This window comes from Escherichia sp. WS1265 (assembly GCF_046487585.1).
Classification (GTDB): Bacteria; Pseudomonadota; Gammaproteobacteria; order Enterobacterales; family Enterobacteriaceae; genus Escherichia; species Escherichia coli.
Map to the genome: position 1 here is coordinate 115,343 of NZ_JBJQJE010000012.1, position 50,642 is coordinate 165,984.

The following is a 50,642-nucleotide window of genomic DNA, read 5'->3' on the forward strand; positions in this document are numbered from 1 at the left end:
ATGACATACACATAAGAGTCGCCAAACTGCGAGAAACCGCGCACAGTCTTCGCGCCAGGCACCGACAACATGGTGGTGGTTAGCGGATAAGTCACCTGATTTTCAACGATTTGCGGTGCCTGACCGGGATAGCTGGTTTTAATAATCACCTGCACATCGGAGAGATCCGGCAGCGCATCCACTGGCGTGTTAATGATGGTCCAGGTGCCCCAGATACTCAGAAACAACGCGCCCATCAGCACCAGAAAACGGTTCGCCACCGAGCGACGAATAATCCATTCAATCATTGGTTATTCCCTCAATGCGCATGGGTAGCACTTTCAGAGCGCATCCGCTCCAGTGCGCCAGAAATATTGGCTTCGGAATCAATCAGGAACAGGCCGCTGGAAACCACCTTTTCACCTTCCGCCAGACCAGAGCGTAATGCGGTGACACCTTGCGATGCCTGGAAAACGGCAACGCGTTTCGGTACAAAGCGCCCGTCGGCATCAACGGTAATCACCCGCTGTTCGCTGCCGGTATCAATCAGCGCCTGTGACGGAATGAGCAGCATCGGTTCGCTGGTGGTATTGAGTTGCAACCAGGCGTTCATGCCCGGTTTTAGCGCCTCGTCGGCGTTGTCGACTTCCAGACGCAGCTGCAGCGTGCGGGTCGCGGCATCCACGCCGGGTAGCAGCGTCCATTTGCGGATGGTGAGTGTTTTATCCGGTCGTGCCGGAACGGTGAGCGTAAACTGCGAGGCATCTTTCACCAGCCAGGCGATAGACTCCGGGATCGCAGCAGTGACCCACACCGGGTCCATACCCTGAATTTTCGCGACCACGTTATCTTTGGCGATATTCATACCCACGCGCAGATCAAACGCGGTGATCACGCCATCAATGGGCGCTTTGAGCGTAAAACGCGTCTGGATTTTTTGCGTGGCGATCAGTCGGCGAATATCCGCCTCCGGCATTCCCGCCAGTCGCAGCCGCTCAAGAATGCCTTCAGTCTGGGTCGCCGTACCGCCGGTTTCGCGCAGCAGTAAATACTCACTCTGCGCTTCCACCCAGTCGGGAATGGTCAGGTCGAGAAGCGGTGTGCCCTTTTGCACTTTATCGCCCACGGTAAGCGGATACACCTTGTCGATAAACCCGGCAGCGCGAGCCTGCACAATGGCATACTGATACTCGTTGTAACTGACATTCGCCGGGAAACTCTGGGCAAAAGTCAGCGGCCCGCGCGTGACGGTAGCCGTTTTCACCCCCAGATTCTGCGTCTGAGTCGGGTCAATGCGCACACCAGACGCAGAACTCTCTTCATCGGCATATTTCGGCACCAGATCCATATCCATAAACGGCGATTTACCTGGTTTATCGAACCGCGTATTGGGATACATCGGGTCGTACCAGAATAAAATTTTACGTTCTGCGGTCGACGTTTTTTCTGCGGGCGGTTCAGCCCGGTCAAACCAGGTAAAACCTGCCGCAGAAATAATACCGCCCGCGATCATGCTGCCGATAATAAGCGCGATTTTTTTCATCTCATTAAACCTGGGTTACTGGCTGACTTTAATATCTTGTAATAAAGAAAGGCTGCCCTGCTGGACAAAATTAAACGCTACTTTGTCGCCGGTTTTAATTTCGCTCATTTTCGTCTGCGGGGTGATGGTAAAGCGCATGGTCATCTCCGGCCAGTTCACGGCAGCAATCGGATCGTGATGGATGGTGATTTTTTTGCTTTCCAGATCAACACCTTTTACCACGCCAGTGGCGCTAATAACCTGTGGTTGTGCTTCGCTCATGGTTTCATGATGATGTTCGTTAGCCTGGGCATTAAAGCCAATAACGGTAAACAGACTGAACATCGCGACTTGCAGTGCTTTTTTCATTTATTCTCTCCTGGAGTTAAAAATTATTGCTGCCAACCGCCGCCTAAGGCGGTATATAAAGAAATTTCGTTCACCTGACGGGCATAATTCAGGTCAAGTAAAGTTTGTCGGGTTGCAAATAAAGAACGCTCAGCATCCAGCACTTCCAGATAACTTACTGCGCCGTGCTGATATAATGCCCGCGCCCGTTGCAAAGTAATTTGCAGCGATGCCAGATAACGCTGCTGGGCGCTAATTTGATCGTTCAGGCTTTGACGTAATGCCAGCGCATCTGCCACTTCTTTAAAGGCGTTCTGGATTTTCTGTTCATAATTCACCACCGACTGCTGCTGGCGAATTTCGGCGATATCCAGATTGGCCTGGTTGCGTCCGGCATTAAAAATGGGGATCTCAATTTTGGGTATAAAATTCCACATCCCGCTGCTGGCGTTAAATAATGACGACAGATCGCTGCTGGCGGTTGATATTCCGCTGGTCAGGCTGATAGACGGGAAAAATGCCGCGCGTGCGGCCCCAATATTGGCATTAGCCGCCATTAACGCATGTTCAGCTTCCATAATATCCGGGCGCTGCAATAAGATTTTCGACGACAAGCCCACCGGTAATTTAACGCTTTGCAGGCTGTCGCTGTTTACTGTCTGCGCTTGCGGCAGCTTGCCGTAGTTTCCCAATAACAGTTGCAATGCATTATTCGCCTGCGCCAGTTCCCCCTGACGTTTAGCGATGTCGCTGCGGGTACTTTCAATCACCCCGCGAGCCTGTTCCAGCGCCAGAACATTGCTGCTACCGGTCAACAGTTGTTTTTCGACAAACGCATATGACTGCTGATAATTACGCAGCGTTTCTTCGGCTATTTGCAATTGCGCATACGCCAGTTGCTGATTGAAATAGCTTTGCGCGACATTAGAAACCAGCAGAATATGCACCGCGCGCTGGGCTTCCTCAGTGGCTAAATAATTTTGTCGCTCGGCTTCGCTCATGTTCTTTAAGCGACCGAAAAAATCGAGATCAAAGCTGGCGTTAAGGCCAGTCGAGAACTCCCGCGTCGTGGCTGAATCGCCTTTAAGATTGCCGCTCCAGCTGCCGCTGCCCTCGCCATTGAGCTGTGGGTAGCGGTCGGCATCGGTCAGACGATATTGCGCCCGCGCTTCCTGCACTTTCAGCGTCGCCATGCGCAAATCCCGGTTATTCACCAGCGCCTCGCTAATCAGCGTCTTCACCTGATTATCAACAAAAAAGGTGCGCCAGCCCGCGTTCTGGTAGTTATCTGCTGCGTTAACCAGGCCGTTCTGGTTGAGTGAGAACTGCTGCGGCACGGGCATTGCCGGGCGCTGATAATCCGGTGCCAGTGAACAACCGGTTAGCGCAAGGGCCACACAAAATGGCAGAAGTTTACAAGGAGACATAGGCTCATAATTTCTGGTGATTTTATGCCGCCAACTTTACTCGCCAGGCTCTGATTTTCCGGTGACAGGAAAATGACAAAATTGTCATTTTGCCAATAAGCGATTGCCATCTGATCCCGCTACTCTAGAATTGCCCGGGCAACATGCGGAGGAAATATGAAACTGTTGATTGTCGAAGATGAAAAGAAAACCGGAGAATACTTGACCAAAGGGTTAACCGAAGCCGGTTTTGTGGTCGATTTGGCCGACAACGGGCTGAATGGCTACCATCTGGCGATGACCGGTGATTATGATCTGATAATCCTCGATATTATGCTGCCGGACGTGAACGGCTGGGATATCGTGCGTATGTTACGCTCCGCCAATAAAGGGATGCCGATTCTGTTGCTTACCGCGCTTGGCACCATTGAGCATCGCGTCAAGGGGCTGGAGTTGGGGGCCGATGACTATCTGGTGAAGCCGTTCGCTTTTGCTGAACTGCTGGCGCGGGTGCGCACTCTCCTGCGGCGCGGGGCGGCGGTGATTATCGAAAGTCAGTTTCAGGTTGCCGATCTGATGGTCGATCTCGTCAGCCGCAAAGTCACCCGCAGCGGCACGCGCATCACTCTGACCAGTAAAGAATTTACTCTGCTGGAGTTTTTCCTCCGCCATCAAGGCGAAGTGCTGCCCCGCTCGCTTATCGCCTCGCAGGTGTGGGACATGAATTTCGACAGCGATACCAACGCCATTGATGTGGCAGTGAAGCGGCTGCGCGGCAAAATCGACAACGACTTTGAGCCGAAGCTGATTCAAACCGTGCGCGGCGTGGGTTACATGCTTGAGGTGCCGGATGGTCAGTAAGCCATTTCAGCGCCCGTTTTCGCTGGCAACCCGCCTGACCTTTTTTATCAGCCTGGCCACCATCGCGGCGTTTTTCGCCTTTGCCTGGATCATGATTCACTCGGTAAAAGTGCATTTTGCTGAGCAGGATATTAATGATTTAAAAGAGATTAGCGCCACACTCAAGCGCGTTCTTAATCATCCCGAAGAGACACAAGCCCGACGCTTAATGACGCTGGAAGATATCGTCAGTGGTTATTCCAATGTGTTGATTTCCCTGGCAGATAGCCAGGGTAAAACGGTGTATCACTCCCCCGGTGCGCCCGATATCCGCGAGTTTACGCGTGACGCCATACCCGATAAAGACACGCGGGGCGGCGAGGTGTATCTCCTTTCCGGCCCGACGATTATGATGCCGGGCCACGGTCACGGGCATATGGAACACAGCAACTGGCGGATGATTAACTTGCCGGTTGGCCCGTTGGTGGACGGCAAACCGATTTATACGCTCTACATCGCGCTTTCGATCGATTTTCATCTTCATTACATAAATGATTTGATGAATAAACTTATTATGACCGCATCGATCATCAGCATCCTGATCGTCTTTATCGTGCTGTTGGCGGTACATAAAGGTCACGCACCAATCCGCAGCGTCAGCCGTCAAATCCAGAACATTACCTCGAAAGATCTCGACGTTCGCCTTGACCCGCAGACCGTGCCGATTGAGCTGGAACAGCTGGTACTGTCGTTCAACCATATGATCGAGCGTATTGAGGATGTCTTTACTCGCCAGTCCAATTTCTCAGCGGATATCGCTCACGAAATTCGTACACCAATTACGAATCTCATAACGCAAACCGAAATCGCCCTCAGCCAGTCACGCAGCCAGAAGGAGCTGGAAGATGTGCTCTACTCTAATCTCGAAGAGCTGACGCGAATGGCGAAAATGGTCAGCGATATGCTGTTTCTCGCCCAGGCCGATAACAACCAGCTAATCCCCGAAAAGAAAATGCTCAACCTGGCGGATGAAATCGGCAAAGTGTTCGATTTTTTCGAGGCGCTAGCGGAAGATCGCGGCGTGGAACTGCGGTTTGTTGGTGACGAGTGTCAGGTTGCGGGCGATCCGCTGATGCTGCGTCGGGCGTTAAGCAACCTGCTTTCGAACGCCCTGCGTTATACGCCGCCCGGAGAGGCGATTGTAGTGCGCTGCCAGACGGTCGATCACCAGGTGCAAGTTTCCGTCGAAAACCCCGGTACGCCCATTGCGCCCGAGCACTTACCGCGATTGTTTGACCGTTTCTACCGCGTTGACCCCTCCCGCCAGCGAAAAGGCGAAGGTAGCGGCATTGGTCTGGCGATAGTGAAATCGATTGTTGTCGCGCATAAAGGCACGGTTGCAGTAACGTCAGATGCTCGGGGGACAAGGTTTGTTATCACATTACCCGCTTAATTATTCAGCAAACGGCAACTTTTATAACCAGTGTAAAAATAACGTGCCGCAATAGTCATACCTATTAATGGTAAAAAGCTGTCACAAGTCATAAAAAACCTTAATATACGCCACCCTAAACATAACCAGCGTTAATGTAAGGTTTTTGTGTGGACTGGCTTCTTGATGTTTTTGCTACCTGGCTCTACGGCTTAAAAGTAATCGCGATAACGTTAGCGGTCATCATGTTCATCAGCGGGCTGGACGATTTTTTTATTGATGTCGTCTACTGGGTACGCCGCATTAAACGCAAGTTGAGTGTTTATCGCCGCTACCCGCGAATGAGTTACCGCGAACTGTATAAACCAGATGAAAAACCGTTAGCGATTATGGTTCCGGCGTGGAATGAAACGGGCGTCATCGGCAATATGGCCGAGCTGGCGGCGACCACGCTCGACTATGAAAACTATCATATCTTTGTTGGCACCTACCCCAACGACCCCGATACTCAGCGTGATGTTGACGAAGTGTGCGCTCGCTTCCCGAATGTGCATAAGGTAGTCTGCGCGCGTCCTGGCCTCACCAGCAAAGCCGACTGCCTGAACAACGTGCTGGACGCCATCACCCAGTTTGAGCGTAGCGCCAATTTCGCTTTTGCTGGTTTTATTCTGCATGACGCCGAAGATGTGATTTCACCGATGGAATTGCGTCTGTTCAACTATCTGGTCGAGCGTAAAGATCTGATTCAGATCCCGGTGTACCCATTCGAACGCGAATGGACGCACTTCACCAGCATGACTTACATTGATGAGTTTTCAGAACTGCATGGCAAAGATGTTCCGGTGCGTGAAGCCCTCGCCGGACAGGTGCCCAGCGCAGGCGTCGGCACCTGTTTCAGCCGCCGCGCCGTGACCGCACTGTTAGCTGACGGTGACGGTATTGCTTTCGACGTGCAGAGTCTTACTGAAGATTACGACATTGGTTTCCGCCTGAAAGAAAAAGGTATGACGGAAATTTTTGTCCGTTTTCCGGTGGTGGACGAAGCCAAAGAACGCGAGCAGCGTAAATTTTTACAGCACGCGCGGACGTCAAACATGATCTGCGTGCGCGAATATTTCCCCGATACCTTTTCGACTGCGGTTCGACAAAAATCTCGCTGGATCATCGGCATTGTTTTCCAGGGCTTTAAAACCCATAAATGGACCTCCAGCCTGACGCTGAATTACTTTCTCTGGCGCGACCGCAAAGGGGCAATCAGTAACTTTGTCAGCTTCCTCGCGATGCTGGTGATGATCCAGCTTTTGCTGTTACTGGCGTATGAAAGTTTGTGGCCCGATGCCTGGCATTTCCTTTCTATTTTCAGCGGCAGCGCATGGTTAATGACCCTGCTGTGGCTAAACTTTGGTTTGATGGTTAACCGCATCGTGCAGCGGGTGATTTTTGTCACTGGCTACTACGGTCTGACGCAGGGGCTGCTATCTGTCCTGCGTCTTTTCTGGGGCAACCTGATTAACTTCATGGCCAACTGGCGCGCGTTAAAACAGGTACTTCAACACGGCGATCCACGTCGCGTCGCGTGGGATAAAACAACGCATGACTTCCCCAGCGTGACTGGCGATACCCGCTCGTTGCGCCCGTTAGGCCAAATTCTGCTGGAAAATCAGGTCATCACTGAAGAACAACTCGATACAGCACTGCGTAATCGCGTCGAAGGTCTACGCCTGGGCGGTTCAATGCTGATGCAGGGGCTGATTAGCGCCGAACAGCTGGCACAGGCGCTGGCAGAGCAAAACGGCGTGGCGTGGGAATCCATCGACGCCTGGCAGATCCCTTCATCACTGATTGCCGAAATGCCGGCTTCCGTGGCGCTGCATTATGCAGTACTGCCGCTGCGTCTGGAAAATGATGAGTTAATTGTCGGCAGTGAAGATGGTATTGACCCGGTTTCGCTGGCAGCCCTGACGCGTAAAGTCGGACGCAAAGTGCGTTACGTCATTGTTCTGCGCGGACAAATTGTCACGGGGTTACGTCACTGGTATGCACGCCGACGCGGTCACGATCCGCGGGCAATGTTGTACAATGCGGTTCAGCATCAGTGGCTCACGGAACAGCAGGCCGGTGAAATCTGGCGGCAATATGTGCCGCATCAGTTCCTGTTCGCCGAAATACTGACCACGCTCGGTCATATTAATCGTTCAGCAATTAACGTGTTGTTATTGCGCCATGAACGCAGTTCTCTGCCGCTCGGCAAGTTTTTGGTCACCGAAGGCGTTATCAGCCAGGAAACGTTGGATCGCGTCCTGACAATTCAACGCGAATTACAAGTTTCGATGCAATCACTATTACTCAAAGCAGGTTTAAACACAGAACAGGTTGCGCAACTGGAGTCCGAAAATGAAGGAGAATAACCTTAATCGCGTCATCGGATGGTCTGGTTTACTGCTGACGTCTTTATTGAGTACCAGCGCACTCGCAGACAATATCGGCACCAGCGCAGAAGAGCTGGGGCTGAGCGATTATCGCCATTTTGTTATTTATCCCCGTCTCGATAAGGCGCTGAAGGCACAGAAAAATAACGACGAAGCAACCGCCATCCGCGAATTTGAATATATACACCAGCAGGTGCCGGATAATATTCCGCTGACTTTATACCTTGCGGAAGCCTATCGCCATTTTGGTCATGATGCCCGGGCGCGGCTGTTGCTTGAGGATCAACTGAAACGTCACCCAGGAGATGCCCGACTTGAGCGCAGTCTGGCGGCTATTCCAGTTGAAGTGAAAAGCGTTACGACTGTTGAAGAACTGCTTGCCCAGCAAAAAGCGTGCGACGCTGCGCCGCCCCTGCGTTGTCGCAGTGAAGTCGGGCAGAATGCCCTGCGGCTGGCACAATTACCTGTCGCCAGAGCGCAACTGAACGATGCGACGTTTGCTGCATCGCCGGAAGGAAAAACGCTGCGAACCGATCTGCTGCAACGGGCAATCTACCTGAAACAATGGTCCCAGGCAGATACGCTATACAATGAAGCACGCCAGCAGAACACATTAAGCGCGGCAGAACGCCGTCAGTGGTTTGACGTGCTTCTTGCCGGGCAGCTGGATGATCGGATCCTGGCGCTGCAATCACAGGGGCTCTTCACCGATCCTCAGTCATATATTACTTACGCGACCGCGCTGGCTTATCGTGGCGAAAAAGCACGCCTCCAGCGTTATCTCATTGAAAATACGCCGCTGTTTACCACGGACGCACAAGAGAAAAGTTGGCTCTATCTGTTATCTAAATACAGCGTCAACCCCGTTCAGGCGTTGGCGAATTATACGGTACAGTTTGCCGATAACCGCCAGTATGTTGTTGGCGCGACGCTACCGGTGCTGTTAAAAGAAGGTCAGTACGACGCAGCGCAAAAACTGCTCGCCACCCTCCCCGCCAATGAAATGCTTGAGGAGCGTTATACCGTTAGCGTAGCGACCCATAACAAGGCTGAAGCTCTGCGTCTGGCACGATTGCTGTATCAGCAAGAACCGGCAAATCTTACCCGCCTGGATCAACTGACCTGGCAACTGATGCAGAACGAGCAGTCACGCGAAGCTGCCGATTTATTGCTGCAACGCTATCCTTTCCAGGGCGATGCGCGTGTCAGCCAGACTTTAATGGCGCGACTGGCGTCTCTGCTGGAAAGTCATCCTTACCTGGCAACTCCGGCGAAGGTGGCGATTTTATCGAAACCCTTACCGCTGGCGGAGCAACGTCAGTGGCAAAGTCAGTTGCCGGGTATTGCAGATAATTGCCCGGCAATAGTTCGCTTGCTGGGCGATATGTCGCCTTCCTACGATGCCGCCGCCTGGAACCGTCTGGCAAAGTGTTATCGGGACACGCTACCCGGTGTGGCGTTGTATGCATGGCTTCAGGCCGAACAACGACAACCGAACGCCTGGCAACATCGTGCGGTAGCCTATCAGGCGTATCAGGTTGAGGACTACGCCACCGCACTGGCGGCCTGGCAGAAAATCAGTCTTCACGACATGAGCAATGAGGATCTGCTTGCTGCTGCCAATACCGCCCAGGCGGCAGGAAATGGTGCGGCTCGCGATCGCTGGCTTCAGCAGGCAGAACAACGTGGGCTGGGAAACAATGCCCTCTACTGGTGGCTGCATGCGCAACGTTACATTCCTGGTCAACCGGAACTCGCACTGAACGATCTCACGCGCTCAATCAATATTGCGCCTTCTGCCAACGCTTACGTTGCGCGGGCGACAATTTATCGCCAACGTCATAATGTCCCGGCGGCGGTGAGTGATTTGCGCGCCGCTCTGGAACTGGAACCGAATAATAGCAACACCCAGGCAGCGCTCGGTTACGCCTTGTGGGATAGCGGTGATATCGCACAGTCGCGGGAAATGCTCGAACAGGCGCATAAAGGGCTACCGGACGATCCGGCACTTATCCGACAACTGGCCTACGTGAACCAGCGTCTGGATGACATGCCTGCGACGCAGCACTACGCCCGGCTGGTGATTGATGACATTGATAATCAGGCGCTGATAACCCCACTGACCCCAGAGCAAAATCAGCAACGCTTCAATTTCCGCCGTCTGCATGAGGAGGTCGGTCGCCGCTGGACGTTCAGTTTCGATTCTTCTATCGGCTTGCGTTCCGGCGCAATGAGTACCGCTAACAATAATGTCGGCGGCGCAGCGCCAGGGAAAAGCTATCGTAGCTATGGGCAACTGGAAGCCGAGTACCGCATCGGACGCAATATGCTGCTGGAAGGCGACCTGCTCTCAGTTTATAGCCGCGTCTTTGCCGATACCGGAGAAAACGGGGTGATGATGCCGGTGAAAAATCCGATGTCCGGCACCGGTCTGCGCTGGAAGCCGCTGCGCGATCAGATCTTTTTCCTCGCCGTCGAACAGCAGTTGCCGCTGAACGGGCAAAATGGCGCATCCGATACCATGCTGCGCGCCAGCGCCTCATTCTTTAATGGCGGCAAATACAGCGACGAATGGCACCCGAACGGTTCAGGCTGGTTTGCCCAAAACCTGTACCTCGATGCGGCGCAATATGTCCGCCAGGATATTCAGGCGTGGACGGCAGATTATCGCGTAAGCTGGCATCAGAAGGTGGCGAACGGACAGACTATTGAGCCTTACGCTCACGTTCAGGACAACGGTTATCGTGATAAAGGCACTCAGGGCGCGCAGCTTGGCGGTGTCGGGGTCCGCTGGAATATCTGGACCGGCGAGACGCACTACGACGCCTGGCCGCACAAAGTCAGTCTCGGCGTCGAATATCAACATACCTTTAAGGCGATTAATCAACGTAACGGAGAGCGCAACAACGCGTTTCTCACCATTGGAGTGCACTGGTAAATGCGTAAGTTCATTTTCGTATTGCTGACACTGCTTTTGGTCAGCCCTTTTTCCTTTGCGATGAAAGGTATTATCTGGCAACCACAAAACCGTGATAGTCAGGTTACCGATACCCAGTGGCAGGGGCTGATGAGTCAGTTACGTTTGCAAGGCTTCGATACCCTGGTTTTGCAATGGACCCGTTACGGCGATGCATTCACCCAGCCAGAACAGCGCGCGTTATTGTTTAAGCGTGCAGCAGCTGCGCAACAGACTGGCCTGAAGCTGATTGTCGGGCTGAATGCCGATCCGGAATTTTTTATGCACCAGAAACAGTCATCCGCGGCGCTGGAAAGCTATCTTAATCGCCTGCTGGCTGCCGATCTCCAGCAAGCCAGATTATGGAGCGCCGCGCCTGGCGTAACGCCGGATGGCTGGTACATCAGCGCGGAAATTGACGACCTGAACTGGCGCAGCGAAGCCGCCCGTCAACCGTTGCTGACATGGTTAAACAACGCGCAGCGGTTGATTAGCGATGTTTCAGCAAAACCGGTTTATATCAGTAGTTTTTTCGCCGGAAACATGTCGCCAGATGGCTATCGCCAACTGCTGGAACAAGTTAAAACAACCGGCGTTAATGTCTGGGTACAGGATGGCAGCGGCGTGAATAAACTTACCGCTGAACAGCGTGAACGTTATCTACAGGCCAGCGCCGATTGCCAAAGTTCCGCCCCTGCCAGCGGCATTGTTTATGAACTGTTTGTCGCCGGCAAAGGCAAAACCTTTACAGCGAAACCGAAACCGAATGCAGAGATCGCCTCGCTGTTAGCGAAACGTTCCTCTTGCGGTAAAGACACGCTCTATTTCTCTCTGCGCTATTTGCCCGTCGCACACGGCATTCTCGAGTATTAAATCCCCTCCAGGTAAGTCGGGTACGACCTGGCTTACCTCTTTCGCTCTCGTCAGAATTCCATCAAGATTAATTGCTAAAAAGCGTGCTAAAGAAAGAAGATCGTTATCGGCGAACGGGCCGATCACTCATGCAGGAAGCATAGATCCTTTGAGCGGAGTTTCTGATATCTGAGGAGTGCGAAATGCAATTGAGCAGCAGTGAACCTTGCGTGGTGATCCTGACCGAAAAAGAGGTAGAGGTAAGCGTTAATAACCATGCCACGTTTACCCTTCCGAAAAATTACCTGGCCGCCTTCGCGTGCAACAATAACGTCATTGAACTCTCAACGTTAAATCACGTATTAATCACCCACATCAACCGCAACATCATCAACGATTATCTGTTGTTTTTAAATAAGAACTTAACCTGCGTAAAGCCCTGGTCGCGGCTGGCTACCCCGGTTATCGCTTGTCATAGCCGTACACCGGAAGTGTTCCGGCTAGCCGCCAACCACAGCAAGCAGCAACCCAGCAAACCCTGCGAAGCGGAGTTGACGCGCGCATTGCTTTTTACCGTATTGTCTAACTTTCTTGAGCAATCGCGGTTTATTGCCCTACTGATGTATATCTTACGCAGCAGCGTCCGCGACAGCGTCTGCCGCATTATTCAAAGCGATATTCAGCATTACTGGAATCTGCGAATTGTCGCCAGTTCGCTATGTTTAAGCCCCAGCCTGCTCAAAAAGAAATTAAAAAACGAAAATACCAGCTATAGCCAGATTGTCACAGAGTGTCGTATGCGTTACGCCGTACAGATGTTATTGATGGATAACAAAAATATCACTCAGGTAGCGCAATTATGTGGCTATAGCAGCACGTCGTACTTTATCTCTGTTTTTAAGGCGTTTTACGGCCTGACACCGTTGAATTATCTCGCCAAACAGCGACAAAAAGTGATGTGGTGAAGGGCAAAGCGGAAACGGATAAGACGGGGATAAATGAAGAAGAAATGGCGCGCCCTGCAGGATTCGAACCTGCGGCCCACGACTTAGAAGGTCGTTGCTCTATCCAACTGAGCTAAGGGCGCGTTGATACCGCAATGCGGTGTAATCGCGTGAATTATACGGTCAACCCTTGCTGAGTCAATGGCTTTTGATCTGGTTGCTGAACAAGTGAACGACCGCGTCTGATTTTCTGATTTATTTCGCTATAGCGGCAAACAAACGCACATTGCTGCGCGTCTGAATCAAGAAAACCCGTATTTTTATGTATCAAAGTACAATTTCCCGCCCTAACGGAAAATTGTCCGATCCAATGAGACTGGTAACTATGAAACCAACGTCGGTGATCATTATGGATACTCATCCTATCATCAGAATGTCTATTGAAGTTCTGTTGCAAAAAAACAATGAATTGCAAATTGTCCTGAAAACGGATGATTATCGCATAACCATCGATTATCTCCGAACCCGTCCTGTTGATTTAATCATTATGGATATAGACTTGCCCGGAACAGACGGTTTTACCTTCCTGAAAAGGATCAAACAAATCCAGAGCACAGTGAAAGTATTATTTTTATCATCGAAATCAGAATGCTTTTATGCTGGCAGAGCGATACAAGCTGGTGCTAACGGTTTTGTCAGTAAATGCAATGATCAGAATGATATTTTTCATGCCGTTCAGATGATCCTCTCCGGATACACTTTTTTTCCCAGCGAAACGCTCAACTATATAAAAAGCAATAAATGCAGTACGAATAGCTCAACGGTCACGGTGCTATCTAATCGTGAAGTGACCATATTACGTTATCTGGTTAGCGGATTATCCAATAAAGAAATTGCCGATAAGTTATTACTTAGCAATAAAACAGTTAGTGCGCTTAAATCTAATATTTATGGCAAGCTAGGTTTGCATTCAATTGTAGAGCTTATCGACTACGCCAAATTATATGAATTAATATAATATTAATTGTAATTGATCATAAATATCGCATCCGCTTTCGCCACACCTGGCTGAACACCGCTGGCTAACGCTCGATAATTGGCAAAAAAGTTTAGTGTGACATTGCCATTTGCATCTACTTCCTCAGTCGGACTCGCCTCCCCCAGTGCGAGCCGGGAGCGATCGCTATTACGTAATTCGATGGCGACGGTTTGTGCCATTGCGGGATCATCCAGAGCCAGCAGATTGGTATCGGATGCCGGCGTTCCCGTAAATAAAATCGCGACTGAACCCGGAGGACATCCCTCCAGCCGCAGGCTAAAAGGGACGAGTGCCGTGGTATCGCCAGCGGTCAGTAGTTGTGTCGTAGGCCATCTGCCTAAATCTACCGTCTTATCAATATCCGCTGTGTTTACGGTACAGGAGAAATCAACAACGTTACCGTGCAAATTGATATTAATCGTTCCTAAAGGGTCAACTGCCCATCCACTGGAACTCCACAGTAGCCCGCAGAAACAGCTAAAGAGCACTCTTCTCATTCTCCGTACCTCATTGATAATCGACGCGTAAATACCCCAGCGCGCTAAACGGCCCTTCGGTCGGTTTTTGACCGGTAATACTGATAGGCCAGGCGCGAAGTGTGACATTGGCTGCCGCAGCTGCATCCAGACGGAAAGGAATAACGCTATTGAGATCGTTAGGCGTGATCGGCGTATCGTTCTGATCGGCCACAATAAAACCTAAATCCTGATTGTCCGACACCATCGCCTGACCAGAAACGGCACTGGCTTCCAGACGCATTGTTAAATAAGCCTGCGCAGCAACATTCGTACATTTGATCGCAATGCTCTTGGTTTGCGGCATGACACCAGCTGGTCGATTCCCCGGCCCTGCCGCACTAAATAACGATGCGCCGATATCACCAAAATCAAATTCAACAATTTGCCCGGCATTTAATTCGCAGTTTTGCGGTACTTCAACCCGGCCACCAAAACTAATGGTATAAACAGGTGTAACCAACGGATCGTTAGGCGTTGATGTCACATACACGGTAAACATCACCTGTCTGGGGATCTCCACCATGTTAATAAAGGGACGAATAACCTTTAAACGAAATATCAAACGAGAATCCATCACCCCGAACGGAAGGTTTTGCGAAACGTTAGGATCTGTTCCCATACGAATATAATTTTGCGGAGGGAATTGAATATCCATCACGCTATCAACCAGACTCATCGCACCTAATAGATAATCATTTAATTGCATATATTTATAATTATCGATAGTTTCCTGAACAATAAAGTTAGTGACATAACTACGGTATGTATAATTCACCAGCGTGCCGGGTGGACAAATTGCTGACACACCTACCCAGCCGGATTTTTCCGGTAAAACAACAATCTGGCCTGGCTGGTTATTGGTGCTATTAAAGACATTTGAGAGATCATAGTGTTCATCTTCTGCTACGCCAGTACTATTTGCACAAACAGTAGCCCAGGATATGTTTGCCAGACACAAACATGCCATTGCCAATAATAATCTGCAGATTATCTTCATTGATAATTTCCTTTATGAGCCAGGATGTGTGCAAACTGCCGAAATAACAGTGACGGCTTGCTGTAAGCTTTGCTTCGGCAATACATAGTGCGCAATGCAGCGTGAGTTCGCGCCGTCTCCCCACTGAACCAGTAATTCACCAGACAATGGCGCACCACTTAAATAAACTTGCCCGTCATCACCCACCATACTGGTTATTCCGGTACTGTTTTCCCGTACCAGTGATCCAAACGGCACCGGTTTTCCGCCCTGGGTAACGGTAATGAGCGCCCGCACGCCTATGCGGGTATCAAAATTGGCACGAACCAACGCGCCTTGCGTCGGCACAACGCTGCTAATATTTTTTTCAACATCGATGGAATTCCCCATCGTATTGGTATCAAGCGCGATACGGTTATATCGATAAACCGTGGCATACGGCATTACCGCATAGCCGCGCCAGTCGGTTAAAATTCCAGTTTGATTTTCAATGCGTACACCGCCTGCGCCTGGCGCTTTAATCAAAACATTGGTATCCCCTAAAGGCTGGCTCAGCGTTATACCATTTTCATGCCCGACCACACCGCCAGACAGCTGCCAGTTAACGTCATGTTGATCGCGGTCGTAGTTATACCCGACCCCCAGCGTACCGTAAGCGGCCTGCCAGTTTGCCGTGGCGCTGCCCGTATACCCATTATTCGAGGTATCGCCCTGGCTTACGTGATAACTCAGGTTGTGGCCTTCCAGTAAGGTCCCACCAACGCCTGCCAGCCAGCTATTTTGCCCGTTGCTGTTACGGTTGGCGTTAAAAGAGGCATAAGCGCGGTCGAGCGCATTTTCCCGGGTGTAGCGACGTTTGGTCAGAACATTGAAAGGCACTGAAACATTAAGTCCGACAATACGTTCGTTATCGGGGATCCCTACAGATTCATTCCACGAAAATGAGAGTGAATAACTGATGCCAACCCAGCTGCTGGTATACCCCACCTGATACCAGGTATCTGAATCCGAAGTATTCCAGTATTTTTGATGGGTACCAGAGATATAAAGCGAGCCAAAGTCATTAAGTGATTGTGAAATATTTAACTGCAAACGGTCTTTACGGCTAAAGCGTAAATTGTGGTAATTCACGATTATCGGTTCATCGCGATGCTCACCGTCATAATCGTAATCATATTCGTACCCCTCCATTCGACGATACGCAACATCATCAAGGGTATAAAAACCTTGTGTCGAATAGCGGTAACCCATTAACTGAAAATTGGTGCCGAAAGTGTTCATTGATTTCGCATAGAGGAAGCGAATGGAATCCCCCTCATGACGACTGTCGTCGGCTAACTGACTGCGCGCATGCGTTACATCCAGCGACACTGCGCCCCAGTTCCCGAGATTGCGCCCCAGCCCTAATAAAAAGGCGGTGTAATTTGCAGATAATTGCGTCCCGCCGTAGGCAGTAAATTCCTGTGGTAAACCGCCGAGTGCCGTGCCCTGAAAAAAGAAAGGCGACGATTGCTGACTATTACCGCTACGAAAATCACCCGCCGTCAGGTCAAATTTGAAACGCCCTTCGCGTTGTAAAATTGGCACTGTTGAATACGGAATCGTGTAATTCTGCTGATTACCATCGCGCTCGTCGATGGTGACGTCCAGATCGCCATTTGAAGATGTCGGGTGCAAATCTGTAATTTCAAAAGCGCCGGGGGAAACATAGCTTTGATAGATAATAAAACCATTTTGCCGAATCGTTAGCTGGGCCGCCGTACGGGCAATCCCACGTACCGTTGGGGCAAACCCTTGCTGGCTATCAGGATACATATTATCGGAAGAGTAAAGCCGTACACCACGAAATCCAACGCCATCGAAAATATCACTTCCTGTATTGCCGTCTCCCATTACCAGTTCACTTTTCAGCGGAATAATGGCGCGCTGTACCCAGGTGCCAATATTATTCCACTGTTCTGAATGATATCCATTTCCGCGAAAATAGTTCCAGGAACCATTGTTGCGTAAACGCCACGGGCCAATATTAATCCCGCTGAGTTCACTAAAAAAATAGCTATCGTTACCATTACCTCTGTTACCGGTGAAATTATAATTCAGGAGTAAAGCAGGAATACCTTCATCCCACTCTTCAGGCGGAATGTAACCGTGAGCGCTACTCAACAACGCTATCTGAGGAATAGTGATGTTCAGGCGCATCGCTGCAAAATCAAAGTTAATTGTGGCATCAGGTACAGCTTTCAGTAAATTAATGCATTTATTATTTTGCTGCTGGGCTAACTCGGGGAATGCACTGCTATTAAGGCCAATTCGTTCAAGGAGTGCCTGATTAAAACAAGGCATTAACCCACCTGATTTATCACCTGTATTTACTGTCGTCGATTCAAATACGATATCCTGTGAACCAATGAACTCATCATTACGCCAGAGATCCACCCGATACACACCCGCAGGTTGATGATTACCTCTCTCAAAGCGCGATAAATCAGCAACGGATGTGCCATTCTCTAATAAAAATGCCGGGTTGAAATAACTTTCCGCATAGCTTAAAAAGGAGGGTAAAATGGCAAGAGATGAATAACAAATTCCGGCCAGACACCAGGTATACCTCTGCGGAATATCCGTAGTAGTGGGTATTTTCATAATTAGCTCTGATATTGTCAGATGATTCGGTTAGTTTAAGTTCACTTCTCTGACCGGGGTTACTGAACCATAATCATTAACGGTCTGAAATTTCAGCTTTCCCTGCACTCCTGAGGGTAAGGGAATTTGTGAATTAACTCTGGGTGCAGCCATAGCATTCCCCAGTTTTTGGCTGCCCACTTGCAAGTTAACCAGGGTGACATAAAAAGGTGATGGATTATGAACATTGATATAGTTACCGGATCGCGAAAACTTGAGTGTGTCCGACGCTTCTGCGGGTAATTCTTGTAATTGAATTGGACGGAGAAATAATTTCATGCGCGATAAAATCGCCAGTTGCAAAACATTCCTGCCGTTCAATGCATTTTTATCTACCGAAGGGATCGTCTTAACATTCATCCAGAACAAAGACTCACGATCTGCCGCCAGCGGTGGACCGGTGTAAATAATACGCAAAGTATTTTCGCTTTTGGGTTCACTAACAAACAGTGGCGGTGTAATGATGAATGACTTTTCTTTTACACCGCTGCTGTTTTCAATCCACGAATTGACCAGAAAGCGCTCATTGGTATGGCTATTTCTAATCCATACCGCAGTCTGTTTAGCATCAGCGGGATAAATAATACGCGTGGCACCTAATGCGATCCCTCCGGCAGCATGGGCGCTGGCCGAAATGATTAAATAAAATATAATGAGCATCAATAACTTTATTTTAGTCATCATAGTTAATACGCCTTGTGTATTCCTGACGGCAAAAATAAGGAGTATAAAGAAATGATTGCTTTGGTTTCTTACAACACATCATTCCCTTTTCATTTAATAAAGCGGCATGATACAAAGTGAGCGTGATTTCGATTTACATTGCCACCATACCGCTTCAGACAACCGGTACATTACTTTGTTATAAGACGTGATATATAATTCAAAACAACGTGGTTTTGATTATTCGTATCTCATAATAAAAGTCGCGTCAGCATTTGCTTGCCCTGCTGATGCACTTGTACCGGTGCCTTTATAACGTGCAGAAAAATGAAGAACGTTGGTCCCGGGGATCAAGTTCTGGTTGGTTGAGAAGCTATTCCCATCAGGTTTGAGAATTGCGGATGTATTATCAAGTATTTCAATACCGACACCCGTTGCTGTTGTTGTATTAGTACTGGATGCAATGGCCAATAAATTATCATTGATTGCATCCGCCTGACCAGAAAATGCAACGGCAGCATTAGCGGCAACGACAGGATCGCAGTCGTTCAACTGTATAGTGAATGGAATTAATGCAGAGGTATTACCAACAGCATTGAAAATATCGGTACGATATTGACCGAGTGTGACAACCTGGTCTGCCGAGTCAGTATTCACTGAACAGGCAGCATTCACCAGTTCGCCTTCAAAGTGAATTGTACCGCCATCTACAACGGCAGCATAACTACCCGTAGCGGCGAATAGTGCGGCGGCCAGCGCAGACGAAATAAATCTTAATTTCATATATATTCCTTCAATCTCATTTATCGACTCCACATCCGTATATAACCGATTACTTTATTTAAGACACTGATAGTAGTAAATTCCTTTTTATCCTCTAAGAATGTCTTAATTGAAAATATGCACTCTATTCTAAAAAATAGAGAGCCCCGTTAGATGAATACTTCCGCGCAAAATATATTCAACACAAATATAGACCTGAAGCGGTAAATTACCAGGCTGAAAATTCTTTTTATATTGTCAGGTATTTCTTAAATTATCTTAATCCTTTGACAAGGAAATAAGTCAGTTCCAGATTTACAACGCCATCATGGACGAAAAATGAAGCTTTCAATCTCAGCGACAGTGCGCCTCACCTTCGCACGAGGTCGCTTCACGCGATAAATCTGAAACGAAACCTGACAGCGCGCCCCGCTTCTGACAAAATAGGCGCATCCCCTTCGACCTACGTAACAGATGGAATCCTCTCTCTGATGGCAGCAAAGATTATTGACGGTAAAACGATTGCGCAGCAGGTGCGCTCTGAAGTTGCTCAAAAAGTTCAGGCGCGTATTGCAGCCGGACTGCGGGCACCAGGACTGGCCGTTGTGCTGGTGGGTAGTAACCCTGCATCGCAAATTTATGTCGCAAGCAAACGCAAGGCTTGTGAAGAAGTCGGGTTCGTCTCCCGCTCTTACGACCTCCCGGAAACCACCAGCGAAGCGGAGCTGCTGGAGCTTATCGATACGCTGAATGCCGACAACACCATCGATGGCATTCTGGTTCAACTGCCGTTACCGGCGGGTATTGATAACGTCAAAGTGCTGGAACGTATACACCCGGACAAAGACGTAGACGGTTTCCATCCTTATAACGTCGGTCGCCTGTGCCAGCGCGCGCCGCGTCTGCGTCCCTGCACCCCGCGCGGTATTGTCACGCTGCTTGAGCGTTACAACATTGATACCTTCGGCCTCAACGCCGTGGTGATTGGCGCATCGAATATCGTTGGCCGCCCGATGAGCATGGAACTGCTACTGGCAGGTTGCACCACCACCGTGACTCACCGTTTCACTAAAAATCTGCGTCACCACGTAGAAAATGCCGATCTATTGATCGTTGCCGTCGGTAAGCCAGGCTTTATTCCCGGTGACTGGATCAAAGAAGGCGCAATTGTGATTGATGTCGGCATCAACCGTCTGGAAAATGGCAAAGTTGTGGGCGACGTCGTGTTTGAAGACGCGGCTAAACGCGCCTCATACATTACGCCTGTTCCCGGCGGCGTTGGCCCGATGACGGTTGCCACGCTGATTGAAAACACGCTACAGGCGTGCGTTGAATATCATGATCCACAGGGTGAGTAACATGGCGACATTTTCTTTAGGTAAACATCCGCACGTTGAGCTGTGCGACTTGCTGAAACTGGAAGGCTGGAGCGAAAGCGGCGCGCAGGCGAAAATCGCGATTGCCGAAGGCCAGGTGAAAGTCGACGGTGCGGTTGAAACGCGCAAACGCTGCAAAATCGTCGCCGGGCAGACAGTGAGTTTTGCAGGTCACAGCGTACAGGTTGTTGCCTGATCCCTTTCCCGGCCTGTAACAACAGGCCGGTTCTCTTTTCAGACTTTTGCCCTCTACGCCCCATTCATCCATGCTGATAGCATCGACATTTTGCCGAAGCGATCATCATGCCAACCGTTATTACGCACGCCGCCGTTCCCCTTTGCATTGGTTTAGGGTTGGGTTCGAAAGTCATCCCTCCGCGTCTTTTATTTGCCGGAATCGTCCTGGCGATGCTGCCTGATGCCGACGTATTGTCGTTTAAATTTGGCGTTGCTTACGGCAATGTTTTTGGTCATCGCGGGTTTACCCATTCGCTGGTGTTTGCGTTTGTTGTCCCGCTGTTATGTGTGCTGATTGGACGTCGATGGTTCAGGGCTGGGCTGATTCGCTGCTGGCTGTTTTTAACCGTCTCGTTGTTATCGCACAGCTTGCTGGATTCGGTAACCACTGGCGGTAAGGGCGTTGGCTGGCTGTGGCCGTGGTCAGATGAACGCTTTTTCGCTCCCTGGCAGGTGATTAAAGTCGCGCCGTTTGCATTGTCTCGTTACACCACGCCGTACGGACATCAGGTGATTATTTCTGAATTGATGTGGGTGTGGTTGCCGGGGATGCTACTGATGGGAATGTTGTGGTGGTGCAGGCGATAACCGGATGCGAAAACTCGCATCCGGCAATAGCGCAATTACTTACGACGCCAGGTGGTCCCTTGCGGGCCATCTTCCAGCACGATCCCCATCTCGTTAAGACGGTCACGCGCCGCATCTGCCGCCGCCCAGTCTTTCGCTTTACGGGCATCCAGACGCTGTTGAATTAACGCTTCAATCTCAGCCACTTCACTGTCGTCTGCCTGCGCGCCGCTTTGCAGGAACGCTTCCGGTTCTTGCTCCAGCAGGCCCAATACAGCGGAAAGTTTACGCAGATGAGACGCCATTGCATTCGCCGCTGCCATATCTTCTGCTTTCAGACGGTTCACTTCACGGGCCATATCAAACAGCACGGAATAGGCTTCCGGGGTGTTGAAATCGTCGTCCATCGCTTCAATAAAGCGCGCTTCAAACGCTTCCCCACCGGCAGGCGCAACGGTTTTATCTGTGCCGCGCAGCGCAGTGTAGAGACGCTCCAGCGCCGCACGCGCCTGCTTCAGGTTCTCTTCGCTGTAGTTCAACTGGCTGCGATAGTGCCCCGACATCAGGAAGTAACGCACGGTTTCGGCATCGTAGTATTTCAGCACATCGCGCACGGTGAAGAAGTTACCCAGCGATTTGGACATCTTCTCGCGGTCAACCATTACCATCCCGGAGTGCATCCAGTAGTTCACATACTGACCATCATGCGCACAGGTGGACTGAGCGATTTCGTTTTCGTGGTGCGGGAACATCAGGTCTGAACCGCCGCCGTGAATATCAAAGTGGTTACCCAGCTGCTTGCAGTTCATTGCCGAACATTCAATGTGCCAGCCTGGACGGCCCGCGCCCCACGGCGACGGCCAGCTCGGTTCGCCCTCTTTCGACATCTTCCACAGAACGAAATCCATCGGGTTGCGTTTGTCGTCGACCACGTCAACGCGCGCGCCTGCCTGCAGCTGGTCGAGATCCTGACGCGACAGCACGCCATATGTCGGATCGGTCGGTACGTCAAACATCACGTCGCCGTTGTCCGCCACATAAGCGTGACCTTTGGCGATCAGTTGTTCAGTGAGTTCAATAATTTCTGCGATATGGTGCGTCGCGCGCGGCTCCATATCCGGGCGCAGAATGTTCAAAGCATCAAAATCTTTGTGCATTTCGGCGATCATGCGATCCACCAGCGCCACAAAGCTTTCGCCATTTTCATTGGCGCGTTTGATGATTTTGTCATCGATATCAGTAATGTTGCGCACATACTTCAGCTTATAGCCGAGGAAACGCAGATAGCGCGCAACCACGTCAAAGGCAACAAAGGTACGCCCGTGACCGATATGACAGAGATCGTAAACGGTGATTCCACACACGTACATGCCGACTTCCCCGGCGTGAATAGGCTTAAATTCCTCTTTTTGGCGTGTCAGAGTATTGAAGATTTTTAGCATCGAAGATTCCGTTTAGACATGTGTGGGTAATTGAGTTGCGTATAATACCCATATTTCCCGCGCGAATCAGCATACATTGCGTGATGATCCGATCGTGCGGTTATGCTATAACACCACCCTATATATGACCCGAACCGGGTTGAAGCACCAATCAAACGGAACAGGATGCAAAAATGGTTACTTTCCACACCAATCACGGCGATATTGTCATCAAAACTTTTGACGATAAAGCACCTGAAACAGTTAAAAACTTCCTGGACTACTGCCGCGAAGGTTTTTACAACAACACCATTTTCCACCGTGTAATCAACGGCTTTATGATTCAGGGCGGCGGTTTTGAGCCGGGCATGAAGCAAAAAACCACCAAAGACCCGATCAAAAACGAAGCCAACAACGGTCTGAAAAATACCCGTGGTACGCTGGCAATGGCCCGTACTCAGGCACCGCACTCTGCAACTGCACAGTTCTTCATCAACGTGGTTGATAACGACTTCCTGAACTTCTCTGGCGAAAGCCTGCAAGGTTGGGGTTACTGCGTGTTTGCTGAAGTGGTTGAAGGCATGGACGTGGTAGACAAAATCAAAGGTGTGGCAACCGGTCGTAGCGGTATGCACCAGGACGTGCCAAAAGAAGACGTTATCATTGAAAGCGTGACCGTTAGCGAGTAATCGTGGCGACACTCTTTATTGCAGATCTTCATCTCTGCGCGGAAGAACCGGCGATCACCGCCGGTTTTCTGCGTTTTTTAGCGGGGGAAGCCCGCAAGGCCGACGCGCTGTATATTCTTGGCGATCTGTTTGAAGCGTGGATTGGCGACGACGATCCCAACCCACTCCATCGCCAGATGGCGGCAGCGATCAAAGCGGTGTCCGATTCCGGTGTTCCCTGTTATTTCATTCATGGCAACCGTGATTTTCTGCTCGGCAAACGCTTTGCCCGTGAAAGCGGCATGACGTTATTGCCGGAAGAAAAGGTGCTCGAACTGTATGGTCGCCGGGTATTGATTATGCATGGCGACACGCTGTGCACCGATGACGCCGGTTATCAGGCTTTTCGCGCCAAAGTCCACAAACCCTGGCTGCAAACGCTATTCCTCGCCCTGCCGTTGTTTGTGCGCAAACGCATTGCCGCGCGAATGCGAGCGAACAGCAAAGAAGCCAACAGCAGTAAATCGCTGGCGATCATGGACGTTAACCAAAACGCGGTGGTCAGTGCGATGGAAAAACATCAGGTGCAATGGCTGATTCACGGGCATACCCATCGCCCGGCAGTACATGAACTTATCGCCAATCAGCAACCTGCTTTCCGCGTCGTGCTGGGTGCCTGGCATACTGAAGGTTCAATGGTGAAAGTCACGGCAGATGACGTTGAGCTGATTCATTTTCCGTTTTAAATACCCGCAACTTTGCTGATTTCACAGCCACGCAACCGTTTTCCTTGCTCTCTTTCCGTGCTATTCTCTGTGCCCTCTAAAGCCGAGAGTTGTGCACCACAGGAGTTTTAAGACGCATGTCTTCCCGCAATAATCCGGCGCGTGTCGCCATCGTGATGGGGTCCAAAAGCGACTGGGCTACCATGCAGTTCGCCGCCGAAATCTTCGAAATCCTGAATGTCCCACACCACGTTGAAGTGGTTTCTGCTCACCGCACCCCCGATAAACTGTTCAGCTTCGCCGAAAGTGCCGAAGAGAACGGTTATCAGGTGATTATTGCGGGCGCAGGCGGCGCAGCGCACCTGCCAGGCATGATTGCCGCCAAAACGCTGGTGCCAGTGCTGGGCGTGCCAGTACAGAGCGCCGCACTGAGCGGTGTCGATAGCCTCTACTCCATCGTACAAATGCCGCGCGGCATTCCGGTGGGTACACTGGCGATTGGTAAAGCTGGCGCGGCAAACGCGGCGTTACTGGCAGCACAAATTCTTGCAACTCATGATAAAGAGCTACACCAGCGTCTGAATGACTGGCGCAAAGCCCAAACTGACGAAGTGCTGGAAAACCCGGACCCGCGAGGTGCGGCATGAAACAGGTTTGCGTCCTCGGTAACGGGCAGTTAGGCCGTATGCTGCGTCAGGCAGGCGAACCGTTAGGCATTGCTGTCTGGCCAGTCGGGCTGGACGCTGAACCGGCGGCGGTGCCTTTTCAACAAAGTGTGATTACCGCTGAGATCGAACGCTGGCCGGAAACCGCATTAACCCGCGAGCTGGCGCGCCATCCGGCCTTTGTGAACCGCGATGTATTCCCGATTATTGCTGACCGTCTGACTCAGAAGCAGCTTTTCGATAAGCTCCACCTGCCGACCGCACCGTGGCAGTTACTTGCCGATCGCAGCGAGTGGCCTGCGGTGTTTGATCGTTTAGGTGAGCTGGCGATTGTTAAGCGTCGCACTGGTGGCTATGACGGACGCGGTCAATGGCGTTTACGCGCCGATGAAACCGAACAGTTACCGGCTGAATCCTACGGCGAATGTATTGTCGAGCAGGGCATAAACTTCTCTGGTGAAGTGTCGCTGGTTGGTGCGCGCGGCTTTGATGGCAGCACCGTATTTTATCCGCTGACGCATAACCTGCATCAGGACGGTATTTTACGCACCAGCGTCGCTTTCCCGCAGGCCAACGCGCAGCAACAGGCACAAGCTGAAGAGATGTTGTCGGCGATTATGCAGGAGCTGGGCTATGTGGGCGTGATGGCGATGGAGTGTTTTGTCACCCCGCAAGGTCTGCTGATCAACGAACTGGCTCCGCGTGTGCATAACAGCGGTCACTGGACACAAAACGGTGCCAGCATCAGCCAGTTTGAGCTGCATCTGCGGGCGATTACCGATCTGCCGTTACCGCAACCGGTAGTGAATAGCCCGTCGGTGATGATCAACCTGATTGGTAGCGATGTGAATTATGACTGGCTGAAACTGCCGCTAGTGCATCTGCACTGGTACGACAAAGAAGTCCGTCCGGGGCGTAAAGTGGGGCATCTGAATTTGACCGACAGCGACACATCGCGTCTGACCGCGACGCTGGAAGCCTTAATCCCGCTGCTGCCGCCGGAGTATGCCAGTGGCGTGATTTGGGCGCAGAGTAAGTTCAGTTAACCTGGTGCACATATTCTTACCGGATTCGGCGTGAACGCCTTATCCGGCTTAACGCTCCGGTACCCATTGTAGGCCTGATAAGACGCGTCAAGCGTCGCATCAGGCACAAATGTCTAATGCCTACGACTACAGCGAAATACAGGTCCCCGCTTCGCCCGCCAGCGTCTCTTCAATCCGCGATAACGCCCCAATCCACGCAGGTTTGCCACGGCTTCTGACATAGCCACTCACCGCCGTTACCTTCGGCCCCATCGAACCATCGGCTTTGGCAAATGGCGCTAACTCATCCGGTGTGGCACGGCGAATGGCGCGTTGCTGCGGCGTTCCCCAGTTTTCATAAACCGCGTCAGCATCGGTGAGGATCACCAGCCCATCGGCGTTAATCTGCTCAGCGAGCAACGCAGCGGCGAGATCTTTATCAATCACTGCTTCACTCCCTGCTCCGTCATCCGTCACAGGCACACCGCCGCCGCCACTGCAAATCACCACATGCCCCTCTTTGAGCAACAACTCGATGGCTTCGCTGTCGAGAATTTTACGCGGTTGCGGAGACGCCACCACCCGGCGCAAATATTTACCATCACGTTTCATCTGCCAGCCGTAAGCCGCTTCCAGTGCCTCTTGTTCTTCTGGCTGATAAACCGGACCGATAAACTTCTCTGGCTGCAAAAACGCCGGATCATCAGGCGAAACCTCAATGCGCGTCAGCACCGTCGTCACGGGCGGCATCTGCGGCTGTGCGCTCAAGCTCTGCGCCAGCATATAGCCAATCATCCCCTGGCTTTCCGCCACCAGCACATCCAGCGGATACGGTTCTACCTCTTTCCACGCCAGATTCTGTAACGCCAGCAGCCCCACCTGCGGCCCGTTGCCGTGAACAATCGCCAGCCGATAAGAACGGGCCTGGCGCGCCAGCGCAGGTACAGCGCTGGCGATATTGCGATATTGATTTTCTGCCGTCAGCGCCTCACCGCGCTGAAGCAAGGCATTGCCCCCAAGAGCTACAACCAGTGTTTTCATGGTTTTCCTTGTAATAATTGTTGACCAAGCCAGAACCCCAGCAGCGTATCGGCCCCTGACGTGTGCCCCAGCGCCAGCAGCGAATCAATCGCAACAGCGGTACGTTTCGGGCAACTCAGAGCATGGACAAAGTGCAGGAGTGGCGAGGCGAAATATCCTTGCGCGGCATAACGTAAATAACTGACGCTCACCGCTGTGGTAACGAGTTGAAGATTGTCGGAACAGACAAAAAATGGGCGACCGGAGCGCGCATCTAAAGCGCCATAATACCAGGCCGCCAGCAGCATTCCGCTCAGCGTGTCATCATGACTCGGCGTTAATCCCGGACCTTTGCCCAGCCAGTGCCGCCAGTCGGTCTTCACGCCATTGAGCGCGGCCTGAAAACAGTGGCGAAACTGGCGTAATTCAGCAGGAAGCGGATCGCCTGCCGCCAACGCCAGTGGCCCGAAAAGCCCGGTTTCCTCCGCGCGTTGCATCCATGCAGCTGCAAGCGGTTGAGGATGCGCAGGCGGCGTAATACGCAGCAAACAATAACGCTGTGGCTGTTTAACCGTGAAACGTCCGAGGCGAATCCCTTGAGCCACTACCTTCGGTCGTTCATTGCCGCATAATCCACCGCATAACGCATCGAATTGCGCGCGTCGAAGCACCCATCCTCCGGGGCCGAAACCACTACCCTGACGATGCAGCGTTAACAGTTCGCCGCTTTCCGTCATCAGGTTAATCGCCCGCCGCCACACGCCCGCTAACCGCCAGGACTGGCGATAATTCGGTGCGCTACTAATGGCAAGCAGAGGATGGATGATCGTCATTGCGCGTTCCTCAACCTATCCCCATGCTTTCAGCCAGTGCTTCCAGCGCCTGTTCAAAGCAGGCCAACGGTGCCCGCACAGTGCCTGCGCCAATCTGCCCGATCCCCGCCTCTTTATGGGCGATACCGGTATTGATGAGTGGCGTAATGCCGGTTTCTACCACGCGACGAATATCCAGCCCCAGGCACGCGCCCTGAAAATCCCAGCTTGGGATCTGCAACTGCATATTGCGTTCAAGATAAATTTCCGCCATCTCTTCAGATACCGCCCTGGCCGCTTCCATGCCACCCGCACCGACAAAGCGCGTTACGCCAGGTGCTGCGATCATCGCCGCACCTCCGATACCAAAGGTTTCGGTAATCGCGCTATCGCCCATATCCGGGTTCGCCTGCTCCTGCGAGAAGCCGGTGAAAAACAGACCTTGCGGAGTGTTTACAGGCGCAGTAAACCAGCGTTCGCCCAGCCCGCTGACCCGAATCCCGAACATATTGCCGTTGCGGGTCATTGCCGTGACGATGCTGCCTGCGCGGATCATCGCGCCAGCATCCATCGCCGCCTTGCAGTAAGCCATCGCGAGGTTGAGGAAGAACTGATCGGTCACGCTGAGGAAATCCATCACTTCCGCAATGTGCTGTTTATCATGATCGAGGCGAGCAATTTGTGGGGCCAGCGTACGCATTAACAGTGCTGAGGAAGCAATATTGCGTTGATGGAACTCATCGCCCATGGTAATGCCCTGCGCCATCATTGCCGTGAGATCGATACCGCGCTCCATGCGCCCCAGCGCCGCGCTTAATACTGGCATTAACACATCGCGCATCCAGCGATGGCGAGTCAGGACATCTTCGCCGTAAGCGCCAAAACGCATCACTTTGCCGATACCTTCGTTGAGGTTGCAGTACGCCCGGTTGCCGTCGGTCACGTTCTCGACCACCAGCATCGGCATACTGGCAGAAGTAATACCGCCCATTGGCCCGACGGCATTCACATGGTGACAAGGAATGAAGTTCACTTCCCCCTGCTCCAGTATTGCCAGCGCCTGCGCTTCATCTTTCGCCCAGCCTTCGAACAGACATGCGCCCACGCACGCCCCTTTCATGGGTCCGGTCATCTCCTGCCAGCGCATTGGCGGCCCGGCGTGAAGCAGTGTTTTGCCCTCGTTTAGTTCGCTGATAAGTGAAGAAGCCGGTTGCACATCCAGCCAGTGTGGACGAGCGCGACGAATTTGTTCGATAACCGCAGCATTGGCTTGCGCCACTGATGTAAACATGGGAACCCCTTATTGCAAACGTTCTAATAAACGAGCCAGTTTTTTATTGCCGCCGGCGACTGGCGACCATTGGTAATGCACAACCGGTTTGCTGGCGCTTTGTAGCTCCAGCGCAAAGTTGCGTAATCCGATGTTAATCACGGCGACGTTTTCCAGTAATGACGGTGTGTGTTGCTGTGTGGCAGGCGAGAGCGGATGAATTAACGCTGCCGCCAGCAAGGTGGCTTCCGGTAGCGAACTCACGACCGCAATCCCCGCATCTTCCAGCGTGGCGATTTGCTGCGAGCGGCATTGCGGGTCACGTTCGGTACCTGTCACCGTGGCAATGGCGTACAGCGGTTGGCTGTCTGAACGCGCGGCACAGGCTTTTTGCCAGGCGCTCACCAGCGAGGCGGCAGGATCGGCGGTCGCGCCGAAGCCAATCACGACATCAAGTAGCAATACGCGCACTGACGGTTTAGCGCCGAGATCGGCAATTAACTGGTTGCGTAAGGTTGGGTCGATCATCGGATGGGGACGCCCGACGGTGTAGAAATCATCGCCGAGGTCAATAATCTGGTGACCATCGGCGTCGAGCATCATGCCGTGATGATGGGCATCATCGGCTTCCACGCCAAGGTGTCCGGCAAGTAATCCCGCCGCTTCGGCGGCCAGCGTACCGCCGGTATACAAACCGCAAATAAATCCGCTGCCGACAGGTGCTATTGCGTTACGTCGCGCCGTGACGCGTGAAAGCAGGCAAGACAGGCGAGCGGCCTCATCCAGCGAGGAGGCAAACCAGACATTCTCGTCGCGGGCCACCGCCGGGGTATAACCTAAAAACAGCGCCACCGTCGGTTTGCCGGTTGCTTTCATGGCATTAACAATTTTCAGACGCACAGCTTCGGCAGGTGGTTTTGAAACAAATGCCAGCACCTCGCTTTTCGCATCGGCGCTTAACATTTCCAGCGCCGTTAGCGCACTGATGCCGCCCACTTCACGGCTGAGATCGCGCCCGCCAAGACCAATCGCGTGAGTAATTCCCTCCCCTGCCAGCGCAATCTGTGAGCACAGCTCCTGAATCCCGGTACCGGAAGCGCCAATGACGCCAATGTTGCCTTCCGGCATCACGTTAGCAAAAGCCAGCGGCGTGGCGGCAATCATTGACGTACCGCAGTCCGGCCCCATCACCAGCAAGCCTTTATCGCGTGCGCGGGTTTTGAGTTGGATTTCATCTTCCAGCGTGACGTTATCGGAGAACATCATCACGTTGAGGTTGCGATCCAGCGCCTGATTCGCCAGTTCCGCCGCATACTCGCCAGCCACTGAAATCAGCGCCAGACTGGCATCGGGTAATTTCTGACAGGCACTGTCCCAGCGACGCACCTGCGTCAACGCCTGGCTGCTGCCTGAACCCTGCGCCAGTTGTTTTAGCGCCTCTTCAAGCTGTTGCATAATCGCCTGCGCGATCCCCGCATCCGCCGCTTCGCTACGAATTGCCACGCAAATATCGTTCGGCGTGGCGTTATTAAAATCGTCATGCCAGAAACCTGTAGTCTCTAATAACGCTTTATTGGCGGGCGTACCCATCATTACAGAAACATCATCAACATTTTCTGATTCGCTTAGTTTTCGTGAAATAATCATTAAACTGACCGAATCCTGAAAACACCCTTTTTTAATAAAGGCGTGGATCATAACAACTCCTTAAAAATTGCACCCATGGCAATTGCACGAGCAGTGTTAATGTGGCGATTACGGTATCGATGACAACGAGTAAATAAGGTGATGAATATCACACAGGGATTATTAACAAAAGAATTCAAATAACCGCCAGGCGATTACGTGTTATTTTTTAATAAGCGTGGTTGTTTTAAAAACCAGGTTAAAAGCGAGCGGATTGTCAAATAAATTCTAACTATATTTTTTTGCCTGTCTGGATCACATAATCCAGATATTTTCCCTGTATGTTAATTGCAGTCATGCTTCACACCGTCGTTAAAAAGGAAGACAGATGAAAATCAGTCGGGAAACACTCCACCAGCTAATCGAGAATAAACTCTGCCAGGCTGGGTTAAAACGTGAGCACGCTGCAACCGTGGCTGAAGTATTGGTTTACGCCGATGCCAGAGGGATCCACTCTCATGGCGCGGTGCGCGTGGAATACTACGCGGAACGCATTTCAAAAGGCGGCACCAACCGTGAACCGGAATTTCGTCTTGAAGAAACCGGGCCGTGTTCGGCAATTTTACATGCCGACAATGCTGCCGGACAGGTCGCGGCGAAAATGGGTATGGAACATGCCATCAAAACCGCCCAGCAAAATGGCGTTGCGGTGGTCGGTATCAGCCGGATGGGTCACAGCGGCGCAATCTCTTATTTTGTGCAGCAGGCAGCCCGCGCAGGGTTAATTGGCATTTCGATGTGCCAGTCCGATCCAATGGTGGTGCCGTTTGGCGGCGCGGAAATTTACTACGGAACTAACCCACTGGCCTTTGCCGCGCCGGGAGAAGGCGACGAGATCCTTACCTTTGATATGGCGACTACCGTACAGGCATGGGGAAAAGTGCTCGACGCCCGCTCGCGTAATATGTCTATCCCGGATACCTGGGCGGTCGATAAAAACGGAGCACCAACAACCGATCCATTTGCAGTTAACGCCCTGCTCCCTGCCGCCGGACCGAAAGGGTATGGCCTGATGATGATGATTGACGTCCTCTCAGGCGTCTTACTCGGCTTACCGTTCGGGCGACAGGTTAGTTCGATGTATGACGATTTACACGCCGGGCGTAATTTGGGGCAATTACATATCGTTATTAACCCGAACTTTTTCTCCTCCAGCGAACTATTCCGTCAACATCTTAGCCAGACCATGCGCGAATTAAATGCCATAACCCCCGCGCCCGGTTTTAACCAGGTTTATTATCCCGGACAGGATCAGGATATTAAACAACGCAAAGCCGCCGTCGAAGGCATCGAAATTGTTGATGATATTTACCAGTATTTAATTTCCGACGCGCTTTATAACACGTCATACGAAACGAAAAATCCCTTTGCGCAATAATTATTGAGACAGGACTTTCTTATGATTACACATTTTCGTCAAGCCATAGAAGAAACGCTGCCCTGGCTTTCCTCTTTTGGCGCTGACCCAACGGGTGGTATGACCCGTTTACTTTATTCGCCGGAATGGCTGGAAACTCAGCAGCAATTTAAAAAAAGAATGGCAGCAAGCGGGCTGGAAACACGTTTCGATGAAGTGGGGAATTTATATGGTCGCCTGAGTGGCACCGAATATCCACAGGAAGTGGTTCTGAGCGGTTCGCATATCGATACCGTGGTTAACGGCGGTAACCTCGACGGGCAATTCGGCGCGCTGGCGGCGTGGCTGGCAATTGACTGGCTGAAAACGCAATACGGCGCGCCGTTACGTACGGTCGAAGTGGTGGCGATGGCAGAAGAAGAAGGCAGCCGCTTCCCGTATGTCTTCTGGGGCAGTAAAAATATCTTTGGGCTGGCGAATCCTGACGACGTGCGGAATATCTGTGATGCCAAAGGAAATAGTTTTGTCGATGCGATGAAGGCTTGCGGATTTACTCTGCCGAACGCCCCACTAACTCCGCGTCAGGATATTAAAGCCTTTGTCGAACTGCATATCGAACAGGGCTGTGTGCTGGAAAGTAATGGGCAGTCAATTGGCGTGGTGAATGCAATTGTCGGGCAGCGTCGTTATACGGTGACGCTGAACGGCGAATCAAACCATGCAGGCACCACGCCGATGGGTTATCGTCGTGATACGGTTTACGCTTTCAGTCGCATTTGCCATCAGTCGATCGAAAAAGCGAAAAAGATGGGCGACCCGCTGGTGCTGACCTTTGGCAAGGTGGAGCCGCGCCCGAATACGGTGAATGTGGTGCCGGGTAAAACCACGTTCACCATTGATTGTCGTCATACCGACGCCGCCGTGCTGCGTGATTTCACCCAACAGTTAGAAAACGACATGCGGGCGATTTGCGATGAAATGGACATTGGTATTGATATCGATTTATGGATGGACGAAGAACCCGTGCCGATGAATAAGGACCTGGTCGCCACCCTGACAGAATTGTGTGAAAGTGAAAAACTGAATTACCGGGTGATGCACAGTGGTGCCGGGCACGACGCGCAAATTTTCGCGCCTCGCGTGCCGACCTGCATGATTTTCATTCCCAGCATCAACGGGATCAGCCATAACCCGGCGGAACGCACCAATATTACCGACCTTGCCGAAGGGGTCAAAACGTTGGCACTCATGCTTTATCAACTTGCCTGGCAGAAATAAGGAGTCATAAATGGGATATTTAAATAACGTCACCGGTTACCGCGATGATTTACTGGCTAACCGTGCGATTGTGAAACACGGTAATTTCGCACTGTTAACACCAGACGGTCTGGTAAAAAATATTATTCCGGGCTTTGAAAATTGTGACGCGACAATCCTCTCCACGCCAAAGCTGGGTGCCTCTTTTGTTGATTATCTGGTCACACTGCATCAAAACGGTGGCAACCAACAGGGCTTCGGTGGCGAAGGCATTGAAACGTTCCTGTATGTGATCTCTGGAAATATCACTGCCAAAGCCGAAGGCAAAACATTTTCCTTAAGCGAAGGTGGCTATCTTTATTGCCCGCCAGGCTCCTTAATGACGTTTGTTAACGCCCAGGCCGAAGACAGCCAAATCTTTTTATATAAGCGCCGCTATGTTCCGGTAGAAGGCCATGCACCGTGGCTGGTTTCTGGCAATGCCAGCGAACTGGAACGCATTCACTATGAAGGTATGGATGATGTGATCCTGCTGGATTTTCTGCCCAAAGAGTTAGGTTTTGATATGAACATGCATATCCTCTCTTTTGCACCAGGTGCCAGCCACGGTTATATCGAAACACACGTTCAGGAACACGGTGCCTATATTCTTTCCGGTCAGGGGGTTTATAACCTCGACAATAACTGGATCCCGGTGAAAAAAGGCGATTACATCTTTATGGGTGCATATTCCTTACAAGCTGGTTATGGCGTAGGGCGTGGTGAAGCGTTCAGCTATATTTACTCGAAAGATTGTAACCGCGACGTAGAGATTTAAGTCATACCACTCGCCTGATTATTTTTAGCTATGTTGGATTTTGCCACGGTTTATACCGTGGCTTTTTTTGTAACATTGCCTGATGCGCTTCGCTTATCAGGCCTACATGATCTCTGCAATATATAGAATTTGCGCGATTTTCAGGAAGGATATAGTACTCATGCCGCATCCGGCATGAGCACTGCGCTCTTATACGAAATAAATAGCATCCGCTTTAAAGGCAAGAGTCAGTTTTTAATTCCCTGACCTATTTTAATGGCGCAGGCAATATTTCGCGCGCTGTTGAAGAGATTGATTTCACCGCTGGCGAGCACTTCGGCTAAAGGTGCCAGACGTGGCAAAATGCTGAATACCGCATCAATGCCGTACTGGTGCACCACTTCCACGCCATCACCCAATACGCCAGCAATCCCAATTACCGGTACATTAAACTGCTTCGCCACCGACGCCACACCCAGCGGCGCTTTACCGCCTGCCGTTTGCGAGTCGATGCGCCCTTCCCCGGTGATCACCAGTGCTGCGCCCTGCACTGCCTGCGCAAGATTGACCGCATTCAACACAATTTCAATGCCCGGTTTAATATCCGCATTGAGAAATACCGCCGCCGCAATACCCATACCGCCCGCAGCGCCGCCGCCCGCCATCTGGCAGACATTAATTTCAGTTTGCTGTTGTAAAACACGGGCGTAATTTTGCAGCCCCTGTTCAAGTTCTTCGACCATCTCCGGCGTTGCCCCTTTTTGCGGGCCAAACACCGCCGCCGCGCCGCGTGCCCCTACCAGCGGGTTATCAACGTCACATGCTACTTCAATATGGCAGTTCGCCAGACGCGGATCGCATTCATCCATTTCAATGCTTGCCACGCGCGCTAAATTGCCGCCGTTAGCCGCCAGCACCTGGCCGTCGGCATCAAGGAAACGCACACCAAGCGCCTGCGCCATGCCCATACCGCCGTCGACCGTCGCACTGCCGCCAATGCCGAGAATAATATGGCGAATGCCGTTATCCAGCGCATGACGAATTAACTCCCCCGTACCAAAACTGGAGGCCAGCAACGGATTACGCTTTTCAGGCGCGACCAGCATCAGGCCACTTGCTGCCGCCATCTCAATCACCGCTGTTTTCCCGTCGCCGGTAAGGCCATAAAAAGCATTCACTTTTTCGCCCATCGGCCCGCAGACTTCAAGCGTCACGATGTTACCACCCGTCGCGGCGACCATCGCATCCACCGTCCCTTCGCCGCCATCCGCTATCGGCAAACAGATATAGTTCGCATCGGGAAAGAGGGTCGAAAACCCGGCTTTAATTGCCTGACAACATTTTTCTGCACTTAAGCTCTCTTTAAAAGAGTCTGGCGCAATGACAATCTTCATTATCAATCCTTTTTCAACAAATTATTCGATGCGTTCCCACGGAATAAGGTTATCCATAAGAACAGCCAGTAAGATCCCGACCAATAAGCCGTTACTGAGCAGAGGACGCAGCGTTAATGGAAGGTCTTGCAGATACACAGGCGGTAATGCCATTAAAAATATGCCGACAAATAACGGCAATGCGAGTCGATAAATATTGCGAGCGGTAAACGTTATTTGCTGGCTAAACACCAGCGCGGAAAAGAGTAAAGGCAGATAAGAAACCAGCATAACCGCGCTACTCACGGGTAAAGGGATACTGCAAAACAGTCGTGTGAGTGCCGGAACCAGTGCCACCAGCAGGCAAATAACGCTGCCATAAATAAACGAACGCCGCGTGTAATCGCCAGTCTGGGTTAATAAACCAATGGATGAAACAAACGGTGAAAATGGAATTACCGCCAGCGGTACGGTTATCAGCGTCATAAATCCGGTCGCCACAAAGCTACGACGATAACGCGTATTCCCCGCGCCCTGCTGCGGATAAAAAACATCCGTGCCCCGAATCGCACCGTAGGTATTGCTGATATTTACCAGACCTGTAATCACCGCCGTCAGAATAATCCCCGGCGACAAAGCACCGCCACTGCCGAGCGGGAACCACTGCCAGTGCAACTCACCGGAGAGCGAATGCGAAGAAGGAAAGCAAAAGTACCACAACAACCAGCCGGTTATGGTACCGACCAGCAGGCCATAACGGGCAAAACGTTGCGGCAGAAAGATAATCATCGCCAGTACCAGGCACATCACCGCCACCGAAAGCGCGAACGGCGGTAACTGAATTTTAAAATTCGGGTCGGCTATGCCAAACGGCAGCCCGAGCATACCTTTGAAAAAGATAGTGGTGAGCTGCGCGCCCAGCATCAACATAAACAAGACCATCACCGACGGCGTAAATAACCGTGCCAGACGATGACCTAATCCGCTAAAACCAATCAACATCGTCAACACGCCAGAGAGCGCAATTCCCACCGCCAGGCTGGTAGCGATATCGTTGATCGGTGTCCCGCGCGATGCTTCGCCAAGGGTGATAGTAAGGATGGTTCCCCACCACAGGCCACCCGGCCCTTCCATAATAGCGCGACGATGACCGCAGAACGCCTGAGCGAAGCAGGCCAGTGCGGTAGCAAGAAAAGCATATTGCGTGAGCGTAAGCAGGCTACTTTGCGGCAACTGAAAAGCAGAAAGTAGCGTAGGAGGAACCACAACCGTGTTGCAAAAAATAAAGAAAAACCACTGAAATCCTGATAACAGGCTTTCGCGGCTGACTGCAAAATTGAACATAAACACACCTTAACCGGAGAATGCCCGCCGCAAGGACGGGCATTGCAGGGGCCAGATTACTGCTGATGTTTAAGGATAAATTGACCTTTCGGCGCAACAGGGAAGCCCTGTTCGATGTCGTAAATCACATCACCACGTAAGATGGTTTTCGTGATACGCGCGCCAATGGTACGGCCAACATACGGGCTGACTTTGTGGCGATATTCCAGATCGTCATTGGTAAGAACATAGCTGCTATTCGGCTGAATGAAGACGAAGTCGGCATCTTTTCCTGGGGCGATACGGCCTTTTTGCTGCAGACCGAAAATATCTGCTGCGTTAGTCGCCATTAATTTGCCGAACATCGGCAGAGACATACCGCGTTTCTGTACCGCTTCATCGAACATCACGTCCATACAGTTTTGCAGACCGGCAATACCGCCCCATGCTTCCATGATGTTGCCGGCTTTCATTTCCGGAGGGCATGGTGAGTGGTCGGAAACCAGGCAGTCGATTTCACCGTTAAACAGTTTTTCCCACATGCCTTTCTGGTTTTCCAGATCGCGGATCGGCGGTGAACACTTCGCCAGAGTACCGATTTCTTCGAACTGATCGGTATCCAGTACAAAGTAATGCGGGCAGGATTCACAAGTAACGTCCTGACCTTCCTGACGTGCACGAGTCACTTCTTCAACGCCTTCCGGGCTGCTGATATGGCAAACGTGCAGACGGCAACCGGCAACTTTCGCCAGATACAGCACGCGGCGAATCGCTTCCACTTCGGTAAATACCGGACGCGAAGCCACATAGTCATGGGCAGTTACGCGACCTTCACGTTTCGCTTCTTCGCCCAGTGCGTCACAGATCAGCGCGTTTTCGCAGTGCACCAGCACCGGCTGCCCCAGTTCGCCCAGCTTCTGCGCACCTTTGAAGAACTGCCAGTCGTTTACATCACGGAAGTCGTTGTCGATACCGCGATCGCCACAGGTCGCAACGAAGCATTTGAAGCCGACAACGCCCACTTCATCCAGCTCATGCAGACGGTCGATGTTGTAAGACACCAGGCCACCGAGTTGTGCCGCATCGATAGTCAGCTTGCCTTTAGCGGCATCGAACTTCAGTTCAATTGAAGCGCGGTCAACCGTTGCAGGCAGCTGGTTGAGCGGCATTTCGATCATGGTGGTGATACCACCTTTTGCCGCTGCGCGAGTACCGGTTTCATAACCTTCCCAGTGGCTACGACCCGGTTCAGAAATATGGGTGTGCGCATCAACCATGCCCGGCGAAACCACCAGACCAGACGCATCCATCACTTCTTTTGCATCACCCAGATCCTGACCGATAGCAGCAATTTTTCCGCCTTTAACGGCGATATCTACAACGCGAGCTTCGTTTTCTAAAATAACAGTGCCGTTTTTAATGATTAAATCAAAAGACATAACAAACTCCTTGTAAAATACAGATTGGTTTTTAACTCAATGTTCAATATCGGGATTAATTAACCTGTGACTTTTTGTTCTCCTGTTTTTTCTGCTGCTGTACGTTTTTTTAATAACGCGTAGGCAGCGAATGCGACAATAACGCCGACAAACCATGAAACGCGTGATAAAGGCTCCATGAACGGAATAAATTTACCACCGAGAGATAAAATAACGGCCACCAGAGTTACTGAAAACGCGGTGAGGTTAAAGCCGTTATCGTAATATTTGAAATCACCTGCTGCGGTATACAGTTCGTCAAGATTAATTTGTCCACGCATCACCACAAAATAATGCGCCATCATGACACCAATTACCGGACCCAGCATCCCACCGATGATATCGAGGAACAGATAAATACTGTCCTGATTTTCCATTAATTTCCACGGGCAGATCAGCAAACTGATAATACTGGCAATCAGTACGCCGTTTTTATAGGTCAGTTTTGTCGGTGCAATGGCGGCAATCTGATAACCAGCCGGAATAATATTACCGGTGGCGTTAGTGGAAATGGTCGTCATCAGAATAACCAGTACCGCAAAGAACGAGGCAAACAGGCTGTCCCAACGCTGAACAATATCCAGCACGTTCCAGGTATCAGCGCCGTAGTGAATACTGGCTCCGGCAATAATACATACCCCGGCGACCGCAAACAGAATATAAGCTACGACCAAACCCAGCGTTTGCCCAAGTGCCTGCTCACGAAACGAGTGAGCATTTTGCGTAAAGTCGGATGCGCTAACCGCCGGTGCTGCCCAGACCGCAACCACTGCGTTAATCACCACCAGGAACAGGAAGCCACCGTTTTCTGCTTTCTGAATACCGCTCGGGATGTAGTCAAAGATTGGACCGATCCCGACCAGCGAAATCGCCCAAATCGCCATACCGCCGAAAACGATATAGATGCACGGGTTAAGAATGGCAGTGAATTTATTTAAAACTTTGCCGCCGCCAAAACCAATACCAACGTTAACCAGCCAGAAGAGTAAGAAAGTAATTAAGCCCGGTAGAGAAAGCCCTAACAGGGTAAAATCACCACCGAGAGTTAAAAATCCCGGCCAGATTTTGCCAATCAGAATCAAGCAGGCCAGTGACCCCGCGTAACATTGCAGGCCAAACCACATAATGGCAGCAATACCGCCTCTTAATAATCCGGGAAACAGTGCGCCACGTACGCCGTAAGAAGCACGCAGGATCATGGCAAACGGTACGCCGTATTTACTGCCCGCAGCGCCGTTTAATACCATTACCGCGGCAATGAAAAAGGCGCTGAGGATAATTGCCAGCATAATACTAAAGGTAGACAAGCCGAGAATAAAAAAGCCGCCGACCATCACATAATTGGGAACGTTATGAACCGAACCCATCCATAAGGTAAAATAGTTAAATGTTTTCCAGGTCCGCTGGCTTTGCGTTTTCGGCAATAGATCTTCGCTATAGCCGCGTTGCTGGAATAGTTTTCTCTGATGTTCCATAAATCCCTCTTAATTTCACGTATCGAATAACGTTGTTTTAATCTAGCTATGAGGAACAAATAAAATAAAAATATTATTTTTAATACTGAAGCAACATCTTTGGCTGCTTTCTTTTTTTAATATTGCTGGCCGATTCATTTTCTGATATCGGCCATTTTTATTGCGGGTATCAGGCCAGTTTATGGTTAGCCATTAATTCCAGCGCCTGCACTAACGCAGAGTGATCCAACTGGCTGCCACCGTTTGCCGCACAGGTATTAAATAACTCCTGGCAGGTCGCAGTGTTTGGCAGGTTCAGCGCCAGTGCTTTCGCACTTTGCAGTGCCAGGTTGAGATCTTTCTGGTGCAGCGCAATTTTGAAACCTGGATTAAAGGTGCGTTTAATCATACGCTCGCCATGAACTTCCAGAATACGTGAGGAAGCAAAGCCGCCCATCAGCGCCTGGCGCACACGTACCGGGTCCGCACCGGCTTTTGAAGCAAATAGCAGGGCTTCAGAAACCGCTTCAATATTGAGCGCCACAATAATCTGATTTGCCACTTTGCAGGTTTGACCGTCGCCGTTACCGCCGACGAGGGTGATATTTTTACCGAGCAGTTCAAACAGCGGTTTAACACGTTCAAATACCGCTTCATCACCGCCAACCATAATCGACAACGTCCCTTCACGCGCACCGATTTCACCGCCGGAGACTGGCGCATCGAGATAATCGCCGCCCAGTTCATTCACCTGACGAGCGAAACGCTTAGTTTCAATCGGGGAAATGGAGCTCATATCAACAATGGTTTTGCCCTTCAGCGAGGCTTTGGTACAACCATTTTCACCAAACAGAACTTCTTCAACCTGTGGTGTGTCCGGCACCATAATAAAAATGATGTCCGCTGCTTCCGTTACCTGGCGCGCAGTTTCAACACTGACGGCACCCAGTGACAGTAATTCATCAGCAACCGGACCAATGGTTGTGACATGCAGTTGATGACCGGCTCGCGCCAGATTAATGGCCATCGGTGTACCCATAATGCCTAAGCCAATAAATCCCAGTTTCATAATTAACCTCTTTTAAATTTCGCTTTTCCTGAATTCAGACAACACGATCCCCTGCCAACTTAGCGGCCTAAAAAAGCATTGTCTGAATAGCGTTACGTTTTAACGGTACGGATCCATCCAGCGTAAACCGGCTTCCGTGGTGGTTTGGGGTTTATATTCACACCCAACCCAACCGTTGTAGTCAGAATTTTCGATTACCGTAAAGAGATAATCATAATTAATTTCTCCGGTTCCCGGTTCGCCGCGATGCGGATTATCAGCAATTTGCAGGTGACCAATTTTATCGGCCCACTGAGTCATGGTATTAGTTAATTCACCTTCCATCCGCTGCATGTGATAAATGTCATACTGAATTTTCAAATTGCAGCAACCAACATCGTCAATCAGTTTCAGTGCCTGGCGAGTTCCGGTGAGATGGAAACCAGGAATATCAAAATGGTTGATAGGTTCAATCAGTAATAAAATATCTTCTTTCATCAGCATATTCGCGGCATAACGCAGGTTTTCTACAAGCGTTGTGTGAATCTGTTCACTGCTGAAACCAGCCGGCGTTTTACCGACCAGACAGTTAATTTTTTTATTACCCAGCGCACGAGCATAACGAATCGCTGCTGCTACGCCATCCCGAAACTCTTCTTCACGACCAGGAATACAAGCAATACCCCGCTCGCCCGCCGCCCAGTCACCTGCCGGTAAATTGTGCAACGTATGTTCGAGTTTATTACTCGCCAGCACCTGTTTTAATTCTTCAATGTCATAGTCATAAGGGAACATAAATTCAACGCCGCGAAAACCACACTGCGCAGCTTTCTCAAAACGGGCGAGAAAATCATATTCACCAAATAACATCGATAAATTAGCAGAGAAACGTAACATTATTTATCTCCCTTATTCATAGTGCATGAAGCAGGTTTCAGTCGGTGCGTCCACTGCGTTATCGGCGATATCTTCAAATTCCATGACGTTATCCAGTTCGCTGCCCATCGAAATATTGGTCACACGCTCGAGAATAACTTCCACGACTACCGGTACCCGATATTGCGCCATTAAGGCTTTCGCCTGTTCAAAGGCTGGTGCAATATCTTCCGGTTTGAAGACCCGAATCGCTTTACAACCTAAACCTTCCGCTACTTTTACGTGGTCGACGCCGTACCCGTTCACTTCACTGGAGTTAATATTTTCGAACGCGAGCTGTACGCAGTAATCCATATCAAACGCGCGCTGCGACTGGCGAATCAGACCCAGATAGGCGTTATTGACCAGTACATGGATGTACGGAATGTTGAACTGTGCGCCAACGGCTAATTCTTCAATCAGAAACTGGAAGTCGAAGTCACCGGAAATCGCCACCACTTTGCGCTCTGGATCAGCGGCACAAACCCCCAGCGCCGCCGGAATGGTCCAGCCCAGCGGGCCTGCCTGCCCACAGTTGATCCAGTGGCGGTCTTTAAAGACATGCAGCATTTGTGCCGCAGCGATTTGTGACAGGCCAATGGTGGTGACATAACAAACATCGCGACCAAAGGCTTTGTTCATCTCTTCATACACGCGCTGCGGTTTCACCGGCACGTTGTCGAAGTGGGTTTTGCGCAGCAAAGTGCGTTTGCGCTGCTGGCAGTCGGCGACCCATTCTTTACGACACGGCAGACGACCCGCTTTTTGCATCTCCTGCGCCACTTCAACCAGCAGCGTCAGCGCCGCTTTAGCATCAGAGACAATGCCGAGATCCGGACACAGCACGCGGCCAATTTGCGTCGGCTCAATATCGATATGAACGATTTTGCGCCCTTCGGTGTATTTCTCTACCGAACCGGTATGACGGTTCGCAAAACGGTTACCGATACCAAACACCATGTCGGACGCCAGTAGCGTTGCGTTACCGTAACGATGCGCGGTTTGCAGACCCACCATCCCGGCCATCAGTTCATGATCGTCGGGAATACAGCCCCAGCCCATCAGCGTTGGGATCACCGGAACGCTGGTCAGTTCAGCAAACTGTTGTAACAGTGCAGCAGCGTCAGCATTGATTACCCCGCCCCCGGCAACAATCACCGGACGTTCGGCCTGAATTAACATTTCTACCGCTTTTTCGATCTGCATACGGCTGGCAGCAGGTTTGTAGACCGGCAGCGGTTCGTACATGTCAGGATCAAACTCGATTTCCGCAACCTGAACGTCGAACGGTAAATCCACCAGTACCGGACCCGGGCGACCAGAACGCATCAGGTGAAACGCCTGTTGCAGCACACGAGGCACCAGCGCCGCTTCACGAACTGTAACCGCCATTTTGCTGACCGGTTTAGCAATTGCTTCAATATCAACGGCCTGGAAATCTTCTTTATGCAGACGGGCGCGCGGAGCCTGGCCGGTAATACACAGAATAGGAATGGAATCAGCAGAAGCGGAATAGAGCGCGGTGATCATGTCCGTGCCCGCAGGACCGGAAGTCCCCAGACATACGCCGATATTCCCTGCCGTTGCGCGGGTATAACCTTCCGCCATGTGCGAAGCACCTTCCACATGACGCGCCAGAATGTGACGAATACCGCCGTGCTTACGCATCGCTGAATAGAACGGATTGATTGCTGCTCCCGGAACGCCGAAGGCGGTGGTGATACCTTCTTTCTCCAGCACATACATTGCCGCGTCAACGGCTCTCATTTTTGCCATTTTATTCCTACCTCTATAAATTGGAAAAATTTTCCAACTTTCAAATTTTGTCAAAAAAACCCGCTCCGCAGAGCGGGATGCGACAGACACTATGGATGTGCTTTCAGTCCCAACGCCGTGCTGATATCGCGGGCGGTGTCTCTGACCAGCTCACCCTGACTGACAAAACGATCTTCTGTCAGTCTTGATGAAGGCCCGGAGATGGAGATAGCGGCAACAACACTACCTACATCATCGTAAATTGCTGAAGCTATGCAATTCAGGCCGACAACATGCTCTTCTTTATCTACGGTATAGCCCAGTTCACGCGCTTGTTCCAGGTCCTTCAGCAAGGTGGGCATATCCACAAGCGTCGTTGGCGTAAACTGCTGCAAACCGGTTTGCAGAATGATGCTCATCAACTCTTCTTCCGCCAGCGGATAAAGCAGCGCCTTGCCCGCACCGGAAGCATGCAGCGGCAGACGACTGCCCAGCGGCGCACACATCCTGACCATCGATTTACACTCTAACTGACCAATTAATACTGCTTCATTGCCGTTACGAATAGCGACATTGACCGTTTCGCCGGAAAGTAACATCAGGCGGCGCATAAACGGCCCGGCGACGGAGAGGACATCGCGGTTATGGATGTACGCCGCACCGACGTTAAAGACACCTAATCCTATATGCCACCAGCCTAACTGACTGTCCTGATAGACAAAATCCGCTGCCTGTAAAACCTTCAGCAAGCGAAAGGTCGTGGAGAGCGGCAAATCCAGATTGAGAGAAATATCGCTAACCGACGAACTTCCCCCACTTTTTTCCAGATATTGCAGAATCGCAATTCCCCGCTCTAACGCCTGTGCGCCCTTCTGTGCCACAGGCTCCGCCTGTCCTGGCCTGCCGCGCCGTCTAACTTCCGTCATACCTACGTTAACTCCGACCTACAAGTGAGCATAAACAATGAACAATTAGTTTATCTTATGCAAGTCGGTTGCAGGCGTCACGCAAAACAGAGTTCCTGTTCAGGAATACTTTCAACATCACAGTTGTCACTGCCGCCGCGATCGATGGTCAGAAAATCGGTGACGCGCTGCCAGGCGAAAAGTGGGTGATGCCAGACGTTACGATGGTAATTCACCCCCTGTTCACCGTTGGTGATAAACGCCCGCAGCGTTGACAGGTCTGGTTTGTCGTCACCTAACGCCACGACCACCACAAACACTTCACCTTTCATCGGGATAAAGGCCTGAGTGCCCAGCGGATGACGTTCGAGTTCGTGAATGGTCAGCGGCAGATTCGCCGGTTGCGCGCGGTTAATGCTGATGAGCGTACGGTCTTGCTCAAGAATCTCAACCAGCGCCAAATCGTGGTAACGCTCTACCAGGCCATTGTTAATATGGAAAAAATCCCGTTGCTGCGTTTCGATTACATCGCCATAAGCACTAAAGGCTTCCTGACTTAACGGTAATACCTGAAGTTTCATCTTTTTGTCCTTGTAACATAATTCCGTTCAACCAGCGCCGACCGGTCAGCTTGGTTTCAATAACAGGCAATCTAAAACCTTAAGGGAACAACATCAACACAAAAGTTGGAATATTTTTCCAAAACTAGATTTAGTCCACAAATTGAACAGGGTTATCATGTAAAAATACTGATAAATCAGAGGATAAGAAAATCACGCAACTTGCGGATTTAAAAGGGGATACCTGAAGATGTTCGATCCAGAAACCTTGCGGACTTTCATTGCGGTTGCTGAAACAGGAAGTTTTTCAAAATCGGCAGAACGATTATGTAAAACCACGGCGACAATCAGTTATCGCATTAAACTTCTGGAAGAGAATACCGGAGTAGCGCTGTTTTTCCGCACGACTCGCAGCGTGACATTGACAGCGGCTGGCGAGCATCTACTTTCCCAGGCCAGAGACTGGCTGAGCTGGCTGGAAAGTATGCCCAGCGAGCTGCAACAGGTGAATGATGGCGTGGAACGCCAGGTGAATATTGTCATCAACAACCTGCTCTACAACCCCCAGGCCGTCGCCCAGTTGCTGGCGTGGCTGAATGAACGTTACCCCTTTACCCAGTTTCACATCTCCCGACAAATCTATATGGGCGTCTGGGATTCGCTATTATACGAAGGTTTTTCACTGGCTATCGGCGTCACGGGAACCGAGGCGCTGGCAAATACCTTTAGTCTTGATCCCTTAGGATCGGTGCAATGGCGCTTTGTCATGGCGGCGGATCATCCGCTGGCGAACGTTGAAGAGCCGCTAACAGAAGCGCAGTTGCGGCGCTTTCCGGCGGTCAATATTGAAGACAGCGCCCGCACACTAACCAAACGCGTCGCCTGGCGATTGCCGGGGCAAAAAGAGATTATTGTTCCCGATATGGAAACGAAAATCGCCGCCCATCTGGCGGGCGTTGGCATTGGTTTTTTGCCAAAATCACTTTGCCAGTCAATGATCGATAATCAACAACTGGTCAGCCGGGTAATCCCAACGATGCGCCCTCCTTCGCCATTGAGTCTGGCATGGCGCAAATTTGGCAGCGGCAAAGCGGTAGAAGATATTGTGACCTTGTTTACCCAGCGCAGGCCGGAAATCAGCGGATTTTTAGAAATTTTCGGCAACCCACGCAGTTAAAAATCAAGTTTCCTTGCGCGTTGGCGCGTAAAATAGCGCGCAAGCTGATTTGAGGTTCACTTTTAACTATGCAAGAGAGACACACGGAACAGGACTATCGTGCCTTGCTGATTGCTGATACGCCCATTATTGATGTTCGCGCCCCTATCGAGTTTGAGCAAGGCGCAATGCCTGCCGCTATCAACCTGCCGTTAATGAATAACGATGAACGCGCCGCCGTTGGCACCTGTTATAAACAGCAAGGGTCAGACGCGGCGCTGGCGCTGGGTCATAAACTGGTGGCGGGTGAAATTCGTCAGCAGCGTATGGACGCCTGGCGGGCAGCGTGCCTGCAAAATCCGCAAGGTATTCTCTGCTGCGCCCGTGGCGGTCAACGTTCACATATTGTGCAACGCTGGTTGCATGAAGCGGGGATTGATTATCCGCTGGTAGACGGCGGTTATAAGGCACTGCGCCAGACCGCGATTCAGGCGACCATTGAACTGTCACAAAAACCGATAGTGCTGATTGGCGGTTGTACTGGCAGCGGTAAAACGCTGTTAGTGCAGCAACAGCCGAACGGTGTTGATCTGGAAGGGTTGGCGCGCCATCGCGGTTCGGCGTTTGGTCGCACGTTACAACCACAACTTAGCCAGGCGAGTTTTGAAAATCTGCTGGCTGCCGAAATGCTAAAAACCGACGCCCGTCAGGATTTGCACCTGTGGGTGCTGGAAGATGAAAGCCGGATGATCGGTTCGAATCACCTGCCGGAATGTCTGCGCGAGCGAATGACTCAGGCGGCGATTGCGGTGGTAGAAGATCCGTTTGAGATCCGTCTTGAACGCCTGAACGAAGAGTATTTCCTGCGTATGCATCATGATTTTACCCATGCGTACGGCGACGAACAGGGCTGGCAGGAGTATTGCGAATACCTGCATCACGGACTTTCGGCGATTAAGCGTCGGCTGGGGCTACAGCGCTATAACGAACTGGCTGCACGTCTGGATGCGGCGCTGGCAACGCAACTCACCACTGGCAGCACCGACGGTCATCTGGCCTGGCTGGTGCCGTTACTTAAAGAATATTACGACCCAATGTATCGCTATCAGCTTGAGAAAAAAGCGGAAAAAGTTGTCTTTCGCGGTGAGTGGGCGGAAGTGGCGGAATGGGTTAAGACGCAGTGATGAGGGACGTATTTGTATTAGTCGCGACTTGATCTGACACATGGCCTTGAAAGGTTGAGAGTTACCGGTTTTGATATGAGTGTCGAATCCTTATCCAAAACAAGAGGTAACTCTCATGCTTCATACTGCCAATCCCGTCATCAAACACAAAGCCGGTTTGCTCAATCTGGCTGAAGAACTCAGCAACGTATCAAAAGCCTGTAAAATCATGGGCGTTTCGCGTGAAACGTTTTATCGTTACCGCGAACTGGCCGCTGAAGGCGGTGTGGATGCGCAGATTAATCGTAGTCGCCGCGCTCCTAACCTTAAGAACCGTACCGATGAGGCAACTGAACAGGCTGTTGTTGATTACACCGTCGCTTTCCCGACACATGGTCAGCACCGGGCCAGCAACGAGCTGCGTAAACAGGGGGTTTTTATCTCCGACAGTGGTGTCCGTTCTGTCTGGTTACTCCATAACCTTGAGAATCTCAAAAGACGATACTGAACAAATTTTATCAGGTGACGTTCCGTAAAAAGTTGTATGGAGTTCTCGATGCAGTCGGCGCGACTATCAGTACCCCCGCTGAACCCTGGACTATCGGGCCGCCGTACTGGGGCATGTCACCCTGGCGTGCCGCTGGTTTTCCGCTAATGGTTTATTTCCTCTTTCTTTCCCGGCGAGAATTTATTTTAATCCGGAAGGATTATTTATTTTCAGATAGGGACTCACATTAAACACGAAACATTTTAATTAATGCATGGCTGAATATGTATTACACAATGTCAGATATCGTAAAAGACCAGTGCAATTCTATGTAAACTCTCTGACTGTTCATTTTATTTGTTGTTTCAGGGTCGGAACTCACCCTCAATAAACAACTGAATACGAGTAGATATTCATCGTCTGAGCTATATGGCTTTACACAATAGCCGACATGTCTTTTCTCAGTCAGGGATTTTACTTTTCCTCACTACGAAGTTGACGACTTCGATATGGGATAGACTCTTAATTCAAGCAATTACTCTGCACAAGCATCAGGCAATCCAGCTCCAATATTTGTTATAAAATAATGCGTAACATTAATTTCACCAACAAAAAAAAGGTTTACGCTATCCCCTTGCCCTGGTATTTTACCATATTTACACCACACTTTTTTTGTATCTGGATCATTCTCTGATACGATTTTCGCCACTTGTTCCCTGGCCCTCACCGTCAATGTTTTCTTAAACCTCCCCCCATCATCGATTGTTAGGGAAAAATAAGAAAAAAAATAATCATCTTCTACATTTGTGGATATTGATATATCCACCGCTACATGCGGAAAAAAATCTGGGAGCCATGTAAAAACCCATCACTTTCTGGTATTGCCATATAGTTTATGTAATGCTTACTTACAAGAGATTCATCTTTGTGTAAATAAAGATAAGTAGTCACGCATAAAAAAACAACGATTATAATAGCAAAAATAAATATTACCATCTTTGAGATGTTACTTGAGATAGCCAGCATCTTGTAAAGCCTTTATCGTTTTTTTATGCTCTGGATTAATATAATCAATACATCTATTTGAGCAATCTTGTGTTAATGGACATGTCAACCCATGTTCATTTACAGCCAAGTCTTTTTTATTATCTTCAATCATCTCAGAATGGGATAACTTTACTTTTCTGCCGTACATACCGAACATATTTAACCCGTAATCTCTAATCTCTTTTTCATAACCCAGCCCTTTCGCTGATCGGCTAACACCAGCGTCATTTAATTTAGACACTCGACAAAATGCCATACAATGGAAAAATTGATCAGTCCCACCTAAATTTAATCTCTTCATATCATCATAAGTATCAGATAATATATCCCATGCTCTTTGATGGTTTAGTTGTTCTTTTTTTCGCATTAACGCTACATCTGCAGGACTTAACCCTAATGGATCAATACCATTCACCGGATTCAGCGGATACGCATACAGACTCCATCCCCCCGCCAGCCCAATCGGGTCCTGAGTAATATATCGTCCCAGCAACGGATTGTAGTACCGGTTCCGGTTATAATACAGCCCTGACTCCTCATCGTGTTGCTGCCCTGGCAGACGGTACGGCTGGTGCAGGTGATGCGGGTTTTCCTCATTCAGCAGGTTTCCCCACTCATCATACTCCCCGCTCCACGCCGTATTGCCGTCTTCGCTGATGAGCGCCAGCGGCAGCCCCCGGTGGTCACAGTGATAAAGATGAATTTTTCGCTCAGGTAAATAAACCGGCTCTATCTGTGCCGCCAGCCGCTCCACCGTCAGCCCGCACTGTGCCAGCCACTGGCGGCTTTCACTGCTCACGCGGTCTGCCCGGATTTCCCCCTCCAGCCTGTCCAGCAGCCGCACCAGTTCAGCCGGGAACACCACGCCGTGTCCGTCCTCGCTCCCTTCCTGCTGGAGCTTCTCCGCCAGGCTCCGCCGCTGCGTTTTCTCCCGCTCGCCGTTGTCTGTTTCGATGCGGATGAGCGGTGTGAAGCTTCCCGGCTCGTATACCGTCTGGATACGTGTGCTGTCGGTCTGCACCGTCGTCAGGTGGTCGCCGTCCCAGCCGTACCACGTCACCTCCGGTTTACGCGACAGCGACATCCACCCCGTCAGGTCACGCTCCCGCCGCCATACCCGTTTCGCCATTCGCCGTCCCAGCGGGTCGTAGAGGTAGCGGCTCTCGACCAGTGGCTCGCCATGCTGTATCCGCGTGTAGAACACCAGGCGGTGCTGGCTGTCGTAGTGGTAGTGGTGGGTCCGCTCGTCGTCCGTCCGTATCACACCCGCCGGGATGCGGTCCGTCTTCTCCGTCAGCCTGCCGTATTCATCGTGGCGGTAGACATAGTGCGCATCCTCCGCGATGCGGTTATCCGGCCACACTGTGAGTGTACTGTCCGGGTGCAGCTCCGGGTCCGGCAGCCGGTTGCCCGCCGGGTCCGTGGCATACGGGATGCGGATGTCCAGGTCCGGTGCGAGAGTGCGCACACTCGCCAGCCTGCCCGTGGCGCTGTAGCCGTATTCCCGCGTCTGTCGCGGGCCGCTGATGCGCACCAGGTCGCCGTTGTCATTCCACCCGTAGTCACGGTCATACACCAGGCTGTTCAGGTGCTGGCTCTGTAACTGACCTGCGGGGGTGTATGTGCTGGTCAGTTCGTATGCGGCATTACTGCCTGCCATGCTGCCGAAGCTGCGCACCGTCTCCCGGTGCAGCCTGTCCCGCGTATACTCGACCCGCGGCGTCCCGCCCAGCTTCATGCCCGCCAGG

43 protein-coding genes, 1 tRNA gene and 3 pseudogenes (1 of these 47 cut by a window edge) are annotated in these 50,642 nt (G+C 51.0%); 20 read left to right on the forward strand and 27 right to left on the reverse strand.

Annotated features, from left to right (window positions below; genetic code table 11):
- The 4 genes in view from cusA to cusC are tightly spaced (at most 23 nt apart) and all read right to left on the reverse strand, a layout consistent with a single transcriptional unit that may run on beyond the window.
- Nucleotides 1-287: the beginning of a Cu(+)/Ag(+) efflux RND transporter permease subunit CusA gene (gene cusA / locus ACJHX3_RS13710; protein ID WP_094308240.1), read on the reverse strand. 2,857 nt of this gene lie to the left of the window's left edge; the window shows 287 of its 3,144 coding nt (coding positions 1-287); the start codon lies at nucleotides 285-287; its stop codon lies beyond the left edge, outside the window.
- Between the two features lie 11 nt (nucleotides 288-298).
- A complete protein-coding gene (gene cusB, locus ACJHX3_RS13715; protein ID WP_094321797.1) occupies nucleotides 299-1,522 on the reverse strand; it encodes a Cu(+)/Ag(+) efflux RND transporter periplasmic adaptor subunit CusB in 1,224 nt (407 codons plus the stop codon).
- A gap of 15 nt (nucleotides 1,523-1,537) precedes the next feature.
- Nucleotides 1,538-1,870: a Cu(+)/Ag(+) efflux RND transporter periplasmic metallochaperone CusF gene (gene cusF, locus ACJHX3_RS13720; RefSeq protein ID WP_000709874.1), complete on the reverse strand. Its 333-nt coding sequence runs from the start codon at nucleotides 1,868-1,870 to the stop codon at nucleotides 1,538-1,540.
- A 23-nt stretch (nucleotides 1,871-1,893) separates the two neighbouring features.
- The gene (cusC, locus tag ACJHX3_RS13725; RefSeq protein WP_000074188.1) at nucleotides 1,894-3,276 is read right to left on the reverse strand and encodes a Cu(+)/Ag(+) efflux RND transporter outer membrane channel CusC; all 1,383 of its coding nucleotides are present in this window, start codon (nucleotides 3,274-3,276) and stop codon (nucleotides 1,894-1,896) included.
- A gap of 156 nt (nucleotides 3,277-3,432) precedes the next feature.
- Here cusC and cusR point away from each other — a divergent pair, with 156 nt between their 5' ends.
- The 6 genes from cusR to envY all read left to right on the forward strand — a co-directional run bounded on the left by cusR (nucleotide 3,433) and on the right by envY (nucleotide 12,729).
- Entirely contained in the window at nucleotides 3,433-4,116 is a 684-nt protein-coding gene (cusR, locus tag ACJHX3_RS13730; protein WP_000770953.1) for a copper response regulator transcription factor CusR, read from the forward strand.
- Entirely contained in the window at nucleotides 4,106-5,548 is a 1,443-nt protein-coding gene (cusS, locus tag ACJHX3_RS13735; RefSeq protein ID WP_000253857.1) for a Cu(+)/Ag(+) sensor histidine kinase CusS, read from the forward strand. Before cusR ends, cusS begins: the two co-directional genes overlap by 11 nt.
- Nucleotides 5,549-5,697: 149 nt before the next feature.
- Entirely contained in the window at nucleotides 5,698-7,935 is a 2,238-nt protein-coding gene (gene nrfB, locus ACJHX3_RS13740) for a cyclic di-3',5'-guanylate-activated glycosyltransferase NrfB (protein WP_094308242.1), read from the forward strand.
- Nucleotides 7,922-10,894 (forward strand): bacteriophage adsorption protein NfrA, encoded by a 2,973-nt coding sequence (nfrA, locus tag ACJHX3_RS13745; protein WP_094321798.1) that lies wholly within the window; start codon nucleotides 7,922-7,924, stop codon nucleotides 10,892-10,894. The genes nrfB and nfrA overlap by 14 nt, the downstream gene beginning before the upstream one ends.
- Nucleotides 10,895-11,785, forward strand: coding sequence for a DUF4434 family protein (locus ACJHX3_RS13750; protein WP_094308244.1), 891 nt, complete (start codon nucleotides 10,895-10,897; stop codon nucleotides 11,783-11,785).
- 182 nt (nucleotides 11,786-11,967) lie between these two features.
- Entirely contained in the window at nucleotides 11,968-12,729 is a 762-nt protein-coding gene (gene envY / locus ACJHX3_RS13755; protein WP_001177464.1) for a DNA-binding transcriptional regulator EnvY, read from the forward strand.
- Nucleotides 12,730-12,774: 45 nt separating this feature from the next.
- Here the strand turns inward: envY and ACJHX3_RS13760 are convergent.
- Nucleotides 12,775-12,851, reverse strand: a tRNA-Arg gene (locus ACJHX3_RS13760).
- Nucleotides 12,852-13,093: 242 nt separating this feature from the next.
- Between ACJHX3_RS13760 and fimZ the strand changes: the two genes are divergently transcribed.
- Nucleotides 13,094-13,726, forward strand: coding sequence for a fimbria biosynthesis transcriptional regulator FimZ (gene fimZ / locus ACJHX3_RS13765; protein WP_094308245.1), 633 nt, complete (start codon nucleotides 13,094-13,096; stop codon nucleotides 13,724-13,726).
- A 2-nt stretch (nucleotides 13,727-13,728) separates the two neighbouring features.
- Here fimZ and sfmF read toward each other — a convergent pair whose 3' ends face one another.
- The 5 genes from sfmF to fimA form a co-directional block, all read right to left on the reverse strand.
- Nucleotides 13,729-14,244 (reverse strand): fimbria assembly protein, encoded by a 516-nt coding sequence (gene sfmF / locus ACJHX3_RS13770; RefSeq protein ID WP_001309313.1) that lies wholly within the window; start codon nucleotides 14,242-14,244, stop codon nucleotides 13,729-13,731.
- A gap of 10 nt (nucleotides 14,245-14,254) precedes the next feature.
- A complete protein-coding gene (gene fimH, locus ACJHX3_RS13775; RefSeq protein ID WP_000691065.1) occupies nucleotides 14,255-15,262 on the reverse strand; it encodes a type 1 fimbria D-mannose specific adhesin FimH in 1,008 nt (335 codons plus the stop codon).
- A 12-nt stretch (nucleotides 15,263-15,274) separates the two neighbouring features.
- Nucleotides 15,275-17,884 carry a fimbrial biogenesis usher protein gene (locus tag ACJHX3_RS13780; RefSeq protein ID WP_001308462.1) on the reverse strand — a complete coding sequence of 870 codons (2,610 nt, stop codon included), beginning with the start codon at nucleotides 17,882-17,884 and terminating at the stop codon, nucleotides 15,275-15,277.
- Between the two features lie 30 nt (nucleotides 17,885-17,914).
- Nucleotides 17,915-18,607 (reverse strand): type 1 fimbria chaperone FimC, encoded by a 693-nt coding sequence (fimC, locus tag ACJHX3_RS13785; protein WP_094308246.1) that lies wholly within the window; start codon nucleotides 18,605-18,607, stop codon nucleotides 17,915-17,917.
- A 219-nt stretch (nucleotides 18,608-18,826) separates the two neighbouring features.
- Nucleotides 18,827-19,369 (reverse strand): type 1 fimbrial major subunit FimA, encoded by a 543-nt coding sequence (gene fimA, locus ACJHX3_RS13790; protein ID WP_000776555.1) that lies wholly within the window; start codon nucleotides 19,367-19,369, stop codon nucleotides 18,827-18,829.
- Nucleotides 19,370-19,839: 470 nt separating this feature from the next.
- Between fimA and folD the strand changes: the two genes are divergently transcribed.
- From folD to ACJHX3_RS13805, 3 genes are all read left to right on the forward strand, one after another.
- A complete protein-coding gene (gene folD, locus ACJHX3_RS13795; protein ID WP_000729161.1) occupies nucleotides 19,840-20,706 on the forward strand; it encodes a bifunctional methylenetetrahydrofolate dehydrogenase/methenyltetrahydrofolate cyclohydrolase FolD in 867 nt (288 codons plus the stop codon).
- A gap of 1 nt (nucleotide 20,707) precedes the next feature.
- A complete protein-coding gene (gene ybcJ / locus ACJHX3_RS13800; protein ID WP_000190288.1) occupies nucleotides 20,708-20,920 on the forward strand; it encodes a ribosome-associated protein YbcJ in 213 nt (70 codons plus the stop codon).
- Between the two features lie 107 nt (nucleotides 20,921-21,027).
- Nucleotides 21,028-21,549 (forward strand): metal-dependent hydrolase, encoded by a 522-nt coding sequence (locus tag ACJHX3_RS13805; RefSeq protein WP_094308247.1) that lies wholly within the window; start codon nucleotides 21,028-21,030, stop codon nucleotides 21,547-21,549.
- 35 nt (nucleotides 21,550-21,584) lie between these two features.
- Here ACJHX3_RS13805 and cysS read toward each other — a convergent pair whose 3' ends face one another.
- Nucleotides 21,585-22,970 (reverse strand): cysteine--tRNA ligase, encoded by a 1,386-nt coding sequence (gene cysS / locus ACJHX3_RS13810; RefSeq protein ID WP_000912345.1) that lies wholly within the window; start codon nucleotides 22,968-22,970, stop codon nucleotides 21,585-21,587.
- A gap of 173 nt (nucleotides 22,971-23,143) precedes the next feature.
- Between cysS and ppiB the strand changes: the two genes are divergently transcribed.
- The 4 genes from ppiB (at nucleotide 23,144) to purK (ending at nucleotide 26,053) form a co-directional block, all read left to right on the forward strand.
- A complete protein-coding gene (gene ppiB / locus ACJHX3_RS13815) occupies nucleotides 23,144-23,638 on the forward strand; it encodes a peptidylprolyl isomerase B (protein ID WP_000256006.1) in 495 nt (164 codons plus the stop codon).
- A 2-nt stretch (nucleotides 23,639-23,640) separates the two neighbouring features.
- Nucleotides 23,641-24,363 carry a UDP-2,3-diacylglucosamine diphosphatase gene (gene lpxH, locus ACJHX3_RS13820; RefSeq protein ID WP_000212237.1) on the forward strand — a complete coding sequence of 241 codons (723 nt, stop codon included), beginning with the start codon at nucleotides 23,641-23,643 and terminating at the stop codon, nucleotides 24,361-24,363.
- A 116-nt stretch (nucleotides 24,364-24,479) separates the two neighbouring features.
- Nucleotides 24,480-24,989, forward strand: a complete 510-nt coding sequence (gene purE / locus ACJHX3_RS13825) for a 5-(carboxyamino)imidazole ribonucleotide mutase (RefSeq protein WP_001295318.1) — start codon at nucleotides 24,480-24,482, stop codon at nucleotides 24,987-24,989.
- Nucleotides 24,986-26,053, forward strand: a complete 1,068-nt coding sequence (gene purK / locus ACJHX3_RS13830) for a 5-(carboxyamino)imidazole ribonucleotide synthase (RefSeq protein ID WP_000815532.1) — start codon at nucleotides 24,986-24,988, stop codon at nucleotides 26,051-26,053. Before purE ends, purK begins: the two co-directional genes overlap by 4 nt.
- Before the next feature lie 126 nt (nucleotides 26,054-26,179).
- On the opposite strand, the gene ACJHX3_RS13835 is transcribed toward purK, so the two are convergent.
- Genes ACJHX3_RS13835 through ACJHX3_RS13850 form a run of 4 tightly spaced genes read right to left on the reverse strand, consistent with a single transcriptional unit; the run spans nucleotide 26,180 to nucleotide 30,832 of the window.
- Nucleotides 26,180-27,073 (reverse strand): carbamate kinase, encoded by an 894-nt coding sequence (locus ACJHX3_RS13835; protein ID WP_094321799.1) that lies wholly within the window; start codon nucleotides 27,071-27,073, stop codon nucleotides 26,180-26,182.
- Nucleotides 27,070-27,885 (reverse strand): DUF2877 domain-containing protein, encoded by an 816-nt coding sequence (locus tag ACJHX3_RS13840; RefSeq protein ID WP_094308248.1) that lies wholly within the window; start codon nucleotides 27,883-27,885, stop codon nucleotides 27,070-27,072. The genes ACJHX3_RS13835 and ACJHX3_RS13840 overlap by 4 nt, the downstream gene beginning before the upstream one ends.
- Before the next feature lie 10 nt (nucleotides 27,886-27,895).
- A complete protein-coding gene (locus ACJHX3_RS13845) occupies nucleotides 27,896-29,155 on the reverse strand; it encodes a DUF1116 domain-containing protein (RefSeq protein WP_087890741.1) in 1,260 nt (419 codons plus the stop codon).
- 9 nt (nucleotides 29,156-29,164) lie between these two features.
- Nucleotides 29,165-30,832: an acyl-CoA synthetase FdrA gene (locus ACJHX3_RS13850; RefSeq protein ID WP_087890740.1), complete on the reverse strand. Its 1,668-nt coding sequence runs from the start codon at nucleotides 30,830-30,832 to the stop codon at nucleotides 29,165-29,167.
- 316 nt (nucleotides 30,833-31,148) lie between these two features.
- On the opposite strand from ACJHX3_RS13850, the gene allD reads away from it, so the two are divergent.
- The 3 genes from allD to allE are packed head-to-tail and all read left to right on the forward strand — an operon-like array spanning nucleotide 31,149 to nucleotide 34,251.
- Nucleotides 31,149-32,198, forward strand: a complete 1,050-nt coding sequence (gene allD, locus ACJHX3_RS13855) for an ureidoglycolate dehydrogenase (protein WP_000703918.1) — start codon at nucleotides 31,149-31,151, stop codon at nucleotides 32,196-32,198.
- Between the two features lie 21 nt (nucleotides 32,199-32,219).
- A complete protein-coding gene (gene allC / locus ACJHX3_RS13860; RefSeq protein ID WP_089560048.1) occupies nucleotides 32,220-33,455 on the forward strand; it encodes an allantoate deiminase in 1,236 nt (411 codons plus the stop codon).
- Between the two features lie 10 nt (nucleotides 33,456-33,465).
- Complete coding sequence (gene allE / locus ACJHX3_RS13865) at nucleotides 33,466-34,251, forward strand: (S)-ureidoglycine aminohydrolase (RefSeq protein WP_032345509.1); 786 nt, start codon at nucleotides 33,466-33,468, stop codon at nucleotides 34,249-34,251.
- Nucleotides 34,252-34,478: 227 nt separating this feature from the next.
- On the opposite strand, the gene glxK is transcribed toward allE, so the two are convergent.
- From glxK to allA, 9 genes are all read right to left on the reverse strand, one after another.
- Complete coding sequence (gene glxK, locus ACJHX3_RS13870) at nucleotides 34,479-35,624, reverse strand: glycerate 3-kinase (protein WP_001550755.1); 1,146 nt, start codon at nucleotides 35,622-35,624, stop codon at nucleotides 34,479-34,481.
- Between the two features lie 21 nt (nucleotides 35,625-35,645).
- Nucleotides 35,646-36,947: a uracil/xanthine transporter gene (locus tag ACJHX3_RS13875; protein ID WP_001302767.1), complete on the reverse strand. Its 1,302-nt coding sequence runs from the start codon at nucleotides 36,945-36,947 to the stop codon at nucleotides 35,646-35,648.
- A gap of 56 nt (nucleotides 36,948-37,003) precedes the next feature.
- Nucleotides 37,004-38,365: an allantoinase AllB gene (gene allB, locus ACJHX3_RS13880; protein WP_000006887.1), complete on the reverse strand. Its 1,362-nt coding sequence runs from the start codon at nucleotides 38,363-38,365 to the stop codon at nucleotides 37,004-37,006.
- Nucleotides 38,366-38,424: 59 nt separating this feature from the next.
- On the reverse strand, nucleotides 38,425-39,879 hold the full coding sequence (locus ACJHX3_RS13885) for an allantoin transporter (protein ID WP_001599505.1): 1,455 nt from the start codon (nucleotides 39,877-39,879) through the stop codon (nucleotides 38,425-38,427).
- A gap of 169 nt (nucleotides 39,880-40,048) precedes the next feature.
- Nucleotides 40,049-40,927, reverse strand: coding sequence for a 2-hydroxy-3-oxopropionate reductase (gene glxR / locus ACJHX3_RS13890; RefSeq protein ID WP_000765832.1), 879 nt, complete (start codon nucleotides 40,925-40,927; stop codon nucleotides 40,049-40,051).
- A gap of 99 nt (nucleotides 40,928-41,026) precedes the next feature.
- Complete coding sequence (gene hyi, locus ACJHX3_RS13895; protein WP_001599503.1) at nucleotides 41,027-41,803, reverse strand: hydroxypyruvate isomerase; 777 nt, start codon at nucleotides 41,801-41,803, stop codon at nucleotides 41,027-41,029.
- A gap of 12 nt (nucleotides 41,804-41,815) precedes the next feature.
- Entirely contained in the window at nucleotides 41,816-43,597 is a 1,782-nt protein-coding gene (gene gcl, locus ACJHX3_RS13900) for a glyoxylate carboligase (protein WP_001305518.1), read from the reverse strand.
- 89 nt (nucleotides 43,598-43,686) lie between these two features.
- Nucleotides 43,687-44,502 (reverse strand): HTH-type transcriptional repressor AllR, encoded by an 816-nt coding sequence (allR, locus tag ACJHX3_RS13905; RefSeq protein ID WP_000141275.1) that lies wholly within the window; start codon nucleotides 44,500-44,502, stop codon nucleotides 43,687-43,689.
- A 77-nt stretch (nucleotides 44,503-44,579) separates the two neighbouring features.
- Nucleotides 44,580-45,062, reverse strand: coding sequence for an ureidoglycolate lyase (gene allA, locus ACJHX3_RS13910; protein WP_000776388.1), 483 nt, complete (start codon nucleotides 45,060-45,062; stop codon nucleotides 44,580-44,582).
- Between the two features lie 229 nt (nucleotides 45,063-45,291).
- Here allA and allS point away from each other — a divergent pair, with 229 nt between their 5' ends.
- From allS to ACJHX3_RS13925, 3 genes and pseudogenes are all read left to right on the forward strand, one after another.
- Nucleotides 45,292-46,218 carry an HTH-type transcriptional activator AllS gene (allS, locus tag ACJHX3_RS13915; protein ID WP_024043896.1) on the forward strand — a complete coding sequence of 309 codons (927 nt, stop codon included), beginning with the start codon at nucleotides 45,292-45,294 and terminating at the stop codon, nucleotides 46,216-46,218.
- A 68-nt stretch (nucleotides 46,219-46,286) separates the two neighbouring features.
- Nucleotides 46,287-47,381, forward strand: a complete 1,095-nt coding sequence (gene mnmH / locus ACJHX3_RS13920) for a tRNA 2-selenouridine(34) synthase MnmH (protein ID WP_024216227.1) — start codon at nucleotides 46,287-46,289, stop codon at nucleotides 47,379-47,381.
- 115 nt (nucleotides 47,382-47,496) lie between these two features.
- Nucleotides 47,497-47,862, forward strand: a pseudogene (locus ACJHX3_RS13925) (helix-turn-helix domain-containing protein); the annotation flags it as partial.
- A 58-nt stretch (nucleotides 47,863-47,920) separates the two neighbouring features.
- Here ACJHX3_RS13925 and ACJHX3_RS13930 read toward each other — a convergent pair.
- The 3 genes and pseudogenes from ACJHX3_RS13930 to ACJHX3_RS13940 all read right to left on the reverse strand — a co-directional run.
- Nucleotides 47,921-48,016: pseudogene (locus ACJHX3_RS13930) on the reverse strand (hypothetical protein); the annotation flags it as partial.
- Between the two features lie 603 nt (nucleotides 48,017-48,619).
- Nucleotides 48,620-48,873, reverse strand: a pseudogene (locus tag ACJHX3_RS13935) (hypothetical protein); the annotation flags it as partial.
- Nucleotides 48,854-50,642 (reverse strand): RHS repeat-associated core domain-containing protein (locus ACJHX3_RS13940; protein ID WP_410236156.1); only part of this gene is annotated, 1,789 nt, incomplete at its 5' end. The pseudogene ACJHX3_RS13935 and the gene ACJHX3_RS13940, both read right to left, overlap by 20 nt.

Excerpts from the sequence above, each read along its gene's own strand:
- cusB (WP_094321797.1), bottom strand. The coding sequence starts at position 1,522 with ATGAAAAAAATCGCGCTTATTATCGGCAGCATGATCGCGGGCGGTATT.
- cusF (WP_000709874.1), bottom strand. The coding sequence starts at position 1,870 with ATGAAAAAAGCACTGCAAGTCGCGATGTTCAGTCTGTTTACCGTTATT.
- cusC (WP_000074188.1), bottom strand. The coding sequence starts at position 3,276 with ATGTCTCCTTGTAAACTTCTGCCATTTTGTGTGGCCCTTGCGCTAACC.
- cusR (WP_000770953.1), top strand. The coding sequence starts at position 3,433 with ATGAAACTGTTGATTGTCGAAGATGAAAAGAAAACCGGAGAATACTTG.
- cusS (WP_000253857.1), top strand. The coding sequence starts at position 4,106 with ATGGTCAGTAAGCCATTTCAGCGCCCGTTTTCGCTGGCAACCCGCCTG.
- nfrA (WP_094321798.1), top strand. The coding sequence starts at position 7,922 with ATGAAGGAGAATAACCTTAATCGCGTCATCGGATGGTCTGGTTTACTG.
- ACJHX3_RS13750 (WP_094308244.1), top strand. The coding sequence starts at position 10,895 with ATGCGTAAGTTCATTTTCGTATTGCTGACACTGCTTTTGGTCAGCCCT.
- envY (WP_001177464.1), top strand. The coding sequence starts at position 11,968 with ATGCAATTGAGCAGCAGTGAACCTTGCGTGGTGATCCTGACCGAAAAA.
- fimZ (WP_094308245.1), top strand. The coding sequence starts at position 13,094 with ATGAAACCAACGTCGGTGATCATTATGGATACTCATCCTATCATCAGA.
- sfmF (WP_001309313.1), bottom strand. The coding sequence starts at position 14,244 with ATGAGAAGAGTGCTCTTTAGCTGTTTCTGCGGGCTACTGTGGAGTTCC.
- fimH (WP_000691065.1), bottom strand. The coding sequence starts at position 15,262 with ATGAAGATAATCTGCAGATTATTATTGGCAATGGCATGTTTGTGTCTG.
- ACJHX3_RS13780 (WP_001308462.1), bottom strand. The coding sequence starts at position 17,884 with ATGAAAATACCCACTACTACGGATATTCCGCAGAGGTATACCTGGTGT.
- fimC (WP_094308246.1), bottom strand. The coding sequence starts at position 18,607 with ATGATGACTAAAATAAAGTTATTGATGCTCATTATATTTTATTTAATC.
- fimA (WP_000776555.1), bottom strand. The coding sequence starts at position 19,369 with ATGAAATTAAGATTTATTTCGTCTGCGCTGGCCGCCGCACTATTCGCC.
- folD (WP_000729161.1), top strand. The coding sequence starts at position 19,840 with ATGGCAGCAAAGATTATTGACGGTAAAACGATTGCGCAGCAGGTGCGC.
- ybcJ (WP_000190288.1), top strand. The coding sequence starts at position 20,708 with ATGGCGACATTTTCTTTAGGTAAACATCCGCACGTTGAGCTGTGCGAC.
- ACJHX3_RS13805 (WP_094308247.1), top strand. The coding sequence starts at position 21,028 with ATGCCAACCGTTATTACGCACGCCGCCGTTCCCCTTTGCATTGGTTTA.
- cysS (WP_000912345.1), bottom strand. The coding sequence starts at position 22,970 with ATGCTAAAAATCTTCAATACTCTGACACGCCAAAAAGAGGAATTTAAG.
- ppiB (WP_000256006.1), top strand. The coding sequence starts at position 23,144 with ATGGTTACTTTCCACACCAATCACGGCGATATTGTCATCAAAACTTTT.
- purE (WP_001295318.1), top strand. The coding sequence starts at position 24,480 with ATGTCTTCCCGCAATAATCCGGCGCGTGTCGCCATCGTGATGGGGTCC.
- purK (WP_000815532.1), top strand. The coding sequence starts at position 24,986 with ATGAAACAGGTTTGCGTCCTCGGTAACGGGCAGTTAGGCCGTATGCTG.
- ACJHX3_RS13835 (WP_094321799.1), bottom strand. The coding sequence starts at position 27,073 with ATGAAAACACTGGTTGTAGCTCTTGGGGGCAATGCCTTGCTTCAGCGC.
- ACJHX3_RS13840 (WP_094308248.1), bottom strand. The coding sequence starts at position 27,885 with ATGACGATCATCCATCCTCTGCTTGCCATTAGTAGCGCACCGAATTAT.
- ACJHX3_RS13845 (WP_087890741.1), bottom strand. The coding sequence starts at position 29,155 with ATGTTTACATCAGTGGCGCAAGCCAATGCTGCGGTTATCGAACAAATT.
- ACJHX3_RS13850 (WP_087890740.1), bottom strand. The coding sequence starts at position 30,832 with ATGATCCACGCCTTTATTAAAAAAGGGTGTTTTCAGGATTCGGTCAGT.
- allD (WP_000703918.1), top strand. The coding sequence starts at position 31,149 with ATGAAAATCAGTCGGGAAACACTCCACCAGCTAATCGAGAATAAACTC.
- allC (WP_089560048.1), top strand. The coding sequence starts at position 32,220 with ATGATTACACATTTTCGTCAAGCCATAGAAGAAACGCTGCCCTGGCTT.
- allE (WP_032345509.1), top strand. The coding sequence starts at position 33,466 with ATGGGATATTTAAATAACGTCACCGGTTACCGCGATGATTTACTGGCT.
- glxK (WP_001550755.1), bottom strand. The coding sequence starts at position 35,624 with ATGAAGATTGTCATTGCGCCAGACTCTTTTAAAGAGAGCTTAAGTGCA.
- ACJHX3_RS13875 (WP_001302767.1), bottom strand. The coding sequence starts at position 36,947 with ATGTTCAATTTTGCAGTCAGCCGCGAAAGCCTGTTATCAGGATTTCAG.
- allB (WP_000006887.1), bottom strand. The coding sequence starts at position 38,365 with ATGTCTTTTGATTTAATCATTAAAAACGGCACTGTTATTTTAGAAAAC.
- ACJHX3_RS13885 (WP_001599505.1), bottom strand. The coding sequence starts at position 39,879 with ATGGAACATCAGAGAAAACTATTCCAGCAACGCGGCTATAGCGAAGAT.
- glxR (WP_000765832.1), bottom strand. The coding sequence starts at position 40,927 with ATGAAACTGGGATTTATTGGCTTAGGCATTATGGGTACACCGATGGCC.
- hyi (WP_001599503.1), bottom strand. The coding sequence starts at position 41,803 with ATGTTACGTTTCTCTGCTAATTTATCGATGTTATTTGGTGAATATGAT.
- gcl (WP_001305518.1), bottom strand. The coding sequence starts at position 43,597 with ATGGCAAAAATGAGAGCCGTTGACGCGGCAATGTATGTGCTGGAGAAA.
- allR (WP_000141275.1), bottom strand. The coding sequence starts at position 44,502 with ATGACGGAAGTTAGACGGCGCGGCAGGCCAGGACAGGCGGAGCCTGTG.
- allA (WP_000776388.1), bottom strand. The coding sequence starts at position 45,062 with ATGAAACTTCAGGTATTACCGTTAAGTCAGGAAGCCTTTAGTGCTTAT.
- allS (WP_024043896.1), top strand. The coding sequence starts at position 45,292 with ATGTTCGATCCAGAAACCTTGCGGACTTTCATTGCGGTTGCTGAAACA.
- mnmH (WP_024216227.1), top strand. The coding sequence starts at position 46,287 with ATGCAAGAGAGACACACGGAACAGGACTATCGTGCCTTGCTGATTGCT.